The following is a 55370-nucleotide window of genomic DNA, read 5'->3' as shown; positions in this document are numbered from 1 at the left end:
GCGGAGACCAGGGCGGCCTGGTCACGGACCTCGTCGAGCATCCGGCCGAGCAGCGGATTGCCGCAGGGCAGATAGAGGGCGCGGTGGAACTCCCGGTTGGCGAGGGAGCGTTCGGCGGTGTCGGTGGCGTCGTCGGCGCGGGCCAGCGCGGAGCGGGCGGCCTCCAGGGAGGCACCTGAGCGCACCGTCCGGCGCAGGGCCTCCGGCTCCAGCAGCAGGCGCACGTCGTAGACCTCGCGCGCCATGTCCGCGTCCACCATGCGCACCGTGACGCCCTTGTACTGGTTCAGCACGACCAGCCCGGTCCCGGCGAGGGTCTTCAGCGCCTCGCGCACCGGAGTCTTGGACACCCCGAACTGCGCGGCCAGCTCCGTCTCGACCAGGGCCTGGCCGGGCGTCAGCTGCCCCGTCAGGATGCGGTGTCTGATCGCGTCCAGCACGACGTGCGTGCGGGACGGGATCGGGGTGGGCACAGAGGTCATGCGGCCCTCTCGGATCTCACGTATCGCGTCTCATATATGACGTACGAAGTACGACGCGTCGAAGGTAGGAGGGGCCCCGGGTTTCGTCAATGCCTTTGACAAAGAAGGCGGATGGCTGAAGAAGCCGGATGGCAGAAGAAGCCGGATGGCAGAAGAAGCCGGATGGCAGAAGAAGCCGGATGGCTCCGGCGAAGAAGGCGGGCGGCGTGCTCAGACGGTGTGGATGTGCCCCTCCACGGCGGCGTACGTGGGCCGGCCCGCGACCCCGGCCGCCCGCGCGGTGGCCGTCTCACGGCTGAGCGTGGGGCCGGCGTGGGTGACGAGCAGCTCCCGCACATGGGCGGCACGGGCGACGCGGCCGGCGTCCTCCGGTGTCAGATGGACCTGTTCGCCGTCGTGAGGGACGTCGATGCCGGCCTCGCACAGGAACAGGTCCGCGCGGGTGGCGAGTTCGCCGAGGGCGGGGCAGGGCCCGCTGTCCCCCGAGTACGCGAGCACGCTTCCCTGGCACTCTGCGCGCAGACCGTAGGCCTCGGTGTCGTGGGCGACGGCACGGGCGGTCAGGCGGAGGTTCCAGTGCCGGACGTCGTGCCCGTCGTACAGGTCACGGAAGTCGAGGACGCCCTTGAGGAAGCCGACGTCGGGGCGCCCGAAGAAGCCGGCCAGCCGGCGGGCGCAGTCCCGCGGGGCGTACACCGGGACCGGCGCGGGCGGGGTCATCCCGCCGAAGGCGAACGCGTAGGCGGCGGCCAGCAGATCGGCGCTGTGGTCGGCGTGCAGGTGCGAGATCCAGATCGCGGTGAGCCGCGCCGGATCCGTGTGCCGCTGCAACGCGGCGAACGTGCCGGGCCCCGCGTCCACCCACACCTCGGCTCCCCCGCCGCAGAGCAGATACCCCGAGCAGGGCCGGTCGGGACCGGGGTGCGGGGAGGCGGTGCCGAGGACGGTGATCGTGAGAGGCATGGGGGGAGAGTACGACGGCGGGGCGGCCGTTCCGGCCCACTCGGGTGACCTTGACCGGCACCGTCCGGAAACGCCCGGCACCGTCCGGAAAGCGCCCGGCGCCGCCGCGGCCCGCTACGGCGCGGGCAGCGTGAACACCAGGAACAGCACGCTCAGGGGCGGCAGCAGGGCGAGCGCCGCCGTCCAGCCGCGCAAGCCCGACCAGCGGCGCTTCCAGGGCAGCAGCCATGCCGTGAGCAGGGCCGCGAGGGCGAGCGGGCCGCCGTAGGAGAGCAGGCCGTAGATCCAGGTCAGCGCGGTGTTCAGCGCGTCCGAACAGTCGTCGGGGCCGCAGCTGTCCGTCGCCATCGCGGACAGCCCGCCGAACAGGGCGGCGGCCGGCCCGCACACGAGCATCAGGGCCGTCGCGACCGCCGGCGCCACCCAGGCCCGGGGATCCCGCTCGTCCCGGTCGGCCGGTCCGGGGAGCGTCGCGATGTGCTGTGTGGTCATACGAGCAGTGAAGCGGCGTGCGGGGGGCGGGCACACCGGTCCGCGTACTCATCCCGGACGGGTCGGGCTACTCAGTCACCGGCCGCCATCCCGGGTCCCGGCCGCTCAGTCCCAGCGCGCGGTCCAGCCGGGACGCGGTCAGGGGGACCGGGACCACCGGGCCGAACAGGCCGCCCCCGCGGTCGGGGTCGTCGGCGGCGGCCTCGAGGAAGACGAACGCCGAGTCCAGGGCGGCCGGATCGGGGTCGTAGTCCAGGCCGGCCGCGCGGGCCAGGTCCCAGCCGTGGACCACCAGTTCGTCGGCGACGACGGCGCCCGCGACCGCACCCGGCAGGTCCACCCCGCCGGCGCGGGTGTTCCCGGTCCAGGCGGCCGGGTCGCGCCAGGCGTCGGCCAGCTCGTCCAGCGCCTTGGGCAGTTCCTCGCGCCAGCCGGGGCCGATGTCCGGTACGGCGGTGGCCGGGCTGGTGTCGGTCGTCGCGCCGAGGTCCTTGCGGGCCGCGTCGCGGAAGGCCACGGACAGCGTCAGCAGATGGCCCAGGAGGTTGCGCACCGCGAGGTCGGGGCAGGGTGTCGGGCCCGTGAGCCGCTCGTCGGGGACCGCCTCGGCGAGCCGCGCCAGGATGCGGGTCTGGGGGCCCAGGTCGACCATGGTCATGCCGTGCTCCTTCGGGGTCGTGCCACCCGTACGGAATGCTGACCGTCCCGCTTGCGGAAACTCATCGGTCGAACTCCCGGCGCCCGCGCTCAGCGCGCGGACAGTGCCTCGCGTACCGTCGTGAGGTCGTCGTCGGACGCCAGCCCCGCGTGGTAGAGCCGCAGTTCGGTGGCGCCCTCCGCCCGGGCGCGGGCCGCGTCCGCCGCGAGGGTGCCGGGGCTGCCGCCCATCCCGGTGACGACCGTGAAGTTGGCGGCCAGGACCGTCCGCCCGCCCGCGTGCCCGGCGAAGGGCGCCAGCGGGGCCGTGCCGCCCGTGCAGGGCACCACCACGCCGTCGGCGACGGACAGGATGCGGGCGGGGTCGACGCCCGCGTTGGCGCCGCAGTGGTAGGAGACGGGGACGGCGTGCAGCAGGACCTGGAAGCCCGCCGGGGCCGCTGCCCGTACGGCGGCGACGGCCTCCTCCTGGAGGGTGCGGGCGCTCTCGTCGCGCCACGCGCGCGTGCGGGCCGCCGCCTCCTCCCCCAGCAGCTTCTCCACCGTCGGCCATCCCTCGTCCTGCGCCGTACCCCGCCACAGGGGCTCCAGCGCGGAGCGCACGGAGGCCGTCAGCGCGTCGGCGTCCAGGCCCTGTTCGCCGTAGCCGGTCCGGCAGGACGGGCAGAAGCACAGCGACATCAGGTACTGCCCGGCCTCCCCGAGGCCGACGCCGGAGATCTTGTCGTGGGCGTGCAGGTGCTGCAGCCCGTACCAGCCGAGGGACTCCAGCTCGGTGCCCCGCGCGCCGGGGCGTACGGCGGCCTCGGCGGCCAGGTCGACGAGGTACGCGCGCGTGGCGGGCTGGGCGATGCAGGGCGCCCACGGGTAGCGGTCGCCGTAGGCGTTGACGACCGAGGTGTCCGGGTGCTCGGCGCCCAGCCGGGAGTTGTGGGCGAGGACGACCCAGGTGTGCACCTCCAGACCGGCCGCCGAGAGCGCCCGCGCGGCCTCGCCGTAGGCGTCGCCGGGGGCCCAGCGGCCGGCGGGGTAGGGGCGCAGGCCGCGGCCCGCCCAGCGGCCGTCCGGCGGGTAGAGGACGGCCGCGTACTCGGCGGTGACGACGCGCCGGCGGGGGTGGCGGGGGGTCAGGGCGCGGGTGGAGTGGTAGGCGGCGGCGAGCGTCACCTGCTCGACGCCGAGTCCCGCGATGCGTGCGGGGGCCCCGGGATCGCCGTTGACGTCCCACGGGTAGACGAACGCCGAGGCCTTCACGCGTCCTCCTCCAGCAGCGCGTAGCCGCGCTCGATCAGGTGGGCGAGCTGTTTCACGTGCTCCTCCGCCGGCTCCTGCAGCGGGGGCCGGACCTCGCCGACGTCCAGGCCGCGCAGCCGTACCCCGGCCTTGACCAGCGAGACGGCGTAGCCCTGGCCCTGGGCGCGCAGTTCGACGAACGGCCGGTAGAAGCCGTCCAGGAGGCGCCGCACGGTGGCCCGGTCGTCCTCCTCCAGGGCGCGGTGGTGGGCGAGGGCGATCTCCGGGGCGAAGCAGAAGACGGCCGAGGAGTACAGGGTGATGCCGAGGGCGCGGTAGGCGAGCTGGGTCTGTTCGGCGGTGGGCAGGCCGTTGAAGTAGAGGAAGTCGCCGGGGGCCTCGGTGCGGACGGCGCTGACGATCCGCTGCATGAGGCCGAGATCGCCGAGGCCGTCCTTGAGGCCGATGACGCCGTCGGTGCGGGCGAGTTCCACGACCGTCCGCGGGGTGAAGACCGCGTTGTCGCGCTGGTAGACGATCACCGGCAGCGCGGTGGCCGCGGCGATCTCGCGGTAGTGCCGCAGCAGGCCCTCCTGGCCGGCGAGCACGAGGTAGGGGGGCATGGCGAGGAGGCCGTCGGCGCCCGCCGCCTCGGCCAGGCGCGCGTAGCGGACGGCGAGCGCGGTGCCGTAGCCGGCGCCCGCGACGACCGGGACGCGGCCCTCGGCCGCCTCCACGGCCACCCGGACGCAGGCCTCGAACTCCTCCGGCAGCAGCGCGTGGAACTCTCCGGTGCCGCAGCAGGCGAACACGGCGGCGGCCCCGGCCGCGACGCCCCGGCGCACATGGGTGCGGCAGGCGTCGAGGTCGAGCGAGCCGTCGGGGCCGTAGGCCGTGACGGGGAAGAACAGCGGACCGCGCGGATCGCTGAGCCGGTCGGTGAGAGGGGCTGGCGTCACGGGCGCTCCCTTGCGGCACGCGGGTGCATGTTTCTGATCGACGTCACGCTTCTGATCTACGTCTACATTCCTGAACGCGGCCACGCTACGGGGCCTTCTTACGGCAGGTCAAGCAGGCAAACTCGCTCCAACGTGCGCGAATTCACCGAGCCCGCGCGCCACTTGACGGTGCGCGGCGAGACTCTCTAGCGTGTCCATGTATGTGAATGTCGGCCACAAGGAGAACTGAGGATGCCCGCTCCCCGCACCGTTCTGCTCACCGGCGCCGCCGGTGGACTCGGCACCCTGATGCGGTCCCTGCTGCCGGCGTACGGCTACACGCTGCGCCTGTTCGACGTGCGCCCCGTCGAGGGCGAGCCGGACGCGATCACCGCGGACCTCGGGGACCCGCGGGCGGTGCGCGAGGCGGTGCGCGGCGTGGACGCGGTCCTCCACCTCGCGGGCATCTCCCTGGAGGCGCCCTTCGAGAAGATCCTGAAGGCGAACATCGAGGGCACCTACCACCTGTACGAGGCCGCCCGCCAGGAGGGCGTGCCCCGGATCGTCTTCGCCTCCTCCAACCACGCCGTCGGCTTCACCCCGGCCCCGCGCCCGGGCGAGGCACTGATCCCCCTCGACACCCCGCGCCGCCCGGACACCTTCTACGGCCTGTCCAAGTCCTTCGGCGAGGACCTGGCCCAGCTGTACTGGGACAGGCACGGCCTGGAGACCGTGTCGGTGCGCATCGGCTCCTGCTTCCCGGAGCCGACCAGCGTGCGCATGCTCTCGGTGTGGATGAGCCCGGCCGACGGCGCCCGCCTCTTCCACGCGGCCCTGACCGCCGAGAAGGTGGGCCACACGGTCGTCTACGGCTCCTCCGCGAACACCCGGCTGTGGTGGGACCTGACCTCCGCGCGGGCGCTCGGCTACGCACCCCAGGACGACTCCGAGCCGTACGCCGCGAAGCTGATCGCCGAGCAGGGCGAGCTGGACCCCGAGGACCCGGCCCAGAGCCACCTGGGCGGGCACTTCGTGAACGACCCGCCGATCTGGCCGTACTGATCGCTCCCGAGGACCCCGGGCGGCGGAAAACGATCGCCCACGCGCGCGGGCGGGCACCGAACGGGCCCGCCCGCCGCCGTATCCGGGCACCGAGGCCGCCCGCTCCCACCCCACCGGCCACGGCCCCGCAGGTCCGTGCGCGGGCGCACCGCTCGGCGAACGGGCACACACGGGCAGTATCGGGCCCGCAACAGGCCTGGTCAGCGCCGTGCACCCGCTGTAGAAATTCCCCCATGAGGCCCGAACGGGCAGTTCCGCGGGGAAGTGGGTGACGGCATGAGCACGAGGACGGCGGAGGAACGCCAGCGCGAGATCGTGCGGGCCGCGCGCGCCACCGGCGCGGTCGACGTCACCGCGCTCGCCGCCGAGCTGGGCGTGGCCAGGGAGACCGTCCGGCGCGACCTGCGCGTCCTGGAGGACCACGGGCTGGTCCGCCGGACGCACGGCGGCGCCTATCCGGTGGAGAGCGCCGGCTTCGAGACGACGCTCGCCTTCCGCGCCACCAGCCATGTGCCGGAGAAGCGCCGGATCGCGGCCGCCGCGGCCGAGCTGCTCGCGGACGCGGAGACGGTCTTCGTGGACGAGGGCTTCACCCCGCAGCTGATCGCCGAGTCCCTGCCCGCGGACCGGCCGCTGACCGTGGTCACCGCCTCCCTCCCGGTCGCGGGCGCCCTCGCCGAGGCCGAGCACGTCTCGGTGCTGCTGCTCGGCGGCCGGGTCCGGGCCGGCACCCTCGCCACCGTCGACCACTGGACGACGAAGATGCTCGCCGGCTTCGTCGTCGACCTCGCCTACATCGGCGCCAACGGCATCTCCCGCGAGCACGGACTGACCACGCCCGACCCCGCGGTCGGCGAGGTCAAGGCGCAGGCCATCAGGGCCGCGCGCCGGACCGTCTTCGCGGGCGTGCACACCAAGTTCGGCGCGGTCAGCTTCTGCCGGTTCGCCGAGGTCGGCGCGCTGGAGGCGATCGTGACGAGCACCCAGCTCCCGGCCGCCGAGGCCCACCGCTACTCCCTGCTGGGACCCCAGGTCATCCGGGTCTGATCCGCCGGCCCACCCGCCCCACCGGGAACCCCGGCCCATAAATGTCCACTATGCATATATAAGTCCAGGAGCGATCCATGCGAACCCAGAGCCGACGGAGGCCGCGAGCCACGCTCGCCACGGCCGCCGCAGGGACGCTGCTCGCCCCGCTGCTCTCCGGCTGCTGGGTCGGAGCGGGCGGGACCGGTTCCGGCGGCGACTCCATCAACGTCCTGATGGTCAACAACCCGCAGATGACCGAGCTGCAGAAGCTGACCGCCGCCCACTTCACCAAGGAGACCGGCATCAAGGTCAACTTCACGGTCCTGCCCGAGAACGACGTCCGCGACAAGATCAGCCAGGACTTCGCCAACCAGGCCGGGCAGTACGACGTGGCCACCCTCTCCAACTACGAGATACCGATGTACGCCCGCAACGGCTGGCTGCACGAGATGAACTCGTACGTCGCCGAGGACCCCGGGTACGACGAACAGGACGTCCTGGCACCCATGCGCCAGTCCCTGACCGCCGCCGACGGAAAGCTCTACGGGCAGCCCTTCTACGGCGAGTCGTCCTTCCTGATGTACCGCAAGGACGTGTTCGCGGCGAAGGGCCTGACCATGCCGGCGCATCCGACGTGGACGCAGGTCGCCGACCTCGCCGCGAAGGCGGACGGCGCACGGCCCGGGATGAAGGGCATCTGCCTGCGCGGCCTGCCCGGCTGGGGCGAGATGATGGCGCCGCTGACCACGGTGGTGAACACCTTCGGCGGCACCTGGTTCGACAAGAACTGGAACGCCCACCTCGATTCCCCCGCGTTCGAGAAGGCGACGAAGTTCTACGTCGACCTGGTCCGCGGCCACGGCGAGTCCGGCGCCGCCCAGTCCGGCTTCGCCGAGTGCCTCAACGACATGACCCAGGGCAAGGTCGCCATGTGGTACGACGCCACGAGCGCCGCGGGGCTGCTGGAGGCGGCGGACTCGCCGGTCAGGGGCAAGCTCGGCTACGTCCCCGCCCCCGTCGAGAAGACCCCCTCCTCCGGCTGGCTCTACACCTGGGCCTGGGGCATCCAGCAGGCCTCCCGCAACCCGGACAAGGCCTGGAAGTTCGTGTCCTGGGCGTCCGGCAAGGAGTACGAGCGGCTGGTCGGCGAGACCAGCGGCTGGTCGGACGTCCCGGCGGGCAAGCGGGCGTCGACGTACACGAACGCCGACTACCGCAAGACGGCCGGCGCCTTCCAGGAGATGACCCGGCAGGCCATCGAGAGCACCCGCCCGAACGACCCCGGCGTCCAGCCGCGCCCCGCGCCCGGCATCCAGTTCGTCGGCATCCCCGAGTTCACCGACCTCGGCACCAAGGTCTCCCAGGAGATCAGTTCGGCCGTCGCCGGACGCCAGTCCGTCGACTCGGCCCTGCGGAAGTCCCAGCAGCTCGCCGAGCGGATCTCGAAGGAGTACCAGGGACGATGACCGCGACGACAGCCCCGTTGACCGCGACACCGGCACGCGCCACCCGGCCGCCCTCCGCCCGGCTGCGCGCCTGGGCCACCCGGGCCCCCCTCCTGCCCGCCCTCGTCTTCATGATCGTCGTGACCCAGCTGCCGTTCGTGGCCACGCTGGTGATCTCCTTCTTCAACTGGAACGCCCTGTATCCGAAGGCCCGCCGCTTCACCGGCCTCGACAACTACCGCCAGGTCCTGACCGATCCGGACCTGCGCCACTCGGTGTGGACGACCGTGCTGCTCACGGTGACGGTGGTGCTGGTCAGCCTGGTCCTGGGCCTGGCGCTGGCACTGCTGCTGAACCGCAGGTTCCGCGGCCGTGGCGTCGTCCGCACCCTGCTGATCGCCCCGTTCCTGGTGGTCCCGGTGGCCGCGGCCCTGCTCTGGAAGCACGTCCTGTTCAACCCCGAGTACGGCCTGCTCAACGGCCTGCTGCACGCCGTCGGCGGCCCCCAGCCCGACTGGATCTCGAACACCCCGCTGCTCGCGGTCGAGGCCTCCCTGGTGTGGCAGTGGACGCCGTTCATGATGCTGATCCTGCTCGCCGGGCTGCAGAGCCGTGACCCCGAGCAGATCGAGGCCGCGCGGGTCGACGGCGCGGGCGGCTGGCAGATCTTCCGCCATCTGACACTCCCGCACCTGCGCCGCTACCTCGAACTCGGCGCCCTGCTGGGCTCGGTCTACATCGTCCAGAACTTCGACGCGGTCTTCACGATCACCTCCGGCGGCCTCGGCACCGCCAACCTGCCCTACACCGTCTACCAGAGCTTCTACCAGGCCCACGAGAACGGCCTCGCCTCGGCCGCCGGCGTCCTGGTCGTCATCGGCTCGATCGTCATCGCGACCTTCGCCCTGCGCGTGGTGTCGTCCCTGTTCCGCGAGGAGGTGTCCCGCGCATGAACGCCGTACTGCGCCGCAACGGGCTCGGCCTGGTGGCCTGGCTGGCCGGCATCGTCTTCTTCCTGCCCGTCGCCTGGATGGCGCTGACGTCCTTCCACTCCGAGGCGGACGCGGCGACCAACCCGCCGTCCTTCGCCGCGTCGCTGACCCTCGACGGCTACCGCGAGTTCTTCGGGGCGGGCGGCGGCGCGAGTCCCTGGCCCGCGCTCGTCAACTCGGCCGTGGCGTCGCTGGTGTCGACGGTCCTCGGCCTGCTCCTCGCCCTGCCGGCGGCGTACGCGCTGTCGATCCGGCGGGTGCGGAAGTGGACGGACGTGCTGTTCTTCTTCCTGTCCACGAAGATGCTGCCGGTGGTGGCCGGACTGCTGCCGATCTACCTGTTCGCGAAGAACACCGGGACGCTCGACGACATCTGGCTCCTGGTCGTCCTCTACACCTCCATGAACCTGCCGATCGCGGTGTGGATGATGCAGTCGTTCCTCGCCGAGGTCCCGGTGGCGGTGATCGAGGCGGCGCAGATCGACGGCGCCCGGCTGCCGACCGTCCTCGCGCGCGTGGTCGCCCCCATCGCCCTGCCCGGCATCGCCGCCACCGCCCTGATCTGCTTCATCTTCAGCTGGAACGAGCTGCTGTTCGCCCGGGTGCTCACGGGCGTGGTCGCCGAGACCGCCCCCGTCTTCCTGACCGGCTTCATCACCAGCCAGGGCCTGTTCCTGGCGAAGGTGTGCGCCGCGTCGCTCGTCATCTCCCTGCCGGTGCTCGCGGCGGGGTTCGCCGCCCAGGACAAACTCGTCCAGGGCCTGTCGTTGGGAGCCGTGAAATGAAGGCCGCCGTCATCGAGTCCGTGGGCCGCGCCCTCGTCACCGAGGTCCCCGACCCGACGCCGGGACCGCGCGAGGTCGTCGTCGAGGTCGCCGCGTGCGGCCTGTGCGGCACCGACCTGCACATCCTCCAGGGCGAGTTCGCGCCGAAGCTGCCGATCGTCCCCGGGCACGAGTTCGCGGGCGAGGTGGTCGGGGTCGGCGGCCAGGTCACCGAGGTCGCGGTCGGCGACCGGGTGGCCGTGGACCCCTCCCTGTACTGCTACGAGTGCCGCTACTGCCGCACCGGCCACAACAACCTGTGCGAGCGGTGGGCGGCGATCGGTGTGACGACGGCGGGCGGGGCGGCGCAGTACGCCGTCGCACCCGTGGCGAACTGCGTGAAGCTGCCCGAGCACGTCCGCACCGAGGACGCGGCCCTGGTGGAGCCCCTGTCGTGCGCGGTGCGCGGCTACGACGTCCTGCAGTCTCGCCTCGGCGCGCACGTGCTGATCTACGGCTCCGGGACCATGGGCCTGATGATGCTGGAACTGGCCAAGCGGACCGGCGCGGCGAGCGTGGACGTGGTGGACCTCAACCCGGCCCGCCTGGAGACGGCCCGCCGGCTGGGCGTCTCGGCGTCCGCCGCGAGCCCCGACGAGCTGGACCGGCCGCAGGGCTGGGACCTGGTCGTGGACGCGACCGGCAACGCGGCGGCGATCCAGGACGGCCTGGACCGGGTGGCGAAGGCGGGCACGTTCCTGCAGTTCGGGGTGGCCGACTACGCGACCCGGGTGACGATCGACCCGTACCGGATCTACAACCAGGAGATCACCATCACCGGCTCCATGGCGGTGCTGCACAGCTTCGAGCGGGCGGCCGAGCTGTTCGCGAACGGGGTGCTGGACCCGGAGGTGTTCATCAGCGACCGGATCCCGCTCGCGCGGTACCCGCAGGCGCTGGAGCAGTTCGCGTCCGGGGTGGGACGGAAGATCGTGGTGGTGCCGTAGGCCGTACGGCCGGGCCGTGCGGCCGGGCCGGGTGCTTGGGCCGGGTGCTTGGGCCGGGTGCTTGGGCCCTGCGCTTGGGCCCTGTGCTTGGGCCCTGCGCTTGGGCCCTGTGCTTGGGCCGTTCGAAGGGTTTCGGCTGGTAAGGGAACGGTAAAGCGGTGTCGTTCGTTCACCCGGCATGACAGCTATGACCCCTGGCTCGAACATCCCTCTCTCCACCGTGCGCGTCACGGTGGACGTCGCCGCTCCCGTGCGGCTCGACGTGTCGGGCCTGCTGCTCACCGCCGACGGCAAGGTGCGCTCGGACGACGACTTCATCTTCTACAACCAGCCGGTGGGCCCGGGCGTGTCGTATGCCTCCGGTGGCGGCGCGGCGCCCGACGCGATCACCGTGGACACCGCCGCCGTCCCGCCGGACATCGAGAAGATCGTGGTCACGGCCAGCCCGGACGCGGCCGGCCAGACCTTCCAGGGCATCGAGCCGACGGCCACCGTGCGCGACGCGGACGGCGGCGAGGTGCTGGCCACGTTCACACCTCCGCAGCTCGGCACGGAGACCGCGCTGGTCGTCATGGAGATCTACCGCCGGGGCGGCCAGTGGAAGGCCCGCGCGGTCGGCCAGGGGTACGCCGACGGCCTGGCCGGCATCGCCACGGACTTCGGGGTGACGGTGGAGGAGCCGGCCGCGGCGGCACCGGCGGCCGCGGCACCGGCACCGGCACCGCAGGCGGTCGCCCCGCAGACTCCCCCGCCTCCCGCCGCTCCCCCGGCGCCGCCCGCCGCGGTGCCCGGCACCGGGAAGGTCAACCTGGACAAGGGCCGGGTCAGCCTGCAGAAGAACCAGACCGTGTCCCTGGTCAAGGGCGGCCGTCCGCTGCTGTCCCTGGTGCAGATGGGCCTCGGCTGGGAGCCGGCGTTCCGCAGCGCGGACATCGACCTGGACGCGTCGGTCATCGCGTACGGGCCGCAGCGCAACCACATCGACAGCTGCTACTTCGGCAAGCTGACGATCCTGAACGGCGCGGTCAAGCACTCCGGGGACAACCTGACGGGCGAGGGCGGGGGCGACGACGAGGTGATCGTGGTCGACCTCGGCCGGCTCCCGCAGGAGGTCACCGGGCTGGTCTTCACGGTCAACTCCTTCTCGGGCCAGAAGTTCACGGAGGTCGCCAAGGCCTACTGCCGCCTGGTGGACACGGCCACCGGCGAGGAGCTGGTCCGCTTCGACCTCACCCACGCGGAGCCGCAGACGGGCGTGATGATGGCGAAGCTGGTCCGCCAGTTCTCGGGCGAGTGGGACATGACGGCGGTGGGCGAGTTCGTGAAGGCTCGCACGGTGCGCAACATGGTGGAGCCGGGGGCCCGGGCGCTGTAGCTCACCGTAGGGCCGTGCCGGGGAACGGCAGCCCCCGGCACGGCCCTACGGCCGCAGCCCCTCCACCAGCAGCCTCAAGTACCGCCCGATCTCCCGCCCCTGCCCGTTCGCCAGCTCCGACGCCGTGGACACCCCGTGCGCCAGCCGCAGCAGCTCGATCGGCTCCAGGTCCTCGCGCAGCGCACCCTCCGCCTGCGCCGCCTCCACCAGGCGGCTCGCCGCGCCCTTCACCACCGTCCCGCACGCCGTCAGCGCCGCCGAGCTGCCGTCGGTCACCGCCGACCCGAGCAGCGCCTTCATCCCGCGCACCTGGATCGTGGCGACGCACAGCTCCTGCAGCCACTCCATCAACGCCTCGCCCGGCGGCAGTTCCCTCGCCAGCTCCTCGGCCCGCACCCCGAGCGCCTCGATGCGGTCCACGTACGCCGCCTCCAGCAGCGCCTGCCGCGTCGGGAAGTGCCGGTAGAGCGTGCCCGAGCCGACGCCCGCCCGCTTGGCGATGTCGTCGAGTGACGCGTTCTCCCCATGCTCGGCGAAGGCCTCGGCCGCCACCTTCAGCAACCGCTCGTAGTTGCGCCGAGCGTCCGCACGCATGGGCCTGACCTGCGTCATCCAGTAACTCCTTGCAAACCGGGGACCCTCTCCGTATTTTAGCGGGCATTAAACGGAGACAGTCCCCGCTTATCGTCGCCGCGGGGGCGACCAGACCGGGAGACCGCCATGTCCATCCCGTCCGCACCGTCCGCCGCCACCGACGCGCCCACCACGCCCTCGCCGCCCGCGAGGCTCGGCACCACCCTTCTCGTCATCGTCACCGCCTACCTGATGGTCGGCGTCGACTCCACCGTCGTCAACGTGGCGCTGCCCGACATCCAGCGGGGCCTGCACTTCAGCCGCACCGGCCTGTCCTGGGTCCTCAACGCCTACACCCTCGCCTTCGGCGGGCTGCTGCTGCTCGGCGGGCGCGCCGGCGACCTCCTCGGCCGCCGCCGCACCCTCACCGCCGGCGTCCTGCTGTTCGCCCTGTCCTCCCTGCTCGGCGGGCTCGCCACCGACGGCACCTGGCTCCTCGCCGCCCGCGCGCTGCAGGGTCTGGGCGGCGCCCTGATCGCCCCGAGCACCCTCGCCCTGATCACCACGAGTTTCCCCGAAGGCCCGCCCCGGCACCGGGCGCTGAGCGTCTACTCGTCCATGGCCGGCATCGGCGGCTCCGTCGGCCTGGTCCTCGGCGGCATGCTGACCTCCTGGGCGTCCTGGCGCTGGGCCCTGCTCATCAACGTGCCCCTGGGCATCGCCCTCGCGCTCGCCCTGCCCCGCTTCGTCGCCGAGACCCCGCGCCACGCGGGCCGGTTCGACCTGGCGGGCGCGCTCACCGGGACGGCCGGGACGACTTCGCTGGTGTACGCGTTCATCCGGGTCTCCGGCTCCGGCTGGAGCGACACCCGGGCCCAGCTCGGCCTCGGTGCGGCCGCGGCCCTGCTGGCCGCCTTCGTCCTGGTCGAGGCGCGGGCCGGCCAGCCGGTCCTGCCGCTGCGCCTGTTCGCCGACCGCGACCGGGCGGGCGGCTACCTGAGCATCCTGCTGCTGCCCGCGGGCATGTTCGGCGCCTTCTACTTCCTCACCCTGATCTGCCAGCAGGTGCTGCGCTACAGCCCGTTGCGCGCCGGCTTCGCCTTCCTGCCGATGACGCTGGTGATGTTCACGACCGTACGGCTGGTGCCCCGCCTGCTGGCCCGGTTCGGCACCAAGCCGGTGCTGCTGACGGGCATGTCGCTGGTCGCCGTGGGCACCGGCCTGCTGTGGCGGCTGCGCGCCGGGGACGGCTACACGGCCGGACTGCTCGGCCCGCTGCTGCTGTTGGGGCTGGGCGTGGGGCTGAGCTTCATGCCGTTGAACGCCACGATCCTCGCCGCCGTCGCGCCGCGGGAGGCGGGCGCCGCCTCCGGGCTGCTGCAGAGCCTGCAGTGGCTCGGCGGGACCGTCGGCCTGTCCGTCCTGGTCACCGTGTACGGCACGGCGACCCGGCACGCCGCCGGGTCGCCGGACGCCGTCCTCACCCACGGCGCGGCCGACGCGTTCGGCGTGGGTGCTCTGATCGCCCTGGCGGCGCTGCTGGTGGCGGGGACGGTACTCACCGGCGGCAAGCCCCGGCCCGGCGCCTGAGGTCGCGCCGTCCGGCGGCCCCGCCCCGTCAGAAGAGCGCGCTGTACGCGTTCAGCGCCGGCTGGCCGCCGAGGTGGGCGTAGAGCACGGTGGAGTCCCTGTCGATCTCCCCGCGCCGGACGAGGTCGACGAGTCCGGCCATCGACTTCCCCTCGTACACCGGGTCGGTGACCATGCCCTCGGTCCGCGCGGCCAGCCGCATGGCTTCCAGGGTGGCCTCGTCCGGGACGCCGTAGGTCCCCGCGTGGTACCGCTCGTCCAGCTCGACGGTCATCTCGCCCTCGACGCCGAGCAGTCCGCCGGTGGCGGCCGCGATGCGGGTGATCTGGTCCCTGGTGGCGGCGGGCCTGGCGGAGGCGTCGATGCCGATCACCCGGCGGGGCCGGCCGCCCGCCTCCTCCAGCGCCCGGAACCCGGCCACCATGCCGGCCTGCGTGGACCCGGTCACCGAGCACACGACCACCGTGTCGAAGAAGACGCCCGTCTCCCGCTCCTGCTCGGCCACTTCGGCGGCCCATCCGGCGAAGCCGAGGCCGCCGAGCGGGTGGTCGGAGGCGCCGGCCGGGACGGCGTACGGCTTCCCGCCCGCCGCCTCGACGTCCCGCAGCGCCTGCTCCCAGCTCTCCTTGGTCCCGATCCCGAACCCGGCCCGCACCAGCCGCACCTCGGCCCCGGCGAGCCGGCTGATCAGGATGTTGCCGACCTTGTCGTACACGGCGTCCGGCCAGTCCACCCAGCTCTCCTGCACCAGGACACAGGCCAGCCCCGCCCGGGCGGCGACGGCGGCGACCTGGCGGGTGTGGTTGGACTGCACGCCACCGATCGACACGAGCGTGTCACAGCCCTGCGCGAGCGCGTCGGCGACCAGGTACTCCAGCTTGCGCGTCTTGTTGCCGCCGTAGGCGATACCGGAGTTGCAGTCCTCCCGCTTGGCCCAGAGCGAGGCGCCACCGAGGTGCTCGGTCAGGCGCTCCAGGGGGTGCACCGGGGAGGGGCCGAACAGGAGGGGGTAGCGCTCGTACGACGCCAGAGCGGCGGACAGGGACACGGGACCTCCAGGGTCAGTCGGCGTCGGCCAGGTCGGCGAGCGTGCGCCAGATATCGGCCGTGACCTGGACGGCACCGTCCACGTCGGCGGCGGCGCAGGCCTCGATCAGCCGCTCGTGCAGCCCTGCGGAGCGGCAGGAGCCGCCCTCGCCGAAGCGCTGCCGCTCCAGGCGGCGGATGAGCGGGGTGTAGCGGGCGACGGTGGCGGCGGCCGCGCGGTTGCCGCTCACCCGGACCAGGACGTGGTGCAGCTCGTCGTCGGCGCGCAGGGCCTCGTCGACGTCACCGGTGCGCACGGCGGCGGCGAAGCGCTCGTTGGCCGCGCGCATCCCGTCCAGGTCCGTCTCCCGCAGGCGGGGTACGGCGACCCGGGTGACCAGCTCGTGCATCGCACCGACCACGGCCGCCGCGTCCCGCACGTCGGCGGCGACGAGCGGGGTCACCCGGGTGTAGCTCTGCGGCTTGCTCTCCAGCAGCCCCTCCTCCACGAGCCGCGCGAACGCCTCGCGCACGGGTGCCCGCGACAGCCCCAGCCGCTCCGCCAGATCGGCGTCGCGGACCACGGCGCCGGGCTCGATCTCCCCCGCCACGATGGCGTCCCGGATCGCGGCACAGGCGCGGTCCCTGAGGAGGGTGCGGGGCACGGGACGCAGGGTCTGCATGGGCTGAAATGTTAGATGTCAGCCGGAGCGATGAAAAGGGGTGTGGCCCGCACCCCCCGTAGAAGTGCGGGCCACGTCTCACGGCCGGCCGCGTCTGACTTCTGCCACGGCTCGGTCCTGCCGAGGCTCAGTCCTGCCACGGCCAGTGGGCGTCGCGTGCCGCTTCGAGCAGCGGCACCATGCGGAAGGCGGAGTCCGACAGGCCGCCGAAGGTGTGACGGTTCGCCGTGCCCGAAGGACCGTGACCCGCCCGGTAGCCCTCCAGGTTCCAGGTGTAGACCGGCACATCGGCCGGAATCCGGTCCGTCGGCTCGCCGAGCCGGTGCGGGGCGTACTGCTCGTCCGTGACGATCAGCACCCGGTCGTGGTTCCGGTAGTGCCGGCGCACCGCCTCGGTGGTGTCGGTGCCGCCCAGGTTGCCGAAGCGCTCCAGGACCTTCAGCACCGACTCGCCCCTGCGGAACTCCACCCGGCCGCTGGTCGACCCGAACTGCACGAGGTCGGCCTCGGCCGCCCGCAGCGCGAGCGCGGTGCCGAAGATCGCCGCCGCGTCGGCCCGGGTGAGCTGCGAACGGTCGGCCGACTGCGCCCAGAACATCGAGCCCGAGCGGTCGACGAGCACCAGCGTCCGGCCCGGCAGCGCGGGCACGTTGGCCAGCGAGTGGCCGAGCGCCCGCTCCAGCGGGTGGGCCCAGCGCAGCGAGGGCGCGTGTCGGTAGGCGGCCAGGTAGCGGAAGGGGAACTGCCGCGAGCGCGCCACCTGCTCCGGGTCGCTGAACCTGGCCGCGACCTGCGCGGCGACCTCGTCCGAGACCCCGGCCTCGTCGAAGTTGCGCAGGTTCCGCACCAGAGCCATCGGGCCCATGGACGGGATCACGGCCTCCCAGGCCGCCCGGTCCATCGGGCCCTGGAGCCAGCCTGCCAGCGCCTCCCAGGTGATGCCGGCCGCCGCGAGCCGCTCGGCACCGCCGGGCGAGGTGACGACCGCGCGCCGCTCCCCCACCGGCAGCGCCATCAGCTCGTGGTGCGCCGCGAGCACCGGCAGCGAGGCCGGCGGCACGGCGGTGTCCGGGTGGTGCCGGCGGTCGAGGGCGTACCGGAACAGGTCGCCCTGCCACGGCTTGTCCGGGTCCGGTGCCGCGTGCACGAGGTTGAGGATGTCGCCGAAGCGGTAGCCCCTGGACGCGGTGTCGTACTTCAGCAGCGCCTTGGCGTGGTAGAGCCGTCGTACGGCGTCGGCGGTCCCGCGCTTGACCGGCTTGGGGACGGCGCGTCCGTACGTCGACGTCCAGTAGGCGAGCAGCTCGCCGGGCTCGTCCGGGCGCTGCAGCACCGCGTCCACGACCTGCCGGCCCGTGGGGCCGTCGGTCGCGCCCGCCGTCAGCCGTGCCCGCACGTACTCGGCGGCGCCGACGATCGAGGCCGTCCGCATGTTGCCGTCGCCGCGCAGCCAGCGCAGCAGTCCGGCCGTCCAGGCCGGGTCGCTGACGGCGAGGTCGCGGACGAGGCGGGCGAACCGGTCGTCGCGGTCCTCGGCGCTCTCGTAGAAGGTGTTCCCGAGGAAGTGGGACACCGCGAGCAGGAAGAGTTCCGAGCGCGCGTCGCGCTCCCGGCCCCGGCCGCCCTGGTGCGTGCGCAGGGTCCGGCCGGTGCCGGTGACCGGCGAGGTGGGCTGCGCCTTCGCGGCACGCGTGTTGAACCGCGCCATGGTGAATTCCCCCGAATTCATTGCCGTTTCGGAGGGAGGCGCAGCAAATGGAGGGTGTCCGAGATCAGGTGTCGGCGGCGGACTTAGTCAAATGCTCTATCCATTGAGCTACACCGGCCCTGGGCCGGTGACGGGAGTCGAACCCGCAACCTTCTGATCCCATGAAGTAACCGCTGCCTGCGCACCGGGCACCCACCATGAGCTGCGCCTCCCGAGATCAGTCCGGCCGCGGCTGTTTTTCATTCCGTGAAAGGGAAGTAGCCGCTGCCCTCGCACCGGGAGGTGCGTGACGTCGTGATCTCACTGTAGGAGGCGCAGCCGACGGGGTGCGAGCGAATTAACGCCGCTTCGCCGGTTACCGCTTGTGCCGCTTCCACGGCCCGGTGACGGCGAGCATGATGCCGGGCGTCTGGATGTTGGCGAACAGGGTGCGGCCGTCGGGCGAGAAGGTGACGCCCGTGAACTCGCTGTACTCCGGCTCGGTTTCGGTCCCGATGTTGAGTTCGTTGCGGGCGATCGGGTACGTACGGCCGCTCTCGGTGGCGCCGAACAGGTGCTGGACGCCCTCGCCGTCCTCGGCGATGACCAGGCCGCCGTACGGGGAGACGGTGATGTTGTCCGGGCCGTCGAAGGCGCCGTCCTTCTCCGGGGCCGGGTTGACGCCCAGCAGCACCTTCAGGGTGAGGGTGCGGCGCTTGGGGTCGTAGAACCAGACCTGGCCGTCGTGCTGGACCGGGCTCTCCGAGCGGGCGAAGGAGGAGACGATGTAGGTGCCGCCGTCGCCCCACCACATGCCCTCCAGCTTGCGGGCGCGGGTGATCTGGCCGTCGGCGAACTGCTTGCGGGTGGAGACCGTCGTGGCGTCGCGGTCGGGGACGTCCACCCAGTCGACGCCGTAGACCGTGCCGGTCTTCGTGGCACGGGAGAGGTCGTCGACGAACTTGCCGCCGGAGTCGAAGCACTTGAAGGCCTGCAGCACGCCCGCGTCGTCGGCGAGGGTGCGCAGCCTGCCGCGGCCGTGGCGGAAGCCCTCCGGCGGGGTCCAGCGGTAGAGCAGGCCGTTGGGGCCGGCCGCGTCCTCGGTGAGGTAGGCGTGGCCGCGCTTGGGGTCGATGACGACGGCCTCGTGGGCGTAGCGGCCGAGGGCCTTGACGGGCTTGGGGCCGCGGTTGGCCCGGCGGTCCTCGGGGTCGACCTCGAAGACGTAGCCGTGGTCCTTGGTGAAACCGTTCTTTCCGGCCTTGTCCTCGGTCTCCTCGCAGGTCAGCCAGGTGCCCCACGGGGTGCTGCCGCCCGCGCAGTTGGTGGCGGTGCCGGCGATGCCCACCCACTCGGCGACCTCGCCGCCGCGGCGGACCTCCACGACGGTGCAGCCGCCGGCCGCCGCCGGGTCGTAGACCAGGCCCTCGGTGAGCGGGACCGGGTGCGGCCACTGGGCGCGGGCGCCGGCCAGCTCGTGGTTGTTGACCAGGAGGGTGGTGCCGCGGGGGCCCTCGAAGGCGGCGGTGCCGTCGTGGTTGGACGGCGTGAACTCACCGGACTCCAGCGTGGTGCGGCCGCTGTAGGTGATGATCTTGTACGTGAAGCCCGCGGGCAGGGCCAGGATGCCGTTCGGGTCGGGGAGCAACGGGCCGTAGCCGACGCCGTGGTGGTGGCCGCCGTGCGCCGAGTCCGTCTCCTCGACGGTGTCGACGTCGGTCGCGGCGAGGGCGTTCGGGGCGGTGGCGAGGGCGCCGACGCTGCCCGCCAGGGCGACCCCGGCACCGGTGATCGCGGATTTTCTGGCGAAGTCCCTGCGGGTGAGCGACATGGTGTGTCTCCTGAGACGGTGGGAGTGCCGTGGAGGGTGGCGGACCGCGGTTCGGCGCACACGCTCCCGCCACACCTTGAACGGGAGTTGAACAAAGGCCTACTTCGGAGGCCCTTGTTCAAGAATCCGTATGCACCGGCCCATGGCCGACCCAAGAGGCCGTCAGCCGCCCTGCTGGGACCGCGCCTTGAAGGCCGCCTTCCGCGCCAGCTTCGCCACCTTCTTGTCCGGGTGCAGCCGCCCCATCGCCTCCAGCACCTCCGCGGTGGCCGGATGCCCCACCCGCCAGGCCGCGGCGAAGAAGCCGCTGTGCTGCGCGGCCAGCCCCTCGACGAGCGCCTGGAGTTCCTCCGAGTTGCCCTCGGCCTGGAGCTGGGCGGCCACCGTGTCGATGGTCAGCCAGAACACCAGTTCCTGGGACGGCGCCGGCACCCCGGCGGCGCCCCGCTCGCTCAGCCACACCCGGGCGAGCCCGCCCAGCTCGGGGTCGTCGAGGACCTCCCGCAGGGCCGGCTCGGCCTCCGGGCCCACCAGCGACAGCGCCTGCTGGCAGCGCAGCCTGCGCAGCGGCGCGCCCGCGTCGGCGCCCCGGGCCGCCGCCAGCAACTCCCGGGCGGAGGCGAGCGGTTCCCGCCGGGTGAGCCACTGCTCCGTCTCGGCCCGGGCGGCGGACTGTCCGAAGCGGGCGGTGCCGTCGAGCAGCGCGTCCGCGCCCTTGTCGGCGAGTTCACCGACCGCGGGCGCCTCGAACCCGGCGTCCAGCAGGCGGGCCCGCAGCCCGTACGCGCCGAGCGGGGTGAGCCGGACCATGCCGTAGCGGGAGACGTCGTCCTCGTCGACCGGCGCGGCGGGCTCCTCGTCGGCGTCGGCCATCAGCGCCTCGTCGACCGGCTGGTACTCCACGAGGCCGATCGGCTCCAGTATCCGGAACTGGTCGTCGAGCCGCATCATCGCGTCGGAGACCTGCTCCAGGACGTCGTTGGTGGGCTCGCCCATGTCGTCGGGCACGATCATCGACGCGGCGAGGGCCGGCAGCGGGACCGGGCCCTCACCGGGGCCGTCCTCACCGACGGTCAGCAGATAGAGGTTGCCGAGGACGCCGTCGAGGAACTCGGCCTCGGCCTCCGGGTCCCAGTCGAGTGACGAGAAATCGACCTCGCCGCCCTCCTCCAGCGCGTCGACCAGACCGTCCAGGTCCGGCACGCTCGCGTCGGCCAGGACGGTGTCCAGGGCGGCGAGCCACACCGAGAGGACGTCGTGCGGGGAGCCGCCGGTGAGCCGCTTCAGCTCCTCCGCGGCCCGGACGGTCCCGGCCTCCTCGTCCACGATCTCGACCAGGCCCGCGTCCACCGCGACCCGCCAGGCCTCACTGGCGGACGCGGCGGCGTCGTCACCGCTGAGTCCGAGCTCGCCGGCGGCGGCCGGAAGCTGCTCCTCGAGGAGTCCACCGCCCGCGTCGACGCGCGTGTCGGGCCCGGCCCAGCGGGCGAGGCGGGCGGCGCGGGAGAGCACCGGCGTGGACAGCGCGGCGCGCGCCAGCTCCGCTTCGGGGTGCAGCCGTACGGGCGGCAGGGGGGAGCTGTCTGACATCGGCTGGTTCTCCTCGGACCGTGAAACTGGCTCAGCCGCTCAGCCTAGACGGATTTCGCCCCATGCCGCCCGGTTCATCTCCCCGTCGACGGCAGTACATGGCCGAAACCTTGACAACTCCCGGCGCCAGGCAGGAGATTGACGCGCGTAGAAGTTGGGGGGACAACTGTTCACTCGGCTCTATGCGTGTCACGGAGGGCTACGAGCCCCACACGCTCCCGTACCACCCTCGTCCCGGCGTTCACGTATGTCCCCGGAGGGAACCCTTGCCGAGCAGGTCTTCCGCGCGCCTCGCCGCGCTCACCGTCGCCGCCGTCTGCAGCGCCGCGTCCGCCGTCGTCCTCACCTCGCCCGCGCACGCCGACTCGGTGCGCATCCACGACATCCAGGGCACGACCCGGATATCCCCGTTCGCCGGGCAGAAGGTGGCGGACGTGCCCGGCATCGTCACGGCCACGCGCACCTACGGCTCCTCGAAGGGCTTCTGGATCCAGGACGCGGCCCCGGACGACAACCCGGCCACCAGTGAGGGCGTGTTCGTCTTCACCAGCTCCACGCCGAAGGTCGCGGTCGGCGACTCGGTGACGGTGACCGGCACGGTCTCCGAGTACGTCCCGGGCGGCGCCTCCACCGGCAACCAGTCGCTGACGGAGATCACCAAGCCCACCGTCACCACCGTCTCCACCGGCAACGCGGTCCCGGCGCCGGTCGTGATCGACGCCGGGTCGGTCCCGCGCGCCTACACTCCGGCCGGCGACACCGCCGCGAACGGCTCGATCAACGGCCTGACCCTGGACCCCTCGGCGTACGCCCTGGACTACTACGAGTCCCTGGAGGGCATGAACGTCCAGGTCGAGGACACCCGTGTGGTCACCGGCACCGACCCCTACGCCGAGCTGTGGGTCACGGTGAAGCCGCACGAGCACCGGAGCCACCGCGGCGGCACGGTCTACGGCTCCTACGACTCCCAGAACACCGGCCGGCTGCAGATCCAGTCGCTGGGCTCGACCGCCGACTTCCCGAAGGCGAACGTCGGCGACACGCTGGAGGGCGCCACCACCGGCCCGCTGGACTTCAACCAGTACGGCGGCTACACCCTCGTCGCGAGCAAGCTCGGCACGCTGGACAGCGCCGGCCTGGAGCGCGAGACGACGCGGAAGCAGTCGGGCCGCGAGCTGGCGGTGGCGACGTACAACGTCGAGAACCTCGACCCGTCGGACAACACCTTCGACAAGCACGCCGCCGCGATCGTGGACAACCTGCAGTCGCCGGACATCGTGTCCCTGGAGGAGATCCAGGACGACAACGGCGCCAAGGACGACGGCACGGTCGACGCGAGCGTCACCGTGAACAAGCTGATCGACGCGATCGTCGCGGCGGGCGGCCCGAAGTACGACTGGCGCTCCATCGACCCGGTCAACGACCAGGACGGCGGCGAGCCGGGCGGCAACATCCGCCAGGTGTTCCTGTTCAACCCGGAGCGGGTGTCCTTCGTGGACCGCGCGGGCGGCGACTCCACCACCGCGGTCGGCGTCACCGAGGAGCACGGCAAGGCCGAGCTGACGGCCTCCCCGGGCCGGATCGACCCGGCGAACGCGGCCTGGAAGGCCAGCCGCAAGCCGCTGGTCGGCCAGTTCGTCTTCCGCGGCAAGACCGTCTTCGTGATCGGCAACCACCTGATCTCGAAGGGCGGCGACCAGCCGCTCACCGCGCAGTACCAGCCGGTGACCCGCAGCTCGGAGATCCAGCGTCACGCGCAGGCGACCGCGGTGAACACGTTCGTCAAGGACATCCTGAAGATCCAGAAGAACGCGGACGTCATCGCCCTCGGCGACATGAACGACTTCGAGTTCTCCGACACCGCCAAGATCATGGAGGGTGACGGCGAGCTGTGGTCGGCGATCAAGTTGCTGCCCAGGAACGAGCGTTACACCTACGACTACCAGGGCAACGAGCAGGTCCTGGACCAGATCCTGATCAGCCCGGCGATCCGGCGCGGCTGTGACTTCGAGTACGACAGCGTGCACATCAACTCGGAGTTCAACGACCAGATCAGCGACCACGACCCGCAGGTGCTGCGGTTCCGTCCGTGACACGGGGCGGGACCGGCCGGACGTCGCCGTCCGGCCGGTCCCGCCGTCCCGTGCTCAGTGCCGCCGGTCGACCCTGCGCCAGATCACGGCCGCGGCGACGACGGCGGCGCCCGCCGCGCCGGCGATCAGCACCGGCTTCGGATGGCGCAGCGCGGCGCCCCAGGCGGAGCGCACCGGCGCGGGCACGCGCGTGTCGTGCTGCGCGGTCTGCCCGGCGTGCGCCGCGCGGTCCTGCAGGGCGTGCCCGGCCTGCGCCGCCCGGTCCTGCAGGGCGTGTCCGCTCCGGCCGGCCTGCTCCTGCATCAGATGGCCGGCCTTCGCCATGCGCTCCTGCGCGGTGTGCCCGGCCTTCAGGGCGCGGTCCTGCATCAGGTGGCCGGCCTTCGCCGCCCGGTCCTGCATGCCGTGCCCCGCGTGGGCGGCGCCGGCCCGCAGCTGGACGGTCATGGCGCCCGCCTTGTCCCTCAGGTCGGCGGCCCGCACCCGGGCCCGGCCCTTCACATCGGCCTTGCCCACCAACTGGGCGATGGTGTCGCCGAGTTGGTTCCTGGTGTGTTCGATCTGCTGCCGCAGCTCGTCGGGGCCCTTGGCGCCCGAGCGGTGCGGGATCCTGTGCGTCATCGGTGTGCCCTTTCCCTGATCACGTCGACGTCCGCCCTGACGCTGCCGAGCGTCTCCTCGGGGGTCGGCGGGGCGGCGCGGCGCAGCTGGGCCCGTCCGGCCGCGGCCAGCAGGCCGGCCACGGCGAAGAACACCGCGGCCACGATCAGTGCCGCCGCCCACACGGGCAGCGCCACACAGAGGGCGGCGGTGGCCGCTCCGGCCAGGACGATCAGCCCGACGTATCCGACGGCGCCGGCGGCGCCCAGCAGTCCGCCGCCGCGTCCGGCACGCCGTCCCTTCTCGGCCATTTCCTCCTTGGCGAGGGCGACCTCCTGGTGCAGCAGCCGGGAGAGCTGTTCGGTGGCCCGGCCGACGAGTTCACCCGTGGAGGGGTGCCCGTCGGCCGCGGGCCGTGCGTGGGGGGTCACGGTCACGGTGTTCCGCCTCCTCTCTGTACGGAACCTTCGGGTACCCGGGCCGAAGACCGTTAGACCGTCAGCCCTGTCCTCCTCCCTGCGACCCGCGCTCGCCAAGGCGCGCGAGTTGGGTCTGGAACCAGTCGAGGCGGGCCTGCAACAGCGCTGCCTCGGCGGTCAGTTCCGGTACGCCCGGCGCACCGGCGGCCGTCAACTCGGCGTACGGGGGCGGTGTACCGCTCCCCGCGACCACCCGCAGCCCCTCCCCGGCGAGCCGGGCGAAGGAGGCGAGCGAGACGGACGTACGGGCGCGGACACAGCCCGCGCAGGCGGGGGCGAGGGCCCGCCAGCCGGGTCTGCCCCAGCCGGCGTCGGCCAGGGCGACGGCGGTGGTGCCGCAGGCGCAGGCGCCGGCGACGGCGGTGCGGACCCGCTGCCGGGCGTAGCGGAAGCCGCGCTCGAAGCGGATGTAGGCGCCGAGCACGGACACCTCCAGCAGGACCGCCTCCCGGTGCTCGGCCGTGCACAGCAGGGCCTCGGCGGCCGCGCGCTCGTGGACGCAGTGGAAGCCGCAGTCGCACAGGCGCGCGGGCGGGCGGTGCCGCCTGCCGTAGACGCAGGAGGCCTCGTCCAGGACGCCGTAGGGCAGCGCGCCGCCGAGGGAGACGCCGGTGAACCCGGCCCGGGTGCCGTCCTGGGACAGCACCGGGTGGGCGATCTTGTATCCGGTCGGCGGCTCCGCCGGGCGTTCCGCCGGGAGCCGCAGCCTCATCGGGCTGCCGGTACCTCTTCGCGGGCCGGCCCGGCCGGTTCGGCCGGTTCGGTGCGGGTGCGCTCCTCGGGGAGCTCGGTCTCCTGCTCGTGGACGAGCGGCCGCTCCTCGGCGACCCCGGTGGCCAGTGCCTTGCCGAGCTTCATGGTGCCTCCCATGACGACGTCGGTGACCCTCCGGCCATAGTGACCCATGAGGTGCCGAGTTGGACACAGGACCCGGGATCATTGAAGCAATGCTTATAGATGACTCGTAGGAAATTTAAGTTGAGCTACACCCACGTCCCGCCGACACTACCCCCATGACGACCTCACGCGAGCCCTCCCGCCCCTTCGGCCGCACGCTCTGCGCGATGATCACGCCGTTCACCCCGTCGGGCACCCTCGACCTGGACGGCGCCGGACGACTGGCGGAACACCTGGTGGCACGGGGCTGCGACGGTCTGGTCCTGAACGGCACGACCGGCGAGTCGCCGACGACGACGGACGCGGAGAAGGCGGAGCTGGTCACGGCCGTCCGGGACGCGGTCGGCGACCGGGCGCGGCTGGTCACGGGCGTCGGCAGCTCCGACACCCGGCACACCGTCGAGCTGGCCCTCGCCGCCGAGAAGGCGGGCGCCGACGGGGTGCTGGTGGTGACGCCGTACTACAGCAGGCCACCGCAGGAGGCGGTGGAGGCGCACCTTCGCGCGGTGGCCGACGCGAGCGGGCTGCCGGTGATGCTCTACGACATCCCCGGCCGCACCGGCACCCGGATCGAGCCGGAGACGATGCTCCGCCTGGCCGGGCATCCCCGGATCGTGGCCGTCAAGGACTGCTCCTACGACTTCCTCGGCACCCAGAAGGTGCTGGCCCGCACGGACCTGGCGTACTACGCGGGCTGCGACGAACACGTGCTCGCGCTGTACGCGGTCGGCGCGGCGGGCTGCGTCAGCACCGTCGCCAACGCGGTCCCCGGGCACATCGCCGCGATCCTCGACGCCTTCGACGCCGGCGACACCGCCCGCGCGACCGGACTGCAGCTGCGCGCCACGCCGTTGATCGAGGCGATGACGGGCGCGGGCCTGCCCGGCACGGTCACCGCGAAGGCCCTCCTGGCCCGCCTCGGGCTGCCCGCGGGCCCGGTGCGCGCACCGCTGCTGCCCGCCGGCCGGGAACCGGCCGACGGGCTGCTGGCGCGCTACGAGGAACTCCTGGCGGTCTGATCAGCGGTCGAGGAACTCCTGCCGGTCTGATCAGCGGTCGGCGAACACCGGCTGCCAGTCCCGTGCCCCGTAGCCGTCGTTCGGCTCCTGGAAGCCGCTGAGCGGGACGACCTTGCCACTGCCGATCGTGACCAGCACCAGCCGGGGCCGGTACCGCGCCACGTCCGGGTCCCGCTCCCAGGCGATGAGCCGCTTGTCGTCCGCCCAGGCGAGCAGGTGGGAGCCGCGCACCCGGGTGATCTCCTTGCCGGTCAGCGGATCGCGGATCGAGGAGTACGACGTGTGGTGCGGCTCCGCCACCAGGCCCCAGGCGGCGAGCCGGCCGTCCGGGGACAGCCGGGCGCTCACGTCCGACCGCAGACCGCGCTCGTTCGCGGGCGCGGCGACCTTCCTGCCGGTGAGGTCGTAGAACTGCTGCGTGCCGTCGCGGGGCCCCACGACATGCGCGTACAGCAGGTCACCGGTGCGGCTGAAGGAGAAGTCCTCGCGGCCGAGGGACTCCCGGCCCGGCGGGACCGCGGCCCAGCTGCCCCTGCCGGAGGCCACGTCCAGGACCTCGAAGCCGGTCCGGGACGTGGAGCCGAACCCCGGCCCCCAGTCGTAGCGGCCGGTCCGCGTGTCCATCACCTTCGAGAACCCGTCGGGGTTCTCCGTGTACGCCGTGGCGACCAGCCTGCGGCCGTCCCGCGAGAAGGCGAGCCCGGCGACGCCGTGCGACACCGGGATCCACCGCTCGACCCGGCCCGTGGCGAGGTCGAGCAGTCCGATCCGGGGAGCGGGCAGGTCCCGCTCCAGCACGGCGGCCGTCCGCAGGCCGGGGGCGACCGCGACGAACGACCAGCGGTCGTCCTTCTCGTAGCGGCCGGTCCTCGGGTTCAGCAGCCAGTACGTGCGCTCGCCGGCCGCGGTGCCGGAGCTCCGCGGCACCACCTTCAGGGTGTAGTACGCGGCCAGCACCGACCGCCCCGCCGCGATCCGCTCGCGCGGCGGCCCCTGGTCCGGGTGCGCCGTGACGTCACGGGAGCCGGGCACGCCGGACGGCCGTACGTCCTTCCCGCCGCCGGAGTCCAGCAGGGGCGCCCCGACGCCGACGGCGACCACCGCCGCGGCGGCGACGGCGACGGACACCAGCCGACGGGTACGGCGGCGCCGCAGCGCGCCCAGTACCCGGTCGGCGAATCCCGGCGCTGCCGGCTGCTGCTGCGCGGCCTGCTCCCGCAGTGCGTCACGCACGAAATCCTCGACGTTCACGGGCGCACCTCCAGGGGCGAGAAGTCACGGGACGGCCGCTGCTCGCCGCCGAGCGCGGACAGTTCGGGCGCGAGGACGCGCAGCCGGGCCAGGGAGCGGTGCGTGGTGGACCGTACGGTGCCCACGGAGCAGCCCAGGATCCGGGCCACGTCGGCCTCGGGCAGGTCCTCGAAGTAGCGCAGCACCAGGACGGTGCGCTGGCGGGCGGTGAGCCGGGACAGCGCCGTGCGCAGCACGAGCCGCAGCTCGGCGGCGCCCGAGGCGTCCGGGGCGTGCCCGGTGTCCGGTGGTTCGGCGACGGTGACCTCCCGCCGCCACCACTTCAGCCGCCAGCGGCTGACCTGCTGGCGGTACAGGATCCGCCGTACGTACGCCTCCGGATCGTCGATCCGCTGCCAGCGCCCGGCCGCCTTCACCAGCGCGTTCTGCAGCAGGTCCTCGGCGGCGTGCCGGTCCCCGCCGGTCAGCAGGACGGCGGTCCTCAGCAGCGCGGTCGACCTGCCGGCCACGAACTCCCGGAAATTCTCCTGCGCTTCGGCATCCATCGTCACCTTCTCTTTCCCCCGGGCCCCGGCTGTCCGGGCCCTGCACTCCTTGTGACGCGTGGAACGGCGCGCGGCTATGCCTGTACCGAGGCGACGGAAATCCCGGTGCCCGCGGGCGCCCGCTGCCCTAGCGTGTCCCCGTGAGCCGCCCCCTGCTGTTCCTGGACGTCGACGGCCCCCTCAACCCGTACGCGGCCAAGGCCCAGCGCCGTCCCGAGGGCTATACGACCATCCGGCCGACCGTGGGCTCCTTCCGGCGTCCCCTGCGGGTCTGGCTGAACCCGGCCCACGGCCCGGCGCTGCTCGGCCTGGGCTACGACCTGTGCTGGGCGACCACGTGGATGGCCGAGGCCAACCGCTGGATCGCCCCGGTCGTGGGCCTGCCCGAGCTGCCGTACGTCGACTTCGGCACCGGCCTGTTCGCGTTCCGGCCTGACGGGGTGCACTGGAAGACGGAGGCGATCGTCGCGTACGCGCAGGGCCGCCCGTTCGCCTGGGTGGACGACGAACAGTCCCCGCAGGACACACGCTACGTCGGCACCCACCATCCCGGCCCGGCCCTGCTCCATCACGTGGACCCGAGGATCGGCCTGCGGGAGCCGGACTTCGCGGCCCTGCGGGACTTCGCCACCACCCTGCCCGCCTGACGAAGCGCCCCGCACCGCACGGGGCGTCAGTGGTGGCTGTCGCCACCTGCAAGGAAAGCGTGTTGGTCAGGTGATGAGGGGGGTGGGGTCTGGGGCCTGCACATAGTCCCGAGGTGGCTCCCGGGGACCTTTATGCCCACCCCCCTTGACCGCGGACCTCGTAGGTTCTCTGACCGGTCTCCATCCACCGGGCAAGCTAGCAAGGGGCACTGACATCGACTGCGGGACAGAGGGGGAGGCTGAGCCCGGGACGGCGACGCCGGTTCCGGCGAGGCTGCCGCGTATCGCGGTCCGGATGGTCACGCGAGAATCCCCTCTTGACAGCCACGCACACGGGGAGAGAAGCCGGCGCACTGGTCGAGGTGAAACGGCGCGCCCGCGCGAGTGGGCACCCAACCATGTCGCAGGGCGGATGCAATGGCACTGGCGACATCGCCGGGCAGTACCGGCTTACCCAGGCCTCCAAGCCAGTTGCTCAGGTGGGGCTGGTTCGTGGTGACGACGAGAGTCGTCCCGGGACGATCCGCATGTTTCCCTTGCGCCGCAGTGCCATATCTGCCCCCTTCGATCCCGGGATGCCGGCGGACCACGCTCAACGAAGGTCCGGTGCGATATTCGGGCCGTTTCGGGGCCGTCCAGGGTCAGCCGACGTCGACCAGCAATGACAGAAGCCCACGGCATCTGAACTGGGCAGAGCCGTGGGCTACTTCAGCCTCGCTGGTCAGCGGAGCCCGTGTGTCAGTTGTGGCTGTGCAAGATGTCGTTCAGGCCGCCCCAGACCGCGTTGTTCGGGCGGGCCTCGACCGTGCCGGTGACCGAGTTGCGGCGGAAGAGGATGTTGGAGGCGCCGTTCAGCTCGCGGGCCTTGACGATCTGGCCGTCGGGCATGGTGACCCGGGTGCCCGCGGTGACGTACAGGCCGGCCTCGACCACGCACTCGTCGCCGAGCGCGATGCCCACGCCCGCCTCCGCGCCGATCAGGCAGCGCTCGCCGACGGAGATGATCACGTTGCCGCCGCCGGACAGGGTGCCCATGGTGGAGGCGCCGCCGCCGATGTCCGAACCGTCGCCGATCACGACGCCCGCGGAGATGCGGCCCTCGACCATCGAGGTGCCCAGCGTGCCCGCGTTGAAGTTCACGAAGCCCTCGTGCATGACCGTCGTGCCCTCGGCCAGATGGGCGCCCAGCCGGACCCGGTCGGCGTCGGCGATGCGCACGCCCTTGGGGGCGACGTAGTCCGTCATCCGCGGGAACTTGTCGATCGAGGTCACCTGCAGGTGCAGGCCCTCGGCACGGGCGTTCAGCCGCACCTTCTCGACGTCGTCCACGGCGACCGGGCCGAGCGAGGTCCAGGCGACGTTGGCGAGGTGGCCGAAGATGCCGTCCAGGCTCTGGCCGTGCGGCTTGACCAGGCGGTGCGAGAGCAGGTGCAGTCGCAGGTAGACGTCGTGTGCGTCGATCGGCTTCTCGTCCAGCGAGGCGATGACCGTGCGGACCGCGACCACCTCCACGCCCCGGCGGGCGTCCGGGCCGATCGCCGCGGTCGCGCCACCGCCCAGCAGCTGGGCCGCCCGCTCGGCGGACAGCCGCTCGGTGCCGGCCGGACCCGGCTGCTCGACCAGTTCGGGAGCCGGGAACCAGGTGTCGAGAACGGTGCCGTCGGAGGCGATCGTGGCGAGGCCGGCGGCCACGGCGCCGGTGGTACGGGAAGCAGTGTCGGTCATGGGGAAAACCTAACGTGGGGCGGGGTGCGGGAGCGAACCGTGTCTCACGTGCCGGGCGCCGGTTCAGGGGATCACCCGAGCCAGCACGGCCCGGGCGTACTCCTCGTCGTACGAACCGCCCGTGAGCAGCACCTGCAGACAGATTCCGTCCAGCAGGGCCACCAGCGCCCGCGCCGTCACCGGGTCCACCCGCGCGGTCAGCCCCCGGACGGTCTCCTCCGTCCACTGGGCGGCGACCGGGCGCAGGGCGGGGCGGCGCAGGGCCGCGAGATACAGCTCGTACTCCAGCTCCACGCCCGGCCGGTCGCGTCCGAGCCATTCGCCGAGGACGCGGGCCAGACCGGCCGCGAGGTCACCGCCCGTGTCGGCCAGGACCCCGCTCGCGTCGAGCACCTGCGCGAACCCCTCGTTGGCCTGGCAGAGGGCGGCCACCAGCAGGTCGTCGAGGGTGGCGAAGTGGTAGGTCGTGGAGCCGAGCGGGACGTCCGCCTCGGCGGCGACCGTACGGTGGCTCAGCCCGGCGATGCCGTCCCGGCCGGCCACCCGGATCGCGGCGTCGATGATCCGCCGGCGCCGCTCGGGGTCGTAGCGCCGGGGCATCAGTGGCTCGCCCCACCGAGGTTCAGCACCACCACTCCCCCGATGATCAGCAGGATCCCGGCGACCTTGGTCGTGTTCAGTCCCTCCCCGAACAGCAGCAGACCGAGGACGGCGATGGTCGCGGTGCCCGCCCCGGACCAGATCGCGTACGCCGTGCCGATCTGCACGCTCTTCAGCGTCCGGGCGAGCAGCGCGAAGGAGACGAGGTAGCCGAGAGCCGTCACGAGCGAGGGCCCCAGCCGGCTGAACCCCTCGCTGTACTTCATCGCCGTCGTCGCGGCGACCTCGGCGGCTATGGCGCCGGCGAGCATCAGGTATCCCATGTGTACGAGCGTACACAACGATGTGTACGGCCGTACGCATCAGCCGCTCGAAGGCGGAGTCCCGGCATGCGGGTGTGCGGGTATGCGGGCATGCCGGCATGCGGGCATGCGAAAGGGGCCACGGCACATGGCCGTGACCCCTTGTCGCGGGCTCTGTCCCCGGGCTCTGCCCGGGCCCTGGCTCAGACGTTGAACCCGAGCGCCCGAAGCTGCTCGCGGCCGTCGTCCGTGATCTTGTCCGGGCCCCACGGCGGCATCCAGACCCAGTTGATGCGCAGTTCGCTGACCAGGCCGTCCGTGGCGGACTTGGCCTGGTCCTCGATGACGTCCGTCAGCGGGCAGGCCGCGGAGGTCAGGGTCATGTCGACGGTCGCGATGTTGGACTCGTCCACATGGATGCCGTAGATCAGGCCGAGGTTGACGACGTCGATGCCCAGCTCGGGGTCGACCACGTCCATCAGGGCCTCACGGAGTTCCTCTTCCGAGGCCGGCTTCATCTCGACGGTGTCGCTCATGCGGTCTTCCTTTCGGCGTCGGCGCCATCCAGCGCCTGGGCCGTCGCGTCCTTCCACGCCATCCAGCTCAGGAGGGCGCACTTGACCCGCGCGGGGTACTTGGAGACACCGGCGAACGCGACCGCGTCCTCCAGGATGTCCTCCATCGCGTCGTCCGGCTCGACCCGGCCCTTCGACTGCATCAGCTCCAGGAAGGTCTCCTGGATCTTCTGCGCGTCGGCCAGTTCCTTGCCGACCAGCAGCTCGTTCAGCACGGAGGCCGAGGCCTGGCTGATGGAGCAGCCCTGGCCCTCGTACGAGACGTCCGCGATCTTGGTGCCGTCGTACTTCACGCGGAGGGTGATCTCGTCGCCGCACGTCGGGTTCACATGGTGCACCTCGGCGTCGCCATCCCGGAGACCACGCCCGTGCGGGTTCTTGTAGTGGTCCAGGATGACTTCCTGGTACATCGAGTCCAGCTTCACGGTTTCAGCTCACGCCTCTCAGCCGAAGAAGTTCCGTACGTGCTCCAGGCCGTCGACCAGTGCGTCGATCTCAGCCGGCGTGGAGTACAGATAGAACGACGCTCGCGTGGTCGCAGGAATTCCGTAGCGCAGGCAGACGGGTCGCGCGCAGTGGTGGCCGACGCGGACCGCGATGCCCTGCTCGTCCAGAACCTGGCCCACGTCGTGCGGGTGGATGTCACCGAGCGTGAAGGAGATCGCCGCGCCCCGGTCCTCGGCCGTCGTCGGACCGATGATCCGCAGGTCCGGGACCTCGGCCAGACGCTGCACCGCGTACTCGGTGAGCGCGTGCTCGTGGGCGAGGATCTTGTCCATGCCGATCGACTGGAGGTAGTCGATCGCCGCGCCCAGCCCGACCGCCTGCGCGATCGGGGGCGTGCCCGCCTCGAACTTGTGCGGCGCCGGGGCGTACGTCGAGGAGTGCATCGAGACGGTCTCGATCATCTCGCCGCCACCCAGGAACGGGGGCAGGTCCTCGAGCAGCTCCTGGCGGCCCCACAGGACGCCGATGCCGGTCGGGCCGCACATCTTGTGGCCGGTGAAGGCCACGAAGTCGGCCTGGAGGGCCTGCACGTCCAGCGGCATGTGCGGAGCGGCCTGGGAGGCGTCGATGCAGACCAGCGCGCCGACCTCCTGGGCGCGGCGCACTATCGCCTCGACCGGGTTGACCGTGCCCAGGATGTTCGACACCAGCACGAAGGAGACGATCTTCGTCTTCTCCGTGATGACCTCGTCGATGTTGGACAGGTCGAGCCGGCCGTCCTCGGTGAGGCCGAACCACTTCAGCTTCGCGCCCGTGCGCTGCGCCAGCAGCTGCCACGGCACGATGTTGGAGTGGTGCTCCATCTCCGTGATGACGATCTCGGTCTCGTGGTCCACCCGGTAGGGCTCGTCGGCCCAGCCCAGCATGTTCGCCACGAGGTTCAGCGACTCGGAGGCGTTCTTGGTGAAGATCACCTCGTCGCGGCTCGGCGCGTTGACGAACGCCGCGACCTTGTCGCGCGCGCCCTCGTACAGCGCCGTGGCCTCCTCGGCGAGCACATGCACACCGCGGTGGACGTTGGCGTTGTAGCGCTCGTAGTACTCGCTCAGGGCGTCCAGCACCTGGCGCGGCTTCTGCGAGGTCGCCGCGTTGTCCAGGTACACGAGCTTCTTGCCGTCGTGGACCACACGGTCCAGGACGGGGAAGTCCTTGCGGATCGCCTCGGTGTCGAGGAGGCCCGGCAGCTGTGTCACGCGGATGCGCCACCCTTCACGTATGCCTCGTAGCCCTCGTTCTCCAGCTTGTCCGCGAGCTCGGGGCCGCCGGACTCGACGATGCGGCCGCCGGCGAACACGTGGACGTAATCGGGCCTGATGTAGCGCAGGATGCGCGTGTAGTGCGTGATCAGCAGGGTGCCGACCTCGCCGGTCTCGCGGACGCGGTTGACGCCCTCGGAGACGATGCGCAGGGCGTCGACGTCCAGACCCGAGTCGGTCTCGTCCAGGATCGCCATCTTCGGCTTGAGCAGCTCGAGCTGGAGGATCTCGTGGCGCTTCTTCTCACCGCCGGAGAAGCCCTCGTTCACGTTGCGCTCGGCGAAGGACGGGTCCATGTTGAGGCGCTCCATGGCCTCCTTGACCTCCTTCACCCAGGTGCGCAGCTTCGGGGCCTCGCCGCGGATGGCGGTGGCGGAGGTGCGCAGGAAGTTGGAGACCGAGACGCCGGGGACCTCGACCGGGTACTGCATCGCCAGGAACAGGCCCGCGCGGGCACGCTCGTCGACGGACATCTCCAGGACGTCCTCGCCGTCCAGGGTGACGGTGCCGCCGGTGATCGTGTACTTCGGGTGACCCGCGAGGGAGTAGGCGAGGGTCGACTTGCCGGAGCCGTTGGGGCCCATGATGGCGTGCGTCTCGCCCTGCTTCACGGTGAGGTCGACGCCCTTGAGGATCTCCTTCGTGGCGTTGTCGGCCTCGACGGTGACGTGCAGGTCTCGGATTTCAAGCGTAGCCATGGGTGCCTCAGGACTCCGGGGTCAGGGAGACGAGCACGTCGTCCCCTTCGATCTTTACGGGGTATACGGGGACGGGGCGCGTCGCGGGGAGGCCGGACGGCTTGCCGGTGCGCAGGTCGAAGGCGGAGCCGTGCAGCCAGCACTCGATCTGGCAGTCCTCCACCTCGCCCTCGGAGAGGGAGACGTTCGCGTGCGAGCAGATGTCGTTGATCGCGAACACCTCGCCCTCGGTCTTCACCAGCGAGATCGGCGTGCCGTCGAGTTCCACCCGTTTCGGGGTGTCCTCTGCCAGTTCACTCAGCCCACAGGCGCGTACGAAGGTCGTCATGCGACCGAAGCCTCCAGCTCTTCCTCGATCTTGGCGAGCAGACGTTCCTCGATGTCCGCGACGCCGATCTGCTGGACCAGCTCGGCGAAGAAGCCGCGGACCACCAGGCGGCGGGCCTCGTGCTCCGGGATGCCGCGGGCCATGAGGTAGAAGAGCTGCTCGTCGTCGAAGCGGCCGGTGGCGGAGGCGTGGCCGGCGCCGACGATCTCGCCGGTCTCGATCTCCAGGTTCGGCACCGAGTCGACGCGCGCGCCGTCCGTGAGGACCAGGTTGCGGTTCATCTCGTAGGTGTCCGTGCCCTCGGCCTCGGCCTCGATGAGCACGTCACCGATCCAGACCGCGTGCGCGGACTCGCCCTGGAGAGCGCCCTTGTAGACGACGTTCGACTTGCAGTGCGGGGTGTTGTGGGTGACCAGCAGGCGGTGCTCCTGGTGCTGCCCGGCGTCGGTGAAGTACAGGCCGAACAGCTCGGCCTCGCCGCCGGGGCCGGCGTACTCCACGCGCGGGTGCAGCCGGACCACGTCACCGCCGAAGGTCACGACCACGGACTTGAAGGAGGCGTCCCGGCCGACCAGCGCGTTGTGCTGGGCGACGTGGACGGCCTTGTCGTCCCAGTCCTGGACGGAGACGACGGTCAGCTTGGCGCCGTCACCGAGGACGTAGTCGACGTTGGTGGCGAGCACCGCGTCACCGGTGTGGTCGATGACCACGACGGCCTCGGCGAAGTTGCCCAGCTCGATCACCTGGTGGCCGAAGGCGGTGCCGCCCTGGCCGTGCACCGCGATACGGATCGGCTCGGTGAGGACGGTCTCCTTCGGGACCGTCACGACCGAGGCCTTCTCGAAGGCGGAGTACGCCTGCGCGGCCACGCGGTCCACCGGGGTGCCGGCCCTGCCGAGCCGCGCGTCGTCACGGCCGACGGTCTCGACGGTGACGCCCTCGGGGGCCTGCACGTCGACCTTCACACCGTTGCCGTTCGCGACGGCGGTGCCGTCGTGCAGCCCCCGCAGCCGCTCCAGCGGGGTGAACCGCCACTCCTCCTCGCGGCCGATCGGGACGGGGAAGTCCGCCACGTCGAAGGACGGGGGCGCGCTCATGCGCGAGACGACGGTCGACTCCGCGGCGACCGCGATCGAGCCGGCGGTGGTGGAACCCACCGGGATGTTCTGGGCCTCAGCCATGGCTGTCGTAATGCTCGCTTTCCGTTACGTATGGGCTTGACGGGGGGTGTCGCGGTGGGCGATCAGCCGACCGCGCCCTCCATCTGCAGCTCGATCAGCCGGTTGAGCTCCAGCGCGTACTCCATGGGCAGTTCCTTGGCGATCGGCTCGACGAAGCCGCGCACGATCATCGCCATCGCCTCGTCCTCGGACAGACCGCGGCTCATCAGGTAGAAGAGCTGGTCCTCGGAGACCTTGGAGACGGTGGCCTCGTGGCCCATGGACACGTCGTCCTCGCGGACGTCGACGTACGGGTACGTGTCCGACCGGGAGATGGTGTCGACCAGCAGCGCGTCGCACAGCACGTTGGACTTCGACCCGGCGGCGCCCTCGCCGATCTCGATCAGACCGCGGTAGGAGGTGCGGCCACCACCGCGCGCGACCGACTTGGAGACGATGTTGGACGACGTGTTCGGCGCCATGTGGACCATCTTGGCGCCCGCGTCCTGGTGCTGGCCCTCGCCCGCGAAGGCGATGGAGAGGGTCTCGCCCTTGGCGTGCTCGCCCATCAGGTAGACGGCCGGGTACTTCATCGTCACCTTGGAGCCGATGTTGCCGTCGACCCACTCCATGGTCGCGCCCTCGTAGGCCACGGCGCGCTTGGTGACCAGGTTGTAGACGTTGTTCGACCAGTTCTGGATGGTCGTGTAGCGGCAGCGGGCGTTCTTCTTGACGATGATCTCGACGACCGCGGAGTGCAGCGAGTCCGACTTGTAGATCGGGGCGGTGCAGCCCTCGACGTAGTGCACGTAGGCACCCTCGTCGACGATGATCAGGGTCCGCTCGAACTGGCCCATGTTCTCCGTGTTGATGCGGAAGTAGGCCTGCAGCGGGATCTCGACGTGCACGCCCTTCGGCACGTAGATGAAGGAGCCGCCGGACCACACCGCGGTGTTCAGCGAGGCGAACTTGTTGTCACCCGCGGGGATGACCGTGCCGAAGTACTCCTTGAAGAGCTCCGGGTGCTCCTTCAGGGCGGTGTCGGTGTCGAGGAAGATGACGCCCTGCTCCTCCAGGTCCTCGCGGATCTGGTGGTAGACGACCTCCGACTCGTACTGGGCGGCGACACCGGCGACGAGGCGCTGCTTCTCGGCCTCCGGGATGCCCAGCTTGTCGTAGGTGTTCTTGATGTCCTCGGGCAGGTCCTCCCAGGACTCCGCCTGCTTCTCCGTGGAGCGCACGAAGTACTTGATGTTGTCGAAGTCGATGCCCGAGAGGTCGGAGCCCCAGTTCGGCATCGGCTTCTTCTCGAAGAGCTTCAGGCCCTTCAGGCGCAGCTTGGTCATCCACTCCGGCTCGGACTTCTTGTCCGAGATGTCGCGGACGACGTCCTCGTTCAGGCCGCGCCTGGCGGAGGCACCGGCGACGTCGGAGTCGGCCCAGCCGTATTCGTACTTGCCCAGGCCCTCGAGTTCGGGGTGAGCAGTCTCCGTGGGGAGAGTCATGCGGGGTTCCTCCCGGCCGTGCTTGCAGGTGCGTCAGTGGAAATCTTGGGGATGAACGTCGTGCAGACGCCGTCGCCGTGCGCGATGGTCGCCAGTCGCTGGACGTGAGTACCCAGCAGCTCGGCGAAGATCTCCGTCTCCGCCTCGCACAGCTGCGGGAACTGCTCCGCGACGTGGGCCACCGGGCAGTGGTGCTGGCACAGCTGCTCGCCGACCGGTGCGCTGCGCGCCGTTGCAGCGTACCCGTCCGTGCTCAAGGCCTTGGCCAGCGCTTCGGCCCGCTTGTCCGGCGTGACGGCCTCGATCGCCTTGCGGTACGCGCTCGCCTGGGCGGCGATCCGGGCGCGGGCGAAGGCGACGACCGCCTCGGGGCCGCCCCCCTGCTCGGCGATCCAGCGGAGCGCGTCCGCGGCGAGCTTGTCGTAGGACTGGTCGAAGGCGTCCCGGCCGCAGTCGGTCAGTGCGAAGACCTTGGCGGGACGGCCACGCGTGCGCGTGCCGTACACCCGCTGCTCGCGCGCCTCCACCACGTCGTCCGCGACCAGCGCGTCCAGGTGACGCCGGACGGCCGCCTGGGTCAGTCCCAGCCGGCCGGCGAGTTCGGCGACGGTCGACGGGCCGTGATCCAGGATCGACCGCGCGACCCGGTTGCGCGTCGAGCGCTCCCCGGTCGCGAGCTCCTCCTGCGGGGTCCCCGTGGGGGTCTCCCGAGCCTCACCGACGTTTTTCACAACGCCATTGTTGCGTAATTCCGCGGAGCCTGACAAGCGCCGTCCGGATCACCGGCCGGTGCCCTGCGTCACTTAGGCATACCTAATGTGACCTGCGGAAACGATCTTCTGATCGATCATCCGGGGTCGCTGACGTGCGCAATCCGGTGGCGTCGGCGAGCGCCGTCCGGGAGACTCCCGAACCATGCCCACACCCGCTCCGACCGGCCCTCTTGTCACCCGGGACGGCCTCTGCGCCCAGTTGCGCCTGCTGGGTGTCGGGACCGGCGAGACCCTTCTCGTACATTCGTCGCTCAGTTCCCTCGGCTGGGTCAACGGAGGCGCCGTCGCCGTCGTCCAGGCGCTCCTCGACGCCCTCGGCCCGTCCGGCACGCTCGTGGTGCCCACGCAGACCGCCGACCAGTCCGACCCGGCCGTGTGGGGGAACCCGCCGGTGCCCGAGGAGTGGTGGGACCGGATCCGCGCCACCATGCCCGCCTACGACCCGCTGATCACCCCCTCGCTCGGGGTCGGCGTGATTCCGGAGACCGTGCGGACCTGGCCGGGCGCCCTGCGCAGCGCCCATCCGCAGACCTCCTTCGCCGCCGTCGGCGCCCGGGCGCGGGAGATCACCGAGGGCCACGCCCCCGACTGCCGGCTCGGTGAGCACAGCCCGCTGGCCCGGCTGGAGAGGCGGGGCGCCCGGGTACTGCTGCTCGGCGCGGGCTACGACTCCTGCACGGCGTTCCACCTGGCCGAGTACCGGACACCCGCGCCCCGCGTCCGGGTCGGCCGGCCCGGCCCCGGCGGCGGCTGGGAGACGGTGATCGAGGTGTCGATCGACTCGGACCGGTTCGACGAGCTGGGCCACGACTTCGAACGGGACCGGCCCGTCGTGCGCGGACGGGTCGGCGCGGCGGACGCACGGCTGTTCCCGGTGGCGGACGCCGTGGCCTACGCCGAGCGGTGGCTGCCGGTGCACCGGCCCCGTGCGGAGGAGTTCCCGCACCCCCGCGTCTGATCGGCAGGCGGTCTCCCTAGACTCTGGGTTCATGCGAAGTGAGCCCGTCGTCCAGGTCCAGGCCCTGGTGAAGCGGTACGGCACGAAGACCGCGGTGGACGGCCTCGACCTGGTGGCCGGGGCAGGCGTGACCGCCGTGCTCGGCCCCAACGGGGCGGGGAAGACGACCACGGTCGAGACCTGCGAGGGGTACCGGAGGCCGGATTCCGGCACGGTGCGCGTCCTGGGCCTCGACCCGGTACGGCAGTCCGCCGAGCTGCGTCCCCGCATCGGCGTGATGCTGCAGTCCGGCGGCGTCTACTCGGGCGCCCGCGCCGACGAGATGCTGCGGCACGTGGCCAAGCTGCACGCGCACCCGCTCGACGTGGACGCGCTGATCGAACGCCTCGGCCTCGACTCGTGCGGCCGGACCGGCTACCGCCGGCTCTCCGGCGGCCAGCAGCAGCGGCTCGCGCTCGCCATGGCCGTGGTGGGCCGCCCGGAGCTGGTGTTCCTGGACGAGCCGACCGCCGGTCTCGACCCGCAGGCCCGCCGGGCCACCTGGGACCTGGTGAGGGACCTGCGCGCCGACGGCGTCTCACTGATCCTCACCACGCACCACATGGACGAGGCCGAGCAGCTCGCCGACGACGTGGCGATCATCGACGGCGGCCGGGTCATCGCCCAGGGCTCCCCCGAGGAGCTGTGCAAGGGCGGCGCCGAGAACACGCTGCGCTTCACCGGCCGGCCCGGCCTCGACGTCGGCTCCCTGCTCAAGGCCCTCCCGGCCGACTGCACGGCCGCCGAGCTGACCCCGGGCGCCTACCGGGTCGTCGGCAAGGTCGACCCGCAGCTGCTGGCCACGGTGACCTCGTGGTGCGCGCAGCACGGCGTGATGCCGGACCGGATCTCGGTGGAGCGGCACACGCTGGAGGACGTCTTCTTGGAGCTCACCGGTAAGGAGCTGCGGTCGTGACCGTCGGTACGTACACCCCGAAGCCGGGTGCGGCGCCGCTCCCCCGCATGATCGCGGCGCAGGCGGCCCTGGAGACGAAGATGCTGCTGCGCAACGGCGAGCAGCTGCTCCTGACGGTGGTCATCCCGACGCTGCTGCTGGTGCTCTTCAGCTCGGTGGACATCGTGGACACCGGCAAGGGCAAGGCCGTCGACTTCCTGGCGCCGGGCGTCCTGGCCCTGGCCGTGATGTCGACGGCGTTCACCGGGCAGGCCATCGCGACGGGCTTCGAGCGCCGTTACGGCGTGCTGAAGCGGCTCGCCTCCTCGCCGCTGCCCCGCTGGGGCCTGATGGCCGCGAAGACGGCGTCCGTGCTGGTCACGGAGGTTCTCCAGGTGATCCTGCTGACGGTGATCGCGTTCGCGCTGGGCTGGTCCCCGCACGGCGACCCCGCCGCCGTGCTGCTCCTGCTGGTCCTCGGCACGGCCGCCTTCTCCGGGCTCGGGCTGCTGATGGCGGGCACGCTGAAGGCGGAGGCGACGCTGGCCGCGGCCAACCTGGTGTTCCTGCTGCTGCTCGTCGGCGGCGGGGTCATCGTGCCGCTGGACAAGTTCGGCCCGGCCGGGCAGCACGTCCTCGGCCTGCTGCCCATCTCCGCCCTCTCGGACGGGCTGCGGGACGTGCTCCAGCACGGCACCGGCACACCGTGGGGCGACCTGGGGATCCTCGCCGTGTGGGCCGTTCTCGGCCTCGCCGCCGCGGGCAGGTTCTTCCGCTGGGAGTGACCCTCGTGAACGCGCTGGGAGTGACCCTCGTGAACGCGCTGGGAGTGACCCTCGTGAACGCGTGCACAAGCGGCGGCCTACCATGGTGCGCGTGTCCAAGCTGAACCCCGCCGACGCCGCCGCGGCTCTGCGCAACCCGCTCGCCTTCATCGCCGACCGCTGGACCCCCGACCCACGGACGGTCCGGCGGGCGGCCCTCGCCGCGCTGGTCATGTCGGTCGTCATCGTCGTGACCGGCGGCGCCGTCCGCCTGACCGCCTCGGGCCTCGGCTGCCCGACCTGGCCGGAGTGCACCGACGGCTCGCTGACCCCGACGAACGCGCTGAGCTATCACAGCGCGATCGAGTTCGGCAATCGCATGCTGACGTACGTGCTGTGCGCCGCGGTGGGCTGGGCGATCATCGCCGCCCGGGCCCAGAAGCCGTACCGGCGCAGTCTGACCCGGCTGGGCTGGACGCAGTTCTGGCTGGTCATGGGCAACGCGATCCTCGGTGGCATCGTGGTGCTCGTCGGGCTCAACCCCTACACGGTCGCGGCGCACTTCCTGCTGGCCTCCGCCCTCGTCGCGGTCGCCGTGGTGATGTGGCAGCGCACCCGTGAGGGTGACGACGCGCCCCGGCCGCTGGTCGGCAAGGCCGTGCAGCAGCTGGTGTGGTTCCTCGTCACCGCCTCCGTCCTGCTGATCGCGGCCGGCACCGTCGTCACCGGCGCGGGCCCGCACGCGGGCGACTCCAGCGACGTCAAGCGCATCCCGATCGACTGGGAGACCGTCGCCAAGCTGCACGCGGTGCTCGCCTGGATCGTGGTGACGCTCACCTTCGCCCTGTGGTTCGTCCTCAAGGCGGTCGACGCCCCCAAGGGCCCCCTCGACCGGACCCGCGACCTCTTCCTGGTCCTGCTCGCCCAGGGCGTCATCGGCTACGTCCAGTACTTCACGCACCTGCCCGGGCTCCTGGTCGGCCTGCACATGTTCGGCTCGTGCCTGGTGTGGATCGGCGCCCTGCGCGTGCTGCTGTCCCTGCGGGAGCGCCCGGAGGCGGGCCTGGACCTGCCCGGCCCCGCGGCCGAGGTGACGGTGGGCACCCGCGCCTGAGAGGTGCCGTCACCCGTACGTGGTGACCAGCGCGTCGATCGCCGGCCCCAGAAAGCCGCGGGTCAGATCGGCGCGGCGGGCGAGCCAGTGCCCGGTGGCGGGGGCCCGACCGGAGTCGGTGCCGGTGTCGGGGTCGGTGTCGGGGTCGGTGTCGTAGCGTCGGCGGCCGATGTCCGCGAGGACCTCGGCGGGTGCGCCGAGCGACGACAGCTCGGCCAGCGCCTCCCGCTTCGAGACCAGCCGCCCGTCCCGCAGGGTCACCGTGGCGCGGGCGAAGGTCAGCAGCCCCAGGTCGACCCAGACGTCCTGTTGCCACAGCCGGGCCCTGTCCACGGCCGGCCGCCAGTAGTCCCGCTGGTCGCGTACGACGAAGGCGTGGAGCTGCTCGTCGGCCACCGGCGGGAGCAGGCCCCCCGGCGGTTCGCCGTGCAGGACCCGGCCGAAGTCGTGCAGCTCGCGCCGGGTGACGGGGGTGACCGGGCGGCGCGTCACGCGTCCGTGCGCCCAGGTCAGGTGTGAGCGGTCCGGATCGCCCAGGACGGCCGGGGCGAGGTAGCTGCAGTGCAGCTTGGCGGCGAGCGGTTCGGCCCGCAGGCGCCGGTGCAGCCGCACCACCTGCCGCACGGTCCGCGGCCCCACCGGCTGCGGCAGTACGGCGATCAGGTCCAGGTCGCTGCGGCCTTCCCGGTAGTCGCCGCCGGCCAATGAGCCGTGCGCCCAGAGCGCGCGGGGCCGCAGCGGCGACAGGGCGTCCAGGAACCGTTCGAGTAAGGATGCGGTCGGCATCCGCTCAGTCTGGACAGCTCACCGCAGTCCGTAAACCCGGCGCGCGTTGTCCGCCGCGATCAGCCGGGCCACCCGCTGGGCGTCCTCCAGGGACCATGCCCCCTCGGCCACCCAGGTGCCGAGGACACGGCCCAGGGCCTCGCGGAAGAGGCGGGCGCCGACCACGTGCAGCTCGGGCAGGCCGTGCGCGCCGGTCGAGAAGAGGATCTTGCCGAAGGGCGCCAGCTCCAGGATCTCGGCGAGGACCGTGGCCGCCCGGGCGCCGGTGCGCACGAGCGCCGCGCCCGAGTCGGCGAACACGTGCGGGAAGACACCGGCCAGGTGAGCGGCGTGCCGGTGGTACGGGTAGCCGTGCAGCAGGATCAGGTCGGTGCCGAGACCGGCCGTGGCCCGCACGAAGTCGGTGAGCAGCACAGGGTCGGTGCGGTCGATGCGGGAGCCGGGCTCGCCGAGTCCCGCGTGCAGTTGCAGGGGCAGGCCCGAGGCGACCGCGATCCACAGCAGGTGCCGCAGCAGCACCGGGTCGCTGAGCGCACCGCCGACCCGCCGCCCGGCCAGCCAGCGGCCCGCCGCTCCTCGCACCTCACCCGGCCCCGGCGGCTCGGGCGCGAGCGCCAGGCCGTGCCTGAGGCCGGCGACGGAGGTGAAGGCGACCGCGTGCGCGGCGGCCCCGTGCACGGACTCGGCGAGGTTGGCGAGGAAGGACTCGACGGTGCCGGAGGTGTCGGCGACCTGCTCGGCGAGCAACTCCAGCCGGACGATCTCGCGGGCATCGGCGGATCCGTCGCTGGCCATGTCGCCGGGGCCGGTGAGGTCGCCGGGCAGGCCGGTGTCGACGAGGTAGGTGGTGATGCCGCTGCCGCGCAGCAGCCTGCGGCCCGCTTCCAGGACGCCCAGTTCCCGGCGCCGGGCCAGATAGCGGGCGGGCGGGCAGTGCGGTTCCAGGCCGAGCAGGGGCGGGCACCAGCGCCGTACGGCGAAGCCGGTCTGGGTGTCGAAGAGGGTGGTGCCGGGCGCGGGCGGCCCCTCGGTGCGGGCGAGCTGTGCCTCGAAGGTGCCGAGGCCCAGCTCCGTACGCAGTACGCCGTGGCAGTACTGGTCCACGAGGGACGGCGTTTCGATCATCCGGGACTCCCCGTGGGACGCGTGGGCGCTGCGCTGGCCTACACGTCCTAACGGGTGAACCGGGGTCGAGGTCGCGCTCGGCCGCTCAGCCGCCCACCTGGATGCCGGCCATCCGCTTCCACTCGTACGCACCGGTCGTCACCTTCGCCGCGAACTCGCCGTCGAAGGACTCGTGGACCGTGATGCCCGCCTTCTCGACGGCCTTCTCGGCGATCTCGGTGCTGGGTGCCACCAGGTCGCCCCAGCCGCCGTCCTCGCCGACGAGGACGATCCGGGCGCCGCGCTCGCCGATGTGCGCCACCTGGCCCTCGGCGCCGCCGTGTGCCTTGGAGAAGGCGCTGATCTCCCGGGCGAGCTTGGCCACCTTGCGCTCGGCCCTCGCGTCAACCTGCTGCGTGTCTGCCATGGCCAGGATGCTACCGACGGGTAGATCAAACGGCGACGGGAGGGGTGCGTGGCCTTGACCACGCACCCCTCCCGTCGGACGGAGAAGGGCGGCTCAGCGCAGGAACGGGTCCACCGCGACCGCGACGAAGAGGATCGACACGTAGGTGATCGACCAGTGGAACAGGCGCATCTCCTTGAGCTTCACGCCGGTCACCTCGGCCTTCGCCCGGTTCTGCAGCCCGTGCGCCTCCCACAGCCAAAAGCCGCCGGCCGCGAGGGCGACCACCGTGTAGAACCAGCCGGTGTAGCCGAGCGGGGTCAGCAGCAGGGAGACCAGGACCATCACCCAGCTGTAGATGACGATCTGCCGGGCGACGACCTTGTTGGAGGCGATGACCGGGAGCATCGGCACGCCCACGCGCGCGTAGTCCTCCTTGACCTTCATGGACAGCGGCCAGTAGTGCGGCGGCGTCCAGAAGAACATGACCAGGAAGAGGATGACCGGCGCCCAGGACATCGAGTTCGTGACCGACGACCAGCCGATCAGCACCGGGAGGCAGCCCGCGATGCCGCCCCACACGATGTTCTGCGACGTACGCCGCTTGAGGATCATCGTGTAGACGACGACGTAGAAGAGGAGCGCTCCGAGCGACAGCCAGGCGCTCAGCCAGTTGACGGTGAGGCCGAACAGCAGCGTCGAGACGACGGCGAGGGTGATGCCGAAGGCCAGGCACTCGGGCGGGCTGACCATGCCGGTCACCAGCGGCCGCTGCGAGGTGCGGTCCATCAGGGCGTCGATGTCACGGTCGATGTACATGTTCAGCGCGTTGGCGCCGCCCGCCGAGAGGTAGCCGCCGACGCAGGTCAGCAGGACCAGCTTCAGATCGGGCACACCCTGCTGCGCCAGGAACATCACCGGAACGGTGGTGATGAGCAGCAGCTCGATGATCCGCGGCTTGGTCAGAGCCACGAACGCCTTGACACGGGCCCCGAACGGCCGGTGAACCGGGCCCTGGCTCGCACCACCCAGCACGCCCGCTGGACGTGATTCGACGGCCGTCACGCACACCCCTGACAGAGACATCCCAGCGAGCCCCCCGTGTGAAGTCCCGGTAAAGGCTCGCGCGTACCACGCCACTTTAGACGTTGCCCATACCCCGGCCTTCGCGGGGGTGGGGTCGTGTTGGCGGACGTCCCAGAAGAGGTGCCCCACCACTCGATTGAGCGCTCAGATGACCGCCTCCGTATTCATGTGCCAAACACGTTGTCGGCCAGTCGGGAGGCGGATCGCGCGGAGTCCCGGCAGTCTGGAAACACTCGAAAAAACGCACGTCCTTACGAGGGTAGGCTCGACAGCGTCCGGCGGGCAGAAACCCCGCCGGCGGCCGGGTGGGCGCATGCCTCGAAGCATGCCCCGAAGACCGGCGACCGACATGTGGAGAGGAGCCCTGACCCAGGGTGAGCACCAAGCCGACCACCGCAGACCTTGAGTGGACCGAGCTGGACCAGCGGGCCGTGGACACCGCCCGCGTCCTGGCCGCCGACGCCGTACAGAAGGTCGGCAACGGCCATCCCGGTACGGCGATGAGCCTGGCCCCGGCCGCCTACACCCTCTTCCAGAAGGTGATGCGGCACGACCCCGCCGACCCGCAGTGGGTCGGGCGCGACCGCTTCGTGCTGTCCGCCGGCCACTCGTCCCTGACCCTCTACACGCAGCTCTACCTGGCCGGATTCGGCCTGGAGCTTGCGGACCTGGAGTCGTTCCGCACCTGGGGTTCGAAGACCCCCGGTCACCCGGAGTACGGACACACCAAGGGCGTCGAGACCACCACCGGTCCGCTCGGCCAGGGTGTCGCCAACGCGGTGGGCATGGCGATGGCCGCCCGTTACGAGCGCGGTCTGTTCGACCCGCAGGCTCCGCAGGGCGAGTCCCCCTTCGACCACTTCATCTACTGCATCGCCGGTGACGGCTGCCTCCAGGAGGGCATCTCCGCGGAGGCCTCCTCACTGGCCGGCCACCAGAAGCTCGGCAACCTGATCCTGCTGTGGGACGACAACCACATCTCGATCGAGGGCGACACCGAGACGGCCGTCTCCGAGGACACGGTCAAGCGTTACGAGGCCTACGGCTGGCACGTGCAGCGCGTGGAGGCCCAGGACAACGGCGACCTGGACCCGCAGGCCATCTTCGCCGCTATCCAGGAGGCCAAGCAGGTCACGGACCGGCCGTCGTTCATCGCCATGCGCTCGATCATCGCCTGGCCGGCCCCGTCCGCGCAGAACACCGAGGCCGCGCACGGCTCGGCGCTGGGCGAGGAGGAGGTCGCGGCCACCAAGCGCGTCCTCGGCTTCGACCCGGAGCAGCACTTCGCCGTCGAGGACGAGGTGATCGCCCACACCCGCAAGGCCCTGGAGCGCGGTGCCCAGGCGAAGGCCGAGTGGGAGAAGTCCCTCCAGGTGTGGCGGGACGCCAACCCGGAGCGGGCCGCCGAGTTCGACCGCATCAGCAAGGGCGAGCTGCCCACGGGCTGGGAGGAGAAGATCCCGGTCTTCGAGCCGGGCAAGGGTGTCGCCACCCGTGCCGCCTCCGGCAAGGTGCTGCAGGCGCTCGGCGCGGTGATCCCCGAGCTGTGGGGCGGCTCCGCCGACCTCGCCGGGTCGAACAACACCACGATCGACAAGGACAGCTCGTTCCTGCCCGAGGGCAACCCGCTGCCCGAGGCCAACCCGTACGGGCGCACGATCCACTTCGGTATCCGCGAGCACTCCATGGGCGCGGAGCTGAACGGCATCACGCTGCACGGCAACACCCGCGTGTACGGCGGCACCTTCCTCGTCTTCTCCGACTACATGCGCAACGCGGTGCGCCTGTCGGCCCTGATGCACCTGCCGGTGACGTACGTGTGGACGCACGACTCCATCGGCCTCGGCGAGGACGGCCCCACCCACCAGCCGGTCGAGCACCTGGCCTCGCTGCGCGCGATCCCGGGTCTGAACATCGTGCGTCCCGCCGACGCCAACGAGACCGCGATCGCCTGGCGCGAGATCCTCAAGCGCTACACCAAGGAGTTCGGCAAGGGCCAGCCGCACGGTCTGGCGCTGACCCGCCAGGGCGTGCCGACGTACGAGCCCGACGAGGACGCGGCCCGCGGTGGCTACGTCCTGTTCGAGGCCGACGGCGGCGAGCCGCAGGTCGTCCTGATCGCCACCGGTTCCGAGGTGCACGTGGCCGTCGAGGCGCGTGAGCGGCTGCAGGCCGACGGGGTCCCCACGCGTGTGGTGTCCATGCCGTGCGTCGAGTGGTTCGAGCAGCAGGACCAGGGGTACCGGGACTCCGTGCTGCCGCCGTCCGTCAAGGCCCGTGTCGCCGTGGAGGCGGGCATCGGCCTGACCTGGCACAAGTACGTGGGGGACGCCGGCCGCATCGTTTCCCTGGAGCACTTCGGTGCGTCCGCCGACGGCAAGGTGCTCTTCCGCGAGTTCGGTTTCACTGCCGAGAACGTGGCCGCCAAGGCCCGGGAATCCATCACCGCCGCACAGCGCTGACGCTCATATCGACACGTAGGAGATGTAATTCCATGACAGACGCACTCAAGCGCCTCTCCGAGGAAGGCGTCGCGATCTGGCTGGACGACCTGTCGCGCAAGCGGATCACGTCCGGCAACCTTGCCGAGCTGATCGACCAGCAGCACGTCGTGGGCGTCACGACCAACCCGACGATCTTCCAGAAGGCCATCTCGCAGGGCGACGGCTACGACCAGCAGGTCTCCGACCTCGCCGCCCGCAAGGTCACCGTCGAAGAGGCCATCCGCATGATCACCACGGCGGACGTCCGCGACGCCGCCGACATCCTGCGCCCCGTGTTCGACGCCACGGACGGCCAGGACGGCCGGGTCTCCATCGAGGTCGACCCGCGCCTCGCGCACAACACCAAGGCGACCGTCGCCGAGGCCAAGCAGCTGGCCTGGCTGGTGGACCGCCCCAACACGCTGATCAAGATCCCGGCCACCGAGGCGGGTCTGCCGGCGATCACCGAGGTCATCGGCCTGGGCATCAGCGTCAACGTCACGCTGATCTTCTCGCTGGAGCGCTACCGCAAGGTCATGGACGCCTACCTCTCCGGCCTGGAGAAGGCCAAGGAGCGCGGCCTGGACCTCTCGCTGATCCGCTCCGTGGCGTCCTTCTTCGTGTCCCGCGTGGACACCGAGATCGACCGCCGGATCGACGAGCTGGGCACCGACGAGGCCAAGGCGCTGCGCGGCAAGGCGGGCGTGGCCAACGCGCGCCTCGCCTACCAGGCGTACGAGGAGGTCTTCTCCTCGGACCGCTGGAACGCGCTGGAGAAGGCGGGCGCCCGCAAGCAGCGTCCGCTGTGGGCCTCCACCGGTGTGAAGGACCCGGCGTACAAGGACACCATGTACGTCGAGGAGCTGGTGGCGCCGAACACGGTCAACACCATGCCGGAGGCCACGCTGGAGGCCACCGACGACCACGGTGAGATCCGCGGCGACGCGGTCAGCGGCACCTACGAGCAGGCCCGGGCCGACCTGGACGCGCTGGAGAAGCTCGGCATCTCGTACGACGACGTCGTGCAGGTGCTGGAGGACGAGGGCGTCGACAAGTTCGAGGCGTCCTGGAACGACCTGCTGAAGTCCACCCAGGCGGAGCTCGAGCGCCTCGCCCCTTCGGAGGGCTGAGTTGTCACCCCTTTCCGGTTCCGGAGCGAACCCGCTTCGTGACCCGGCCGACCGACGGCTCCCGCGCATCGCGGGGCCGTCGGGCCTGGTCATCTTCGGCGTCACGGGCGACCTGTCGCGCAAGAAGCTGATGCCCGCGGTGTACGACCTCGCCAACCGGGGTCTGCTGCCGCCGGGCTTCTCCCTGGTGGGCTTCGCCCGCCGTGACTGGGAGCACGAGGACTTCGCCGAGGTCGTGCACGACGCGGTGAAGGAGCACTCGCGCACGCCGTTCCGCGAGGAGGTCTGGCAGCAGCTCATCCAGGGGATGCGCTTCGTCCAGGGCACCTTCGACGACGACGACGCCTTCGAGCGGCTGCGCGCCACCATCGAGGAGCTGGACAAGGCACAGGGGACGGGCGGCAACTTCGCCTTCTACCTCTCGGTGCCGCCGCGCTCCTTCCCGGTGGTCATCCAGCAGCTGAAGAAGCACGGGCTGGCCGACCAGTCGGGCGGCTCCTGGCGGCGCGCGGTCATCGAGAAGCCGTTCGGACACGACCTGAAGTCGGCCGAGGAGCTCAACAAGGTCGTGCACGAGGTGTTCTCCTCGGACCAGGTCTTCCGCATCGACCACTACCTCGGCAAGGAGACCGTCCAGAACATCCTGGCGCTGCGCTTCGCCAACACGATGTTCGAGCCGATCTGGAACCGGTCGTACGTCGACCACGTGCAGATCACCATGGCCGAGGACATCGGCATCGGCGGCCGGGCCGGCTACTACGACGGCATCGGCGCCGCGCGTGACGTCATCCAGAACCACCTGCTCCAGCTGCTCGCGCTGACCGCGATGGAGGAGCCCGCCTCCTTCGACGCGCAGGCGCTGGCCGCGGAGAAGGAGAAGGTCCTCGGCGCGGTACGGCTGCCGAAGGACCTCGGCCGCAACACCGTGCGCGGCCAGTACGCGGCGGGCTGGCAGGGCGGCCAGCAGGTCATCGGCTACCTCGAAGAGGACGGGATCGACCCGAAGTCGAAGACCGACACGTACGCCGCGGTCAAGCTGGGGATCGACAACCGCCGCTGGGCGGGCGTCCCCTTCTACCTGCGCACCGGCAAGCGCCTCGGCCGCCGCGTGACGGAGATCGCGGTCGTCTTCCAGCGCGCCCCGCACTCCCCCTTCGACACCACGGCGACGGAGGAGCTGGGCCAGAACGCGATCGTCATCCGCGTCCAGCCGGACGAGGGCGTGACCGTGCGGTTCGGCTCGAAGGTGCCGGGCACCTCGATGGAGATCCGGGACGTGTCCATGGACTTCGCCTACGGCGAGTCGTTCACGGAGTCCAGCCCGGAGGCGTACGAGCGGCTCATCCTGGACGTGCTGCTCGGCGACGCCAACCTCTTCCCGCGCACGGAGGAGGTCGAGCTGTCCTGGAAGATCCTCGACCCGGTCGAGGAGTACTGGGACAAGCACGGCAGGCCCGCGCAGTACAAGTCGGGCACCTGGGGTCCCGTGGAGGCGGACGAGATGCTCGCACGAGACGGACGGAGCTGGCGCCGGCCATGAAGATAGACCTGACCGACACCACCGCCGGCGCCATCAACAAGGCGCTCGTGCAGGGCCGTCGCGCCATCGGCACCCCCGCCGTCGGCATGGTCCTGACCCTCGTCATCGTCACCGACGAGGAGAACGCCTACGACTCCCTGAAGGCCGCCAGCGACGCCTCGCGCGAGCACCCCTCGCGCACGCTGGTGGTCATCCGGCGGGTCTCGCGCACCCCGCGCGACCGCACCTCCTCGCGGCTCGACGCCGAGGTGCGGGTGGGTGCGGAGGCGGGCACCGGCGAGACGGTCGTGCTGCGCACCTACGGCGACGTCTCCGACCACGCCGACTCGGTGGTGCTGCCGCTGCTCCTGCCGGACGCGCCGGTCGTCGTGTGGTGGCCGGTGAACGCCCCGCTCGACCCGGCGAAGGACCCGCTGGGCGCGCTCGCCCAGCGCCGGGTCACCGACACCTATGCCGCCGAGCAGCCGGTGCGGGAGCTGTCCGCCCGGGCCGAGGCCTACACGCCCGGCGACACCGACCTGTCCTGGACCCGGATCACGCCGTGGCGCTCGATGCTGGCGGCGGCCCTGGACCAGGTCACCTGCGAGGTGCAGACCGTCGAGGTGGAGGGCGAGGAGTTCAACCCGAGCTGTGAGCTGCTGGCGATGTGGCTCGCGGACCGGCTGGACGTCCCGGTGAAGCGTTCGCTGTCCTCGGGCCCCGGCCTGACGGCCGTCCGCATGGGGACCAGTTGCGGACCGATCGTCCTGGACCGGGCGGACGGCTCGCTGGCCACGCTGACCATCCAGGGCCAGCCGGCCCGCGCGGTGGCGCTGAAGCGGCGCGACACCGCCGAGCTGATCGCGGAGGAGCTGCGCCGGCTTGACCCGGACGACACCTACGCGTCGGCGCTGCGCTACGGCGTGGAGCGGCTGAACGCGGCGCCGGAGCAGGCGTCCGAGCAGCCCGCGCGGGAACCGACCGGGTCCGCCGCCGAGCCGGTCGCCGAGCCGGAGCCGGTCGAGGAGGCCGCGAAGGCGCCCGCGAAGAAGGCGGCGGCGAAGACCGCCAAGAAGGCACCGGCAAGGAAGGCGACGGCGAAGTGAGCACTCCGCAGCTGGTCGTCCACCGCGACAAGGAGCTGATGGCGCAGGCCGCCGCGGCCCGCCTGATCACGAAGATCGTGGACGCGCAGGCCTCCCGGGGCACCGCGTCCGTGGTCCTCACGGGCGGCCGCAACGGCAACGGCCTGCTGGCCGCGCTGGCGGCGGCACCGGCCCGGGACGCCATCGACTGGGCCCGGCTCGACCTGTGGTGGGGCGACGAGCGCTACCTCCCCGAGGGCGATCCCGAGCGCAATGTCACGCAGGCCCGCGCGGCCCTGCTGGACTCCGTGCCGCTGGACCCGGAGCGTGTGCACGCCATGCCCGCCTCCGACGGCCCCTACGGCGCGGACGTGGAGGCGGCCGCGGAGGCGTACGCGGCGGAGCTCGCGAAGGCGGCCGGTCCGGAGAACCACGGCTCGGTGCCGGCCTTCGACGTCCTGATGCTGGGCGTCGGCCCGGACACCCATGTGGCCTCGCTCTTCCCGGAGTTGCCGGCCGTACGGGAGACCGAGCGGACGGTGGTCGGCGTGCACGGCGCGCCCAAGCCGCCGCCGACCCGGATCAGTCTGACCCTGCCGGCGATCCGTTCGGCCCGCGAGGTGTGGCTGCTCGCGGCCGGTGAGGACAAGGCGGAGGCCGCGGCCATCGCGCTGTCGGGCGCCGGGGAGATCCAGGCTCCGGCGGCGGGGGCGCAGGGCCGCTCGCGCACGCTGTGGCTCCTGGACTCGGCCGCCGCTTCGCAGTTGCCGAGGTCGCTGTACCCGCCGGCTTCACCGTGAGCCGGTGATTCACTGAACGAAGAGGGCGGCAGGGGAATCCCCTGCCGCCCTCTTCGCGTGCGCTGACACCCCCTCAACCAGCGCCTTCACCGTTTCCACGCGAAATGTTCATACAGCACTCAACTTTTGTGTAAGCTCCTGCCGCTGCATCCGCACCACTGAGGGGGGACCTCATGCGTATACGCTCCGCGCTGGCCGTCACCGCCACGGCCGGCACGCTCGCCGTCATCCTGGCCGCTCCGGCCCAGGCCACCGAGTACTCCTCCGCCCTGAAGATCAAGGGCGTCCAGTACGACGCCCCGGGGCGGGACTCCAACAGCTGCAGTACGGGCAACACCAGGAGCGAGTACCTGACGATCAAGAACTACTCGCACAGCTCGACCGTGAACCTCAAGGGCTACGTCGTCAAGGACGCGGCCGGCAACCGGTTCACGTTCCCGTCGAACCACTACCTCGAGCCCGGCGACTACGTGAAGCTGCGCGGGGGCAAGGGCACCGACTCGGACGCCGGCAACGTCGTCTACCGCCAGAACTGCAACTTCCTCTGGAACAACGACAAGGACACCATCTACCTGTACAAGTCGTCCGGCGCCCACGCGGACACCCACGCCTACACCAAGTCCCACGACGACCGGGACGGCAACGGCTACATCACCTTCCACGGCTGAGGCGGCGCCGCGGCGCCGTCCCGGGTCGTCGCGGGCGGGGCTCGGTCACTTGACCGAGCCCGCCATCACGCCCTGTACGAAGTGCCGCTGGAAGGCGAAGAAGACCACCACCGGCACGATGAGGGACAGGAACGCGCCCGGGGCCAGGACGTCGATGTTGCTGCCGAACTGCCGGATCTGGGACTGCAGTTCCACGGTCAGCGGCTGGGAGGAGCTGTCGGCGAACAGCAGGGCGACCAGCATGTCGTTCCAGACCCACAGGAACTGGAAGATGGCGAGCGAGGCGATCGCGGGCCGGCCCACCGGCAGCACCAGGCGCGTGAAGATGCGCCACTCGCTGCCGCCGTCCATCCGTGCCGCCTCCAGCATCTCCTTCGGCATCTCCGCGAAGTAGTTCCGCAGCAGGAACACCGCGAAGGGCAGACCGTAGGCCACGTGGAAGAGGACGACCCCGGGGATCGTGCCGAACAGGCCCAGCGCGCCGAAGAGTTTGGCCACCGGCAGCAGGCCGATCTGCACCGGCACCACCAGCAGGGCCACCACCAGCAGGAACAGCGGCTCCCTGAGCGGGAAGTCCAGCCAGGCGAAGGCGTATCCGGCGAGTGCCGCGATCACCACGACGAGCGTCGTCGCCGGCACCGAGATCAGGACCGTGTTCCAGAAGGCCTGCGTCATGCCGGAGTTCTTCAGCAGCGCGGAGTAGTTGGCGAAGGACAACTGGCCGGGGCTCGCCAGGGCCGTCCACCAGCCGCCCTTCGCCGTGTCCTGCGCCGAGCGCAGGGACGACACGAACAGCCCCGCCAGCGGGGTCAGCCAGACCAGGCCGATCACCACGAGGAAGGCCTGCACCAGGCCGTTGCCCAGGCCTCGCCTGATCGCGTTCATCGCTGACTCCTCATCGTTGACTCTGCCGGAAGCGGCGGACGTTGAACACCATCGCGGGGATCACCAGGAGCAGCAGGAGCACGCCGAGGGCGCTGCCGAGCCCCTGGTTGTTGCCGCCGCCGAAGGACACGAGCCACATCTGGGTCGCGAGGACGGTGGCGTCCTCCTGCACCGGCCCGGGCGCGATGATGTAGACGAGGTCGAAGACCTTCATCACGTTGATCACCAGGGTCACGAAGACCACGGTGAGCACGGGCGCGAGCAGCGGGACGGTGATCCTGCGGAAGATCTGCCACTCGTTCGCGCCGTCCATCCGGGCCGCCTCCAGCGCGTCCCGGGGCAGGGCGGACAGGCCCGCGCCGATCAGCACCATCGCGAAGCCGGTCCAGATCCACAGGTACGCGCCGATGATCGCCGGGGTGACGAGCGTCGGGCCGAGCCAGGAGACGCCCTGGTAGGGCGCGGCGAAGTTCGACTCCGGCAGCTTCAGCGTGTACGAGCCCGGGTGCAGTCCGGTGAAGCGGAAGGAGCCGTCGGCCTCGGTGGTCGTGCTCGCGACCGTGCCCCCGTCGCGCACCGCTTCGACGCTCATGCCGGGCAGGCCGCTCTCCTTCGGGTCGACCTCGCCCTGTCTGCCTCCTCCGCCGGGGGTGAAGTCGAGGTAGACGACACCGCGCACCTCACCGGCCGCGGCCGGATGCGCGGCCCCCCGGGAGGCGGGTTCGGCGCCCCGGGGCAGGTCCTTGGGCAGGACGCCGACCATCGGGAGGTTCACCGTGTGGCCCGGGGACACGGCCGCGTGGCTGAGGTAGGAGCCGTCCCGGCCCTGGTCCAGCAGCCCCACCCGGCCTCGTGCCGTCGGGTACGAGGAGGTGCCCTCGAAGGCGTCGTGGACGGAGACGACGGCCGCGTTCAGCACGCCCTTGTTCGGGTCCTGGTCGTAGGCGAGCCGGAAGATGATGCCGGCGGCGAGGAAGGACACCGCCATCGGCATGAAGAGCAGCAGCTTGAAGGCCGTGGCCCAGCGGACCTTCTCCACCAGGACGGCCAGGATCAGGCCCAGGCCGGTCAGCAGGGCGGGCGCGACGACCACCCAGATGGTGGTGTTGCGGATGGCCTTCAGGGTGGCCGGGTCGCGGAACATCTCGGTGTAGTTGTCGCCGCCGACGAACGTCTGCTGTCCCTGCTGCCCGATGAGGCCCGCGAGTACCTCGGCGACCGGTACGACATCGCCGGCCCCGCCCTCGGCATAGCCGACCCGGGTGAGGA

56 protein-coding genes (1 of these 56 running past the window's edge) are annotated in these 55370 nt (G+C 71.7%); 21 read left to right on the top strand and 35 right to left on the bottom strand.

All coding sequences use genetic code 11. From position 1 onward, the window contains the following. From AB0N17_RS23700 to AB0N17_RS23675, 6 genes are all read right to left on the bottom strand, one after another. Positions 1-482, bottom strand: partial view of a GntR family transcriptional regulator gene (locus AB0N17_RS23700; RefSeq protein WP_366013433.1) — the 5' portion only. Its footprint begins 175 nt before the window's first position; the window shows 482 of its 657 coding nt (coding positions 1-482); its start codon is at positions 480-482; the stop codon falls past the left edge of the window. 210 nt (positions 483-692) lie between these two features. After that, complete coding sequence (locus AB0N17_RS23695; protein ID WP_366013432.1) at positions 693-1445, bottom strand: MBL fold metallo-hydrolase; 753 nt, start codon at positions 1443-1445, stop codon at positions 693-695. A 114-nt stretch (positions 1446-1559) separates the two neighbouring features. After that, positions 1560-1937, bottom strand: coding sequence for a hypothetical protein (locus tag AB0N17_RS23690; protein ID WP_366013431.1), 378 nt, complete (start codon positions 1935-1937; stop codon positions 1560-1562). A 67-nt stretch (positions 1938-2004) separates the two neighbouring features. After that, positions 2005-2595, bottom strand: coding sequence for a TIGR03086 family metal-binding protein (locus AB0N17_RS23685; RefSeq protein WP_366013430.1), 591 nt, complete (start codon positions 2593-2595; stop codon positions 2005-2007). 89 nt (positions 2596-2684) lie between these two features. After that, positions 2685-3848, bottom strand: coding sequence for a hypothetical protein (locus AB0N17_RS23680; protein WP_366013429.1), 1164 nt, complete (start codon positions 3846-3848; stop codon positions 2685-2687). Beyond that, complete coding sequence (locus AB0N17_RS23675; protein WP_366013428.1) at positions 3845-4786, bottom strand: 5-dehydro-4-deoxyglucarate dehydratase; 942 nt, start codon at positions 4784-4786, stop codon at positions 3845-3847. The genes AB0N17_RS23680 and AB0N17_RS23675 overlap by 4 nt, the downstream gene beginning before the upstream one ends. A gap of 231 nt (positions 4787-5017) precedes the next feature. Here AB0N17_RS23675 and AB0N17_RS23670 point away from each other — a divergent pair, with 231 nt between their 5' ends. The 7 genes from AB0N17_RS23670 to AB0N17_RS23640 all read left to right on the top strand — a co-directional run bounded on the left by AB0N17_RS23670 (position 5018) and on the right by AB0N17_RS23640 (position 12439). After that, a complete protein-coding gene (locus AB0N17_RS23670; RefSeq protein WP_366013427.1) occupies positions 5018-5827 on the top strand; it encodes an NAD(P)-dependent oxidoreductase in 810 nt (269 codons plus the stop codon). A 276-nt stretch (positions 5828-6103) separates the two neighbouring features. Further along, the gene (locus tag AB0N17_RS23665) at positions 6104-6874 is read left to right on the top strand and encodes a DeoR/GlpR family DNA-binding transcription regulator (RefSeq protein WP_366013426.1); all 771 of its coding nucleotides are present in this window, start codon (positions 6104-6106) and stop codon (positions 6872-6874) included. A gap of 77 nt (positions 6875-6951) precedes the next feature. After that, positions 6952-8322, top strand: coding sequence for a sugar ABC transporter substrate-binding protein (locus tag AB0N17_RS23660; protein ID WP_366013425.1), 1371 nt, complete (start codon positions 6952-6954; stop codon positions 8320-8322). Beyond that, positions 8319-9254: a sugar ABC transporter permease gene (locus AB0N17_RS23655; RefSeq protein WP_366013424.1), complete on the top strand. Its 936-nt coding sequence runs from the start codon at positions 8319-8321 to the stop codon at positions 9252-9254. The genes AB0N17_RS23660 and AB0N17_RS23655 overlap by 4 nt, the downstream gene beginning before the upstream one ends. After that, positions 9251-10078: a carbohydrate ABC transporter permease gene (locus AB0N17_RS23650; protein ID WP_366013423.1), complete on the top strand. Its 828-nt coding sequence runs from the start codon at positions 9251-9253 to the stop codon at positions 10076-10078. Before AB0N17_RS23655 ends, AB0N17_RS23650 begins: the two co-directional genes overlap by 4 nt. Further along, positions 10075-11064 (top strand): zinc-dependent alcohol dehydrogenase family protein, encoded by a 990-nt coding sequence (locus AB0N17_RS23645; RefSeq protein WP_366013422.1) that lies wholly within the window; start codon positions 10075-10077, stop codon positions 11062-11064. The genes AB0N17_RS23650 and AB0N17_RS23645 overlap by 4 nt, the downstream gene beginning before the upstream one ends. A gap of 187 nt (positions 11065-11251) precedes the next feature. Then, entirely contained in the window at positions 11252-12439 is a 1188-nt protein-coding gene (locus tag AB0N17_RS23640; RefSeq protein WP_366013421.1) for a TerD family protein, read from the top strand. Positions 12440-12484: 45 nt separating this feature from the next. Here AB0N17_RS23640 and AB0N17_RS23635 read toward each other — a convergent pair whose 3' ends face one another. Further along, positions 12485-13051 (bottom strand): helix-turn-helix domain-containing protein, encoded by a 567-nt coding sequence (locus AB0N17_RS23635; protein ID WP_366013420.1) that lies wholly within the window; start codon positions 13049-13051, stop codon positions 12485-12487. Positions 13052-13159: 108 nt separating this feature from the next. On the opposite strand from AB0N17_RS23635, the gene AB0N17_RS23630 reads away from it, so the two are divergent. Beyond that, positions 13160-14602 (top strand): MFS transporter, encoded by a 1443-nt coding sequence (locus AB0N17_RS23630; RefSeq protein ID WP_366013419.1) that lies wholly within the window; start codon positions 13160-13162, stop codon positions 14600-14602. 28 nt (positions 14603-14630) lie between these two features. Here the strand turns inward: AB0N17_RS23630 and AB0N17_RS23625 are convergent, their stop codons facing one another. The 5 genes from AB0N17_RS23625 to AB0N17_RS23605 all read right to left on the bottom strand — a co-directional run bounded on the left by AB0N17_RS23625 (position 14631) and on the right by AB0N17_RS23605 (position 21419). Beyond that, positions 14631-15650 (bottom strand): 1-aminocyclopropane-1-carboxylate deaminase, encoded by a 1020-nt coding sequence (locus tag AB0N17_RS23625; RefSeq protein ID WP_366013418.1) that lies wholly within the window; start codon positions 15648-15650, stop codon positions 14631-14633. Between the two features lie 13 nt (positions 15651-15663). Next, on the bottom strand, positions 15664-16311 hold the full coding sequence (locus AB0N17_RS23620) for a GntR family transcriptional regulator (protein ID WP_366013417.1): 648 nt from the start codon (positions 16309-16311) through the stop codon (positions 15664-15666). A 127-nt stretch (positions 16312-16438) separates the two neighbouring features. Continuing rightward, entirely contained in the window at positions 16439-18019 is a 1581-nt protein-coding gene (locus AB0N17_RS23615) for a TROVE domain-containing protein (RefSeq protein WP_366013416.1), read from the bottom strand. 355 nt (positions 18020-18374) lie between these two features. Then, positions 18375-19829 carry an alkaline phosphatase PhoX gene (locus AB0N17_RS23610; RefSeq protein ID WP_366013415.1) on the bottom strand — a complete coding sequence of 485 codons (1455 nt, stop codon included), beginning with the start codon at positions 19827-19829 and terminating at the stop codon, positions 18375-18377. A 162-nt stretch (positions 19830-19991) separates the two neighbouring features. Continuing rightward, positions 19992-21419 carry a hypothetical protein gene (locus AB0N17_RS23605; protein ID WP_366013414.1) on the bottom strand — a complete coding sequence of 476 codons (1428 nt, stop codon included), beginning with the start codon at positions 21417-21419 and terminating at the stop codon, positions 19992-19994. A gap of 266 nt (positions 21420-21685) precedes the next feature. Here AB0N17_RS23605 and AB0N17_RS23600 point away from each other — a divergent pair, with 266 nt between their 5' ends. Beyond that, complete coding sequence (locus AB0N17_RS23600) at positions 21686-23512, top strand: endonuclease/exonuclease/phosphatase family protein (RefSeq protein ID WP_366013413.1); 1827 nt, start codon at positions 21686-21688, stop codon at positions 23510-23512. A 54-nt stretch (positions 23513-23566) separates the two neighbouring features. Here AB0N17_RS23600 and AB0N17_RS23595 read toward each other — a convergent pair whose 3' ends face one another. The 4 genes from AB0N17_RS23595 to AB0N17_RS23580 form a co-directional block, all read right to left on the bottom strand. Next, positions 23567-24133, bottom strand: a complete 567-nt coding sequence (locus tag AB0N17_RS23595; RefSeq protein WP_366013412.1) for a DUF3618 domain-containing protein — start codon at positions 24131-24133, stop codon at positions 23567-23569. Further along, a complete protein-coding gene (locus AB0N17_RS23590) occupies positions 24130-24549 on the bottom strand; it encodes a phage holin family protein (protein ID WP_366013411.1) in 420 nt (139 codons plus the stop codon). Before AB0N17_RS23590 ends, AB0N17_RS23595 begins: the two co-directional genes overlap by 4 nt. 61 nt (positions 24550-24610) lie before the next feature. Continuing rightward, positions 24611-25303 carry a hypothetical protein gene (locus AB0N17_RS23585; protein ID WP_366013410.1) on the bottom strand — a complete coding sequence of 231 codons (693 nt, stop codon included), beginning with the start codon at positions 25301-25303 and terminating at the stop codon, positions 24611-24613. Beyond that, complete coding sequence (locus AB0N17_RS23580) at positions 25300-25461, bottom strand: hypothetical protein (RefSeq protein WP_366013528.1); 162 nt, start codon at positions 25459-25461, stop codon at positions 25300-25302. The genes AB0N17_RS23585 and AB0N17_RS23580 overlap by 4 nt, the downstream gene beginning before the upstream one ends. A 143-nt stretch (positions 25462-25604) precedes the next feature. Between AB0N17_RS23580 and dapA the strand changes: the two genes are divergently transcribed. After that, the gene (dapA, locus tag AB0N17_RS23575; RefSeq protein ID WP_366013409.1) at positions 25605-26507 is read left to right on the top strand and encodes a 4-hydroxy-tetrahydrodipicolinate synthase; all 903 of its coding nucleotides are present in this window, start codon (positions 25605-25607) and stop codon (positions 26505-26507) included. Positions 26508-26537: 30 nt separating this feature from the next. Here the strand turns inward: dapA and AB0N17_RS23570 are convergent, their stop codons facing one another. Then, positions 26538-27758, bottom strand: a complete 1221-nt coding sequence (locus AB0N17_RS23570) for a WD40 repeat domain-containing protein (RefSeq protein WP_366013408.1) — start codon at positions 27756-27758, stop codon at positions 26538-26540. Further along, positions 27755-28303 (bottom strand): SigE family RNA polymerase sigma factor, encoded by a 549-nt coding sequence (locus tag AB0N17_RS23565; protein ID WP_366013407.1) that lies wholly within the window; start codon positions 28301-28303, stop codon positions 27755-27757. The genes AB0N17_RS23570 and AB0N17_RS23565 overlap by 4 nt, the downstream gene beginning before the upstream one ends. A gap of 140 nt (positions 28304-28443) precedes the next feature. On the opposite strand from AB0N17_RS23565, the gene AB0N17_RS23560 reads away from it, so the two are divergent. Continuing rightward, positions 28444-28950 (top strand): hypothetical protein, encoded by a 507-nt coding sequence (locus AB0N17_RS23560; protein ID WP_366013406.1) that lies wholly within the window; start codon positions 28444-28446, stop codon positions 28948-28950. Between the two features lie 738 nt (positions 28951-29688). Here the strand turns inward: AB0N17_RS23560 and dapD are convergent. The 11 genes from dapD to AB0N17_RS23505 form a co-directional block, all read right to left on the bottom strand. Next, on the bottom strand, positions 29689-30675 hold the full coding sequence (gene dapD, locus AB0N17_RS23555; RefSeq protein WP_366013405.1) for a 2,3,4,5-tetrahydropyridine-2,6-dicarboxylate N-succinyltransferase: 987 nt from the start codon (positions 30673-30675) through the stop codon (positions 29689-29691). A gap of 63 nt (positions 30676-30738) precedes the next feature. Next, entirely contained in the window at positions 30739-31275 is a 537-nt protein-coding gene (locus tag AB0N17_RS23550; protein WP_366013404.1) for a TetR family transcriptional regulator, read from the bottom strand. Then, entirely contained in the window at positions 31275-31598 is a 324-nt protein-coding gene (locus tag AB0N17_RS23545) for a multidrug efflux SMR transporter (protein ID WP_366013403.1), read from the bottom strand. Before AB0N17_RS23545 ends, AB0N17_RS23550 begins: the two co-directional genes overlap by 1 nt. Positions 31599-31780: 182 nt before the next feature. Further along, positions 31781-32113: a metal-sulfur cluster assembly factor gene (locus AB0N17_RS23540; protein ID WP_151783435.1), complete on the bottom strand. Its 333-nt coding sequence runs from the start codon at positions 32111-32113 to the stop codon at positions 31781-31783. After that, positions 32110-32577: a Fe-S cluster assembly sulfur transfer protein SufU gene (gene sufU, locus AB0N17_RS23535; RefSeq protein ID WP_366013402.1), complete on the bottom strand. Its 468-nt coding sequence runs from the start codon at positions 32575-32577 to the stop codon at positions 32110-32112. The genes AB0N17_RS23540 and sufU overlap by 4 nt, the downstream gene beginning before the upstream one ends. An 18-nt stretch (positions 32578-32595) precedes the next feature. Further along, positions 32596-33852, bottom strand: coding sequence for a cysteine desulfurase (locus tag AB0N17_RS23530; RefSeq protein WP_366013401.1), 1257 nt, complete (start codon positions 33850-33852; stop codon positions 32596-32598). Then, entirely contained in the window at positions 33849-34613 is a 765-nt protein-coding gene (sufC, locus tag AB0N17_RS23525) for a Fe-S cluster assembly ATPase SufC (RefSeq protein WP_366013400.1), read from the bottom strand. The genes AB0N17_RS23530 and sufC overlap by 4 nt, the downstream gene beginning before the upstream one ends. Positions 34614-34620: 7 nt before the next feature. Further along, the gene (locus AB0N17_RS23520; RefSeq protein WP_366013399.1) at positions 34621-34941 is read right to left on the bottom strand and encodes a non-heme iron oxygenase ferredoxin subunit; all 321 of its coding nucleotides are present in this window, start codon (positions 34939-34941) and stop codon (positions 34621-34623) included. Continuing rightward, positions 34938-36122, bottom strand: a complete 1185-nt coding sequence (gene sufD / locus AB0N17_RS23515) for a Fe-S cluster assembly protein SufD (RefSeq protein WP_366013398.1) — start codon at positions 36120-36122, stop codon at positions 34938-34940. The genes AB0N17_RS23520 and sufD overlap by 4 nt, the downstream gene beginning before the upstream one ends. 62 nt (positions 36123-36184) lie before the next feature. Then, a complete protein-coding gene (sufB, locus tag AB0N17_RS23510; RefSeq protein WP_366013397.1) occupies positions 36185-37606 on the bottom strand; it encodes a Fe-S cluster assembly protein SufB in 1422 nt (473 codons plus the stop codon). After that, a complete protein-coding gene (locus AB0N17_RS23505; protein WP_366013396.1) occupies positions 37603-38337 on the bottom strand; it encodes a metalloregulator ArsR/SmtB family transcription factor in 735 nt (244 codons plus the stop codon). The genes sufB and AB0N17_RS23505 overlap by 4 nt, the downstream gene beginning before the upstream one ends. Before the next feature lie 184 nt (positions 38338-38521). Here AB0N17_RS23505 and AB0N17_RS23500 point away from each other — a divergent pair, with 184 nt between their 5' ends. The 4 genes from AB0N17_RS23500 to AB0N17_RS23485 all read left to right on the top strand — a co-directional run bounded on the left by AB0N17_RS23500 (position 38522) and on the right by AB0N17_RS23485 (position 42149). Beyond that, the gene (locus AB0N17_RS23500) at positions 38522-39337 is read left to right on the top strand and encodes an AAC(3) family N-acetyltransferase (RefSeq protein WP_366013395.1); all 816 of its coding nucleotides are present in this window, start codon (positions 38522-38524) and stop codon (positions 39335-39337) included. A gap of 31 nt (positions 39338-39368) precedes the next feature. After that, positions 39369-40292, top strand: coding sequence for an ABC transporter ATP-binding protein (locus AB0N17_RS23495; RefSeq protein WP_366013394.1), 924 nt, complete (start codon positions 39369-39371; stop codon positions 40290-40292). A gap of 47 nt (positions 40293-40339) precedes the next feature. Next, a complete protein-coding gene (locus AB0N17_RS23490) occupies positions 40340-41056 on the top strand; it encodes an ABC transporter permease (protein WP_366013526.1) in 717 nt (238 codons plus the stop codon). Between the two features lie 82 nt (positions 41057-41138). After that, on the top strand, positions 41139-42149 hold the full coding sequence (locus tag AB0N17_RS23485; RefSeq protein ID WP_366013393.1) for a COX15/CtaA family protein: 1011 nt from the start codon (positions 41139-41141) through the stop codon (positions 42147-42149). A gap of 9 nt (positions 42150-42158) precedes the next feature. Here AB0N17_RS23485 and AB0N17_RS23480 read toward each other — a convergent pair whose 3' ends face one another. From AB0N17_RS23480 to AB0N17_RS23465, 4 genes are all read right to left on the bottom strand, one after another. Next, entirely contained in the window at positions 42159-42935 is a 777-nt protein-coding gene (locus tag AB0N17_RS23480) for a nucleotidyltransferase domain-containing protein (RefSeq protein ID WP_366013392.1), read from the bottom strand. Between the two features lie 18 nt (positions 42936-42953). Beyond that, positions 42954-44060 carry an amidohydrolase family protein gene (locus AB0N17_RS23475; protein ID WP_366013391.1) on the bottom strand — a complete coding sequence of 369 codons (1107 nt, stop codon included), beginning with the start codon at positions 44058-44060 and terminating at the stop codon, positions 42954-42956. A gap of 85 nt (positions 44061-44145) precedes the next feature. Beyond that, positions 44146-44466, bottom strand: coding sequence for a hypothetical protein (locus AB0N17_RS23470; RefSeq protein WP_366013390.1), 321 nt, complete (start codon positions 44464-44466; stop codon positions 44146-44148). 93 nt (positions 44467-44559) lie between these two features. Next, the gene (locus tag AB0N17_RS23465; protein WP_366013389.1) at positions 44560-45531 is read right to left on the bottom strand and encodes a heme o synthase; all 972 of its coding nucleotides are present in this window, start codon (positions 45529-45531) and stop codon (positions 44560-44562) included. Between the two features lie 374 nt (positions 45532-45905). Here AB0N17_RS23465 and tkt point away from each other — a divergent pair, with 374 nt between their 5' ends. The 6 genes from tkt (at position 45906) to AB0N17_RS23435 (ending at position 53216) form a co-directional block, all read left to right on the top strand. After that, entirely contained in the window at positions 45906-47993 is a 2088-nt protein-coding gene (tkt, locus tag AB0N17_RS23460) for a transketolase (RefSeq protein ID WP_366013388.1), read from the top strand. Positions 47994-48025: 32 nt separating this feature from the next. After that, on the top strand, positions 48026-49144 hold the full coding sequence (tal, locus tag AB0N17_RS23455; protein ID WP_366013387.1) for a transaldolase: 1119 nt from the start codon (positions 48026-48028) through the stop codon (positions 49142-49144). 1 nt (position 49145) lies between these two features. After that, on the top strand, positions 49146-50684 hold the full coding sequence (gene zwf, locus AB0N17_RS23450) for a glucose-6-phosphate dehydrogenase (RefSeq protein WP_366013386.1): 1539 nt from the start codon (positions 49146-49148) through the stop codon (positions 50682-50684). Next, positions 50681-51769 (top strand): glucose-6-phosphate dehydrogenase assembly protein OpcA, encoded by a 1089-nt coding sequence (gene opcA / locus AB0N17_RS23445; RefSeq protein ID WP_366013385.1) that lies wholly within the window; start codon positions 50681-50683, stop codon positions 51767-51769. Before zwf ends, opcA begins: the two co-directional genes overlap by 4 nt. Then, positions 51766-52548, top strand: coding sequence for a 6-phosphogluconolactonase (pgl, locus tag AB0N17_RS23440; RefSeq protein ID WP_366013384.1), 783 nt, complete (start codon positions 51766-51768; stop codon positions 52546-52548). Before opcA ends, pgl begins: the two co-directional genes overlap by 4 nt. A 173-nt stretch (positions 52549-52721) precedes the next feature. After that, positions 52722-53216 (top strand): lamin tail domain-containing protein, encoded by a 495-nt coding sequence (locus AB0N17_RS23435; RefSeq protein ID WP_366013383.1) that lies wholly within the window; start codon positions 52722-52724, stop codon positions 53214-53216. A gap of 45 nt (positions 53217-53261) precedes the next feature. On the opposite strand, the gene AB0N17_RS23430 is transcribed toward AB0N17_RS23435, so the two are convergent. Both AB0N17_RS23430 and AB0N17_RS23425 read right to left on the bottom strand, forming a co-directional pair. Next, positions 53262-54101, bottom strand: a complete 840-nt coding sequence (locus AB0N17_RS23430; protein WP_366013382.1) for a carbohydrate ABC transporter permease — start codon at positions 54099-54101, stop codon at positions 53262-53264. 10 nt (positions 54102-54111) lie between these two features. Then, positions 54112-55370: ABC transporter permease subunit (locus tag AB0N17_RS23425; RefSeq protein WP_366013381.1), on the bottom strand; the 1259-nt coding region annotated here is incomplete at its 5' end.

Origin of the sequence: Streptomyces sp. NPDC051133, assembly GCF_040682635.1 — a bacterium.
Lineage (GTDB): Bacteria > Actinomycetota > Actinomycetes > Streptomycetales > Streptomycetaceae > Streptomyces.
The sequence above is the reverse complement of the archived record's forward strand: the minus strand, read 5'-3'. Positions and strand labels throughout refer to the sequence as shown.

Coding starts and splice junctions, on each gene's coding strand:
- AB0N17_RS23520 (WP_366013399.1), bottom strand. CDS start 34,941: ATGACGACCTTCGTACGCGCCTGTGGGCTGAGTGAACTGGCAGAGGAC.
- sufB (WP_366013397.1), bottom strand. CDS start 37,606: ATGACTCTCCCCACGGAGACTGCTCACCCCGAACTCGAGGGCCTGGGC.
- dapA (WP_366013409.1), top strand. CDS start 25,605: ATGACGACCTCACGCGAGCCCTCCCGCCCCTTCGGCCGCACGCTCTGC.
- AB0N17_RS23580 (WP_366013528.1), bottom strand. CDS start 25,461: ATGGGAGGCACCATGAAGCTCGGCAAGGCACTGGCCACCGGGGTCGCC.
- AB0N17_RS23595 (WP_366013412.1), bottom strand. CDS start 24,133: ATGACGCACAGGATCCCGCACCGCTCGGGCGCCAAGGGCCCCGACGAG.
- AB0N17_RS23605 (WP_366013414.1), bottom strand. CDS start 21,419: ATGTCAGACAGCTCCCCCCTGCCGCCCGTACGGCTGCACCCCGAAGCG.
- AB0N17_RS23610 (WP_366013415.1), bottom strand. CDS start 19,829: ATGTCGCTCACCCGCAGGGACTTCGCCAGAAAATCCGCGATCACCGGT.
- AB0N17_RS23655 (WP_366013424.1), top strand. CDS start 8,319: ATGACCGCGACGACAGCCCCGTTGACCGCGACACCGGCACGCGCCACC.
- AB0N17_RS23565 (WP_366013407.1), bottom strand. CDS start 28,303: ATGGATGCCGAAGCGCAGGAGAATTTCCGGGAGTTCGTGGCCGGCAGG.
- AB0N17_RS23685 (WP_366013430.1), bottom strand. CDS start 2,595: ATGACCATGGTCGACCTGGGCCCCCAGACCCGCATCCTGGCGCGGCTC.
- opcA (WP_366013385.1), top strand. CDS start 50,681: ATGAAGATAGACCTGACCGACACCACCGCCGGCGCCATCAACAAGGCG.
- AB0N17_RS23485 (WP_366013393.1), top strand. CDS start 41,139: ATGGTGCGCGTGTCCAAGCTGAACCCCGCCGACGCCGCCGCGGCTCTG.
- AB0N17_RS23670 (WP_366013427.1), top strand. CDS start 5,018: ATGCCCGCTCCCCGCACCGTTCTGCTCACCGGCGCCGCCGGTGGACTC.
- AB0N17_RS23465 (WP_366013389.1), bottom strand. CDS start 45,531: ATGTCTCTGTCAGGGGTGTGCGTGACGGCCGTCGAATCACGTCCAGCG.
- AB0N17_RS23540 (WP_151783435.1), bottom strand. CDS start 32,113: ATGAGCGACACCGTCGAGATGAAGCCGGCCTCGGAAGAGGAACTCCGT.
- sufD (WP_366013398.1), bottom strand. CDS start 36,122: ATGGCTGAGGCCCAGAACATCCCGGTGGGTTCCACCACCGCCGGCTCG.
- AB0N17_RS23645 (WP_366013422.1), top strand. CDS start 10,075: ATGAAGGCCGCCGTCATCGAGTCCGTGGGCCGCGCCCTCGTCACCGAG.
- AB0N17_RS23490 (WP_366013526.1), top strand. CDS start 40,340: ATGATCGCGGCGCAGGCGGCCCTGGAGACGAAGATGCTGCTGCGCAAC.
- AB0N17_RS23435 (WP_366013383.1), top strand. CDS start 52,722: ATGCGTATACGCTCCGCGCTGGCCGTCACCGCCACGGCCGGCACGCTC.
- AB0N17_RS23470 (WP_366013390.1), bottom strand. CDS start 44,466: ATGGCAGACACGCAGCAGGTTGACGCGAGGGCCGAGCGCAAGGTGGCC.
- AB0N17_RS23585 (WP_366013410.1), bottom strand. CDS start 25,303: ATGAGGCTGCGGCTCCCGGCGGAACGCCCGGCGGAGCCGCCGACCGGA.
- AB0N17_RS23545 (WP_366013403.1), bottom strand. CDS start 31,598: ATGGGATACCTGATGCTCGCCGGCGCCATAGCCGCCGAGGTCGCCGCG.
- AB0N17_RS23480 (WP_366013392.1), bottom strand. CDS start 42,935: ATGCCGACCGCATCCTTACTCGAACGGTTCCTGGACGCCCTGTCGCCG.
- AB0N17_RS23430 (WP_366013382.1), bottom strand. CDS start 54,101: ATGAACGCGATCAGGCGAGGCCTGGGCAACGGCCTGGTGCAGGCCTTC.
- AB0N17_RS23635 (WP_366013420.1), bottom strand. CDS start 13,051: ATGACGCAGGTCAGGCCCATGCGTGCGGACGCTCGGCGCAACTACGAG.
- AB0N17_RS23500 (WP_366013395.1), top strand. CDS start 38,522: ATGCCCACACCCGCTCCGACCGGCCCTCTTGTCACCCGGGACGGCCTC.
- AB0N17_RS23615 (WP_366013416.1), bottom strand. CDS start 18,019: ATGGCGCGGTTCAACACGCGTGCCGCGAAGGCGCAGCCCACCTCGCCG.
- AB0N17_RS23650 (WP_366013423.1), top strand. CDS start 9,251: ATGAACGCCGTACTGCGCCGCAACGGGCTCGGCCTGGTGGCCTGGCTG.
- AB0N17_RS23690 (WP_366013431.1), bottom strand. CDS start 1,937: ATGACCACACAGCACATCGCGACGCTCCCCGGACCGGCCGACCGGGAC.
- AB0N17_RS23640 (WP_366013421.1), top strand. CDS start 11,252: ATGACCCCTGGCTCGAACATCCCTCTCTCCACCGTGCGCGTCACGGTG.
- AB0N17_RS23495 (WP_366013394.1), top strand. CDS start 39,369: ATGCGAAGTGAGCCCGTCGTCCAGGTCCAGGCCCTGGTGAAGCGGTAC.
- AB0N17_RS23475 (WP_366013391.1), bottom strand. CDS start 44,060: ATGATCGAAACGCCGTCCCTCGTGGACCAGTACTGCCACGGCGTACTG.
- AB0N17_RS23550 (WP_366013404.1), bottom strand. CDS start 31,275: ATGCCCCGGCGCTACGACCCCGAGCGGCGCCGGCGGATCATCGACGCC.
- dapD (WP_366013405.1), bottom strand. CDS start 30,675: ATGACCGACACTGCTTCCCGTACCACCGGCGCCGTGGCCGCCGGCCTC.
- AB0N17_RS23620 (WP_366013417.1), bottom strand. CDS start 16,311: ATGCAGACCCTGCGTCCCGTGCCCCGCACCCTCCTCAGGGACCGCGCC.
- AB0N17_RS23660 (WP_366013425.1), top strand. CDS start 6,952: ATGCGAACCCAGAGCCGACGGAGGCCGCGAGCCACGCTCGCCACGGCC.
- tal (WP_366013387.1), top strand. CDS start 48,026: ATGACAGACGCACTCAAGCGCCTCTCCGAGGAAGGCGTCGCGATCTGG.
- AB0N17_RS23665 (WP_366013426.1), top strand. CDS start 6,104: ATGAGCACGAGGACGGCGGAGGAACGCCAGCGCGAGATCGTGCGGGCC.
- sufC (WP_366013400.1), bottom strand. CDS start 34,613: ATGGCTACGCTTGAAATCCGAGACCTGCACGTCACCGTCGAGGCCGAC.
- AB0N17_RS23630 (WP_366013419.1), top strand. CDS start 13,160: ATGTCCATCCCGTCCGCACCGTCCGCCGCCACCGACGCGCCCACCACG.
- AB0N17_RS23695 (WP_366013432.1), bottom strand. CDS start 1,445: ATGCCTCTCACGATCACCGTCCTCGGCACCGCCTCCCCGCACCCCGGT.